55 protein-coding genes (1 of these 55 cut by a window edge) are annotated in these 56,737 nt (G+C 67.1%); 42 read left to right on the top strand and 13 right to left on the bottom strand.

All coding sequences use genetic code 11. The annotated features are described in order from the left end of the window. The 4 genes from HTS88_RS12610 to HTS88_RS12595 all read right to left on the bottom strand — a co-directional run. A protein-coding gene (locus HTS88_RS12610) for a sodium:solute symporter family transporter (protein WP_174178859.1) crosses the window boundary here: on the bottom strand, positions 1 to 580 show its 5' portion. The gene continues 887 nt to the left of window position 1, outside the view; the window shows 580 of its 1,467 coding nt (coding positions 1-580); the start codon lies at positions 578 to 580; its stop codon lies beyond the left edge, outside the window. 7 nt (positions 581 to 587) lie between these two features. Further along, positions 588 to 938, bottom strand: a complete 351-nt coding sequence (locus HTS88_RS12605; protein WP_066274714.1) for a DUF485 domain-containing protein — start codon at positions 936 to 938, stop codon at positions 588 to 590. Next, entirely contained in the window at positions 935 to 1,651 is a 717-nt protein-coding gene (locus HTS88_RS12600) for a LytR/AlgR family response regulator transcription factor (protein ID WP_174178857.1), read from the bottom strand. The genes HTS88_RS12605 and HTS88_RS12600 overlap by 4 nt, the downstream gene beginning before the upstream one ends. Positions 1,652 to 1,717: 66 nt before the next feature. Continuing rightward, positions 1,718 to 2,914: a sensor histidine kinase gene (locus tag HTS88_RS12595; protein WP_174178916.1), complete on the bottom strand. Its 1,197-nt coding sequence runs from the start codon at positions 2,912 to 2,914 to the stop codon at positions 1,718 to 1,720. Between the two features lie 182 nt (positions 2,915 to 3,096). On the opposite strand from HTS88_RS12595, the gene HTS88_RS12590 reads away from it, so the two are divergent. Continuing rightward, positions 3,097 to 3,477, top strand: a complete 381-nt coding sequence (locus HTS88_RS12590) for a DUF485 domain-containing protein (RefSeq protein ID WP_157238621.1) — start codon at positions 3,097 to 3,099, stop codon at positions 3,475 to 3,477. After that, the gene (locus HTS88_RS12585; RefSeq protein ID WP_174178855.1) at positions 3,474 to 5,090 is read left to right on the top strand and encodes a solute symporter family protein; all 1,617 of its coding nucleotides are present in this window, start codon (positions 3,474 to 3,476) and stop codon (positions 5,088 to 5,090) included. Before HTS88_RS12590 ends, HTS88_RS12585 begins: the two co-directional genes overlap by 4 nt. A 77-nt stretch (positions 5,091 to 5,167) precedes the next feature. Here HTS88_RS12585 and HTS88_RS12580 read toward each other — a convergent pair whose 3' ends face one another. Beyond that, positions 5,168 to 5,722, bottom strand: a complete 555-nt coding sequence (locus HTS88_RS12580) for a hypothetical protein (protein WP_174178853.1) — start codon at positions 5,720 to 5,722, stop codon at positions 5,168 to 5,170. 156 nt (positions 5,723 to 5,878) lie between these two features. Then, a complete protein-coding gene (locus HTS88_RS12575; RefSeq protein ID WP_174178851.1) occupies positions 5,879 to 6,352 on the bottom strand; it encodes an Lrp/AsnC family transcriptional regulator in 474 nt (157 codons plus the stop codon). Positions 6,353 to 6,547: 195 nt separating this feature from the next. Here HTS88_RS12575 and pdhA point away from each other — a divergent pair, with 195 nt between their 5' ends. Genes pdhA through HTS88_RS12560 form a run of 3 tightly spaced genes read left to right on the top strand, consistent with a single transcriptional unit; the run spans position 6,548 to position 10,247 of the window. Then, positions 6,548 to 7,717, top strand: a complete 1,170-nt coding sequence (gene pdhA / locus HTS88_RS12570) for a pyruvate dehydrogenase (acetyl-transferring) E1 component subunit alpha (protein WP_174178848.1) — start codon at positions 6,548 to 6,550, stop codon at positions 7,715 to 7,717. Next, positions 7,717 to 8,727 carry an alpha-ketoacid dehydrogenase subunit beta gene (locus HTS88_RS12565; protein WP_174178846.1) on the top strand — a complete coding sequence of 337 codons (1,011 nt, stop codon included), beginning with the start codon at positions 7,717 to 7,719 and terminating at the stop codon, positions 8,725 to 8,727. Before pdhA ends, HTS88_RS12565 begins: the two co-directional genes overlap by 1 nt. An 8-nt stretch (positions 8,728 to 8,735) precedes the next feature. Further along, positions 8,736 to 10,247, top strand: coding sequence for a dihydrolipoamide acetyltransferase family protein (locus HTS88_RS12560; RefSeq protein WP_174178844.1), 1,512 nt, complete (start codon positions 8,736 to 8,738; stop codon positions 10,245 to 10,247). A 75-nt stretch (positions 10,248 to 10,322) separates the two neighbouring features. Here the strand turns inward: HTS88_RS12560 and HTS88_RS12555 are convergent, their stop codons facing one another. After that, positions 10,323 to 11,012 carry an SACE_7040 family transcriptional regulator gene (locus tag HTS88_RS12555; RefSeq protein WP_174178842.1) on the bottom strand — a complete coding sequence of 230 codons (690 nt, stop codon included), beginning with the start codon at positions 11,010 to 11,012 and terminating at the stop codon, positions 10,323 to 10,325. 146 nt (positions 11,013 to 11,158) lie between these two features. On the opposite strand from HTS88_RS12555, the gene HTS88_RS12550 reads away from it, so the two are divergent. From HTS88_RS12550 to HTS88_RS12520, 7 genes are read left to right on the top strand one after another with little or no spacing between them, the layout of a single operon-like run. After that, complete coding sequence (locus HTS88_RS12550) at positions 11,159 to 12,766, top strand: carboxyl transferase domain-containing protein (protein ID WP_174178840.1); 1,608 nt, start codon at positions 11,159 to 11,161, stop codon at positions 12,764 to 12,766. An 8-nt stretch (positions 12,767 to 12,774) separates the two neighbouring features. Then, positions 12,775 to 15,063: an acetyl/propionyl/methylcrotonyl-CoA carboxylase subunit alpha gene (locus HTS88_RS12545; RefSeq protein ID WP_174178838.1), complete on the top strand. Its 2,289-nt coding sequence runs from the start codon at positions 12,775 to 12,777 to the stop codon at positions 15,061 to 15,063. A 2-nt stretch (positions 15,064 to 15,065) separates the two neighbouring features. Next, positions 15,066 to 16,241 carry an acyl-CoA dehydrogenase family protein gene (locus HTS88_RS12540; protein WP_174178836.1) on the top strand — a complete coding sequence of 392 codons (1,176 nt, stop codon included), beginning with the start codon at positions 15,066 to 15,068 and terminating at the stop codon, positions 16,239 to 16,241. Positions 16,242 to 16,290: 49 nt separating this feature from the next. Next, positions 16,291 to 17,100: a CoA transferase subunit A gene (locus HTS88_RS12535; RefSeq protein ID WP_174178834.1), complete on the top strand. Its 810-nt coding sequence runs from the start codon at positions 16,291 to 16,293 to the stop codon at positions 17,098 to 17,100. A gap of 2 nt (positions 17,101 to 17,102) precedes the next feature. Next, entirely contained in the window at positions 17,103 to 17,870 is a 768-nt protein-coding gene (locus tag HTS88_RS12530) for a CoA transferase subunit B (RefSeq protein WP_174178832.1), read from the top strand. Next, the gene (locus tag HTS88_RS12525; protein WP_174178830.1) at positions 17,867 to 18,424 is read left to right on the top strand and encodes a MaoC family dehydratase; all 558 of its coding nucleotides are present in this window, start codon (positions 17,867 to 17,869) and stop codon (positions 18,422 to 18,424) included. Before HTS88_RS12530 ends, HTS88_RS12525 begins: the two co-directional genes overlap by 4 nt. Next, positions 18,421 to 19,260 (top strand): HpcH/HpaI aldolase/citrate lyase family protein, encoded by an 840-nt coding sequence (locus HTS88_RS12520; RefSeq protein ID WP_174178828.1) that lies wholly within the window; start codon positions 18,421 to 18,423, stop codon positions 19,258 to 19,260. The genes HTS88_RS12525 and HTS88_RS12520 overlap by 4 nt, the downstream gene beginning before the upstream one ends. A 9-nt stretch (positions 19,261 to 19,269) precedes the next feature. Here the strand turns inward: HTS88_RS12520 and HTS88_RS12515 are convergent, their stop codons facing one another. Beyond that, the gene (locus HTS88_RS12515) at positions 19,270 to 20,739 is read right to left on the bottom strand and encodes a lipase maturation factor family protein (RefSeq protein ID WP_174178826.1); all 1,470 of its coding nucleotides are present in this window, start codon (positions 20,737 to 20,739) and stop codon (positions 19,270 to 19,272) included. Positions 20,740 to 20,828: 89 nt separating this feature from the next. Here HTS88_RS12515 and HTS88_RS12510 point away from each other — a divergent pair, with 89 nt between their 5' ends. From HTS88_RS12510 to HTS88_RS12450, 13 genes are all read left to right on the top strand, one after another. Next, a complete protein-coding gene (locus tag HTS88_RS12510) occupies positions 20,829 to 21,572 on the top strand; it encodes a TSUP family transporter (RefSeq protein WP_174178824.1) in 744 nt (247 codons plus the stop codon). Between the two features lie 47 nt (positions 21,573 to 21,619). Further along, positions 21,620 to 22,708, top strand: coding sequence for an NAD(P)/FAD-dependent oxidoreductase (locus tag HTS88_RS12505; RefSeq protein ID WP_174178822.1), 1,089 nt, complete (start codon positions 21,620 to 21,622; stop codon positions 22,706 to 22,708). A gap of 34 nt (positions 22,709 to 22,742) precedes the next feature. Further along, positions 22,743 to 23,927, top strand: coding sequence for a 1-deoxy-D-xylulose-5-phosphate reductoisomerase (gene dxr, locus HTS88_RS12500; RefSeq protein ID WP_174178820.1), 1,185 nt, complete (start codon positions 22,743 to 22,745; stop codon positions 23,925 to 23,927). A 17-nt stretch (positions 23,928 to 23,944) separates the two neighbouring features. Beyond that, positions 23,945 to 25,276, top strand: a complete 1,332-nt coding sequence (locus tag HTS88_RS12495) for a M50 family metallopeptidase (RefSeq protein WP_174178818.1) — start codon at positions 23,945 to 23,947, stop codon at positions 25,274 to 25,276. A gap of 56 nt (positions 25,277 to 25,332) precedes the next feature. Continuing rightward, the gene (locus tag HTS88_RS12490) at positions 25,333 to 26,010 is read left to right on the top strand and encodes a DUF4386 family protein (protein ID WP_174178816.1); all 678 of its coding nucleotides are present in this window, start codon (positions 25,333 to 25,335) and stop codon (positions 26,008 to 26,010) included. Positions 26,011 to 26,097: 87 nt separating this feature from the next. Beyond that, positions 26,098 to 26,775, top strand: coding sequence for a MarR family transcriptional regulator (locus tag HTS88_RS12485; protein WP_174178814.1), 678 nt, complete (start codon positions 26,098 to 26,100; stop codon positions 26,773 to 26,775). Further along, positions 26,772 to 27,287 (top strand): hypothetical protein, encoded by a 516-nt coding sequence (locus HTS88_RS12480; protein WP_174178812.1) that lies wholly within the window; start codon positions 26,772 to 26,774, stop codon positions 27,285 to 27,287. Before HTS88_RS12485 ends, HTS88_RS12480 begins: the two co-directional genes overlap by 4 nt. A gap of 97 nt (positions 27,288 to 27,384) precedes the next feature. Further along, positions 27,385 to 27,678, top strand: coding sequence for a YciI family protein (locus HTS88_RS12475; RefSeq protein ID WP_174178810.1), 294 nt, complete (start codon positions 27,385 to 27,387; stop codon positions 27,676 to 27,678). Between the two features lie 33 nt (positions 27,679 to 27,711). Then, positions 27,712 to 28,878, top strand: coding sequence for a flavodoxin-dependent (E)-4-hydroxy-3-methylbut-2-enyl-diphosphate synthase (gene ispG, locus HTS88_RS12470; protein WP_066274770.1), 1,167 nt, complete (start codon positions 27,712 to 27,714; stop codon positions 28,876 to 28,878). Further along, entirely contained in the window at positions 28,841 to 29,731 is an 891-nt protein-coding gene (locus HTS88_RS12465; protein ID WP_174178914.1) for a GNAT family N-acetyltransferase, read from the top strand. The genes ispG and HTS88_RS12465 overlap by 38 nt, the downstream gene beginning before the upstream one ends. A 357-nt stretch (positions 29,732 to 30,088) precedes the next feature. Further along, positions 30,089 to 31,900 (top strand): proline--tRNA ligase, encoded by a 1,812-nt coding sequence (locus HTS88_RS12460; protein ID WP_174178808.1) that lies wholly within the window; start codon positions 30,089 to 30,091, stop codon positions 31,898 to 31,900. Between the two features lie 7 nt (positions 31,901 to 31,907). Then, positions 31,908 to 32,702, top strand: coding sequence for a sulfite exporter TauE/SafE family protein (locus HTS88_RS12455; RefSeq protein WP_174178806.1), 795 nt, complete (start codon positions 31,908 to 31,910; stop codon positions 32,700 to 32,702). 55 nt (positions 32,703 to 32,757) lie between these two features. Continuing rightward, complete coding sequence (locus tag HTS88_RS12450) at positions 32,758 to 34,149, top strand: pyridoxal phosphate-dependent decarboxylase family protein (RefSeq protein WP_174178804.1); 1,392 nt, start codon at positions 32,758 to 32,760, stop codon at positions 34,147 to 34,149. Positions 34,150 to 34,205: 56 nt separating this feature from the next. Here HTS88_RS12450 and HTS88_RS12445 read toward each other — a convergent pair whose 3' ends face one another. From HTS88_RS12445 to HTS88_RS12435, 3 genes are all read right to left on the bottom strand, one after another. Further along, entirely contained in the window at positions 34,206 to 35,246 is a 1,041-nt protein-coding gene (locus HTS88_RS12445; RefSeq protein ID WP_174178802.1) for an aminoglycoside phosphotransferase family protein, read from the bottom strand. 66 nt (positions 35,247 to 35,312) lie between these two features. Next, positions 35,313 to 36,014 carry a VIT1/CCC1 transporter family protein gene (locus tag HTS88_RS12440; RefSeq protein ID WP_174178911.1) on the bottom strand — a complete coding sequence of 234 codons (702 nt, stop codon included), beginning with the start codon at positions 36,012 to 36,014 and terminating at the stop codon, positions 35,313 to 35,315. Positions 36,015 to 36,151: 137 nt separating this feature from the next. Continuing rightward, positions 36,152 to 37,312: a DUF4439 domain-containing protein gene (locus HTS88_RS12435; RefSeq protein WP_251425139.1), complete on the bottom strand. Its 1,161-nt coding sequence runs from the start codon at positions 37,310 to 37,312 to the stop codon at positions 36,152 to 36,154. 106 nt (positions 37,313 to 37,418) lie between these two features. Here HTS88_RS12435 and HTS88_RS12430 point away from each other — a divergent pair, with 106 nt between their 5' ends. The 5 genes from HTS88_RS12430 to rbfA all read left to right on the top strand — a co-directional run bounded on the left by HTS88_RS12430 (position 37,419) and on the right by rbfA (position 43,352). After that, the gene (locus HTS88_RS12430) at positions 37,419 to 38,033 is read left to right on the top strand and encodes a ribosome maturation factor RimP (RefSeq protein ID WP_174178800.1); all 615 of its coding nucleotides are present in this window, start codon (positions 37,419 to 37,421) and stop codon (positions 38,031 to 38,033) included. After that, complete coding sequence (gene nusA, locus HTS88_RS12425; protein WP_066274794.1) at positions 38,033 to 39,013, top strand: transcription termination factor NusA; 981 nt, start codon at positions 38,033 to 38,035, stop codon at positions 39,011 to 39,013. Before HTS88_RS12430 ends, nusA begins: the two co-directional genes overlap by 1 nt. A gap of 165 nt (positions 39,014 to 39,178) precedes the next feature. Further along, a complete protein-coding gene (locus tag HTS88_RS12420; RefSeq protein WP_174178798.1) occupies positions 39,179 to 39,535 on the top strand; it encodes a DUF448 domain-containing protein in 357 nt (118 codons plus the stop codon). Positions 39,536 to 39,687: 152 nt separating this feature from the next. Further along, entirely contained in the window at positions 39,688 to 42,594 is a 2,907-nt protein-coding gene (gene infB / locus HTS88_RS12415) for a translation initiation factor IF-2 (RefSeq protein WP_174178796.1), read from the top strand. Between the two features lie 248 nt (positions 42,595 to 42,842). Continuing rightward, entirely contained in the window at positions 42,843 to 43,352 is a 510-nt protein-coding gene (gene rbfA / locus HTS88_RS12410) for a 30S ribosome-binding factor RbfA (protein WP_174178794.1), read from the top strand. Between the two features lie 78 nt (positions 43,353 to 43,430). Here the strand turns inward: rbfA and HTS88_RS12405 are convergent, their stop codons facing one another. After that, positions 43,431 to 44,555 (bottom strand): ScyD/ScyE family protein, encoded by a 1,125-nt coding sequence (locus tag HTS88_RS12405; protein WP_174178792.1) that lies wholly within the window; start codon positions 44,553 to 44,555, stop codon positions 43,431 to 43,433. Positions 44,556 to 44,736: 181 nt separating this feature from the next. Here HTS88_RS12405 and HTS88_RS12400 point away from each other — a divergent pair, with 181 nt between their 5' ends. Together HTS88_RS12400 and trxA are read left to right on the top strand one after the other, a co-directional pair. Continuing rightward, on the top strand, positions 44,737 to 45,222 hold the full coding sequence (locus HTS88_RS12400; protein WP_174178790.1) for a nucleoside deaminase: 486 nt from the start codon (positions 44,737 to 44,739) through the stop codon (positions 45,220 to 45,222). Between the two features lie 2 nt (positions 45,223 to 45,224). After that, positions 45,225 to 45,662 (top strand): thioredoxin, encoded by a 438-nt coding sequence (gene trxA, locus HTS88_RS12395; RefSeq protein ID WP_174178788.1) that lies wholly within the window; start codon positions 45,225 to 45,227, stop codon positions 45,660 to 45,662. A 44-nt stretch (positions 45,663 to 45,706) separates the two neighbouring features. Here trxA and HTS88_RS12390 read toward each other — a convergent pair whose 3' ends face one another. Then, positions 45,707 to 46,888, bottom strand: a complete 1,182-nt coding sequence (locus HTS88_RS12390) for a pyridoxal phosphate-dependent aminotransferase (RefSeq protein WP_174178786.1) — start codon at positions 46,886 to 46,888, stop codon at positions 45,707 to 45,709. Positions 46,889 to 46,981: 93 nt separating this feature from the next. Between HTS88_RS12390 and truB the strand changes: the two genes are divergently transcribed. The 10 genes from truB (at position 46,982) to HTS88_RS12340 (ending at position 56,660) form a co-directional block, all read left to right on the top strand. Further along, positions 46,982 to 47,920 carry a tRNA pseudouridine(55) synthase TruB gene (gene truB / locus HTS88_RS12385; protein ID WP_174178784.1) on the top strand — a complete coding sequence of 313 codons (939 nt, stop codon included), beginning with the start codon at positions 46,982 to 46,984 and terminating at the stop codon, positions 47,918 to 47,920. A 2-nt stretch (positions 47,921 to 47,922) separates the two neighbouring features. Beyond that, positions 47,923 to 48,276, top strand: coding sequence for a hypothetical protein (locus HTS88_RS12380; RefSeq protein ID WP_174178782.1), 354 nt, complete (start codon positions 47,923 to 47,925; stop codon positions 48,274 to 48,276). Positions 48,277 to 48,295: 19 nt separating this feature from the next. Then, positions 48,296 to 48,754 (top strand): hypothetical protein, encoded by a 459-nt coding sequence (locus HTS88_RS12375; RefSeq protein WP_174178907.1) that lies wholly within the window; start codon positions 48,296 to 48,298, stop codon positions 48,752 to 48,754. Positions 48,755 to 49,006: 252 nt separating this feature from the next. After that, a complete protein-coding gene (locus HTS88_RS12370) occupies positions 49,007 to 50,038 on the top strand; it encodes a TerC family protein (protein WP_174178780.1) in 1,032 nt (343 codons plus the stop codon). A 22-nt stretch (positions 50,039 to 50,060) separates the two neighbouring features. Continuing rightward, on the top strand, positions 50,061 to 50,432 hold the full coding sequence (locus tag HTS88_RS12365; RefSeq protein WP_174178778.1) for a helix-turn-helix transcriptional regulator: 372 nt from the start codon (positions 50,061 to 50,063) through the stop codon (positions 50,430 to 50,432). A gap of 121 nt (positions 50,433 to 50,553) precedes the next feature. Then, positions 50,554 to 51,537: a bifunctional riboflavin kinase/FAD synthetase gene (locus HTS88_RS12360; RefSeq protein ID WP_174178776.1), complete on the top strand. Its 984-nt coding sequence runs from the start codon at positions 50,554 to 50,556 to the stop codon at positions 51,535 to 51,537. Between the two features lie 27 nt (positions 51,538 to 51,564). Continuing rightward, the gene (gene kynA, locus HTS88_RS12355) at positions 51,565 to 52,419 is read left to right on the top strand and encodes a tryptophan 2,3-dioxygenase (RefSeq protein ID WP_174178774.1); all 855 of its coding nucleotides are present in this window, start codon (positions 51,565 to 51,567) and stop codon (positions 52,417 to 52,419) included. After that, on the top strand, positions 52,416 to 53,702 hold the full coding sequence (gene kynU / locus HTS88_RS12350) for a kynureninase (RefSeq protein ID WP_174178772.1): 1,287 nt from the start codon (positions 52,416 to 52,418) through the stop codon (positions 53,700 to 53,702). The genes kynA and kynU overlap by 4 nt, the downstream gene beginning before the upstream one ends. 184 nt (positions 53,703 to 53,886) lie before the next feature. Further along, positions 53,887 to 54,156 (top strand): 30S ribosomal protein S15, encoded by a 270-nt coding sequence (rpsO, locus tag HTS88_RS12345; protein ID WP_013600532.1) that lies wholly within the window; start codon positions 53,887 to 53,889, stop codon positions 54,154 to 54,156. A 242-nt stretch (positions 54,157 to 54,398) separates the two neighbouring features. After that, on the top strand, positions 54,399 to 56,660 hold the full coding sequence (locus tag HTS88_RS12340) for a polyribonucleotide nucleotidyltransferase (protein ID WP_174178905.1): 2,262 nt from the start codon (positions 54,399 to 54,401) through the stop codon (positions 56,658 to 56,660). Positions 56,661 to 56,737 lie beyond the last annotated feature (77 nt).

Raw genomic sequence — 56,737 nt, 5'->3', positions numbered from 1 at the left:
TGGGCACAGCCAGAGCGGTGAGTTTCAGCCAGTACTGGAACGCCTGGACGAACGTGATGGAGCGCATGCCGCCCGCCACCACGGTGAGGCACACAACGATCACCACCGCCACCGATCCCACCCAGGACGGCAGGCCTGTGGTGATGCGGATGGTGAGGGCAGCACCATGGAGCTGGGGCACGATGTACAGCCAGCCCACCAGCACCACCACCAGGCTGGTCACCTTGCGGACCGGCAGGGAGTCAAGCCTGGCCTCGGTGAAGTCCGGGATGGTGTACGCCCCGGACCGCCGCAGCGGCGCGGCCACGAAGAGCAGCAGCATCAGGTATCCGGCCGTGTAGCCCACCGGAAACCACAGCGCATCCGTGCCGGACAGCAGGATCAGGCCGGCAACACCCAGGAAGCTGGCGGCGGAAAGGTACTCGCCGCCGATGGCCGAGGCGTTCCACCACGGCCGGACCGTCCGGGAGGCGACATAGAAGTCACCCGTGGTCCGTGAAATCCGCAGGCCGTAAAACCCGATGACCGCGGTGGCCACGGACACCCCTACCAGGGCAGCCAGCGCCACGCCGGGGTTCACGGTGCCCTCACCGGTCCTCGGCCAGGTCCCGGTAGCGGGCCTCGTTGCGCGCCGCCGTCCGGATGTACAGCCACGCACTGAGCCCGATGACCGGATAGATGCCCGCTCCCAGCAGCAGCCAGGCGAACGGAATGCCCGCCACCCGGGTTTCCGCCAGGCCGGGGACTGCTGCGAGCAGCAGGGGGAAAGCGCAAAGGATCAGCAGGAAACCCGCGGCCACCACCAGGGCCAGCCGCAGCTGGGACCTGATCAGGGACCTGACGAACACCTGGCCCACTTCCGAGTCCTGCGCCGCTTCCCTCGTCTCCTTGGCCGGACGAGCCGCAGTCCGCGGAGCCGTGACCCGCACCCTGGTCATGTAATGGGCCTGATCCGGGTGGCCTCAAGCTTTTCCCGGACCGTGGGCAGGTGCCGCCTGCTGATGGGAAGGCCAGCGCCCGCCACCGTGACGCTGGGACCGTCCGCGGCGAGCTTCATCGAGGTCACGTGCTTGAGGGCCACCAGGTAGGACCGGTGCGTCCGGATGAAGCCTGCATCCGCCCACTGCTGCTCAAGGTCGGCAAGCGGGACCCTGATCAGGTAGCTGGCTTCGGCGGTGTGGAGCCTTGCGTAGTCTCCCTGCGCCTGGACGTACGTCACGTCGTCGCGCCTGATCATCCTGGTGGTCCCGCCCTGGTCCACCGTGATCATCTCCGGGGCGGCGCCGCCGTCGCGAAGTTCACTGATGCGCCCCACGCAGCGTGAAAGGCGTTCCGCCCGCACGGGCTTGAGCAGGTAGTCCACTGCCGCAAGCTCGAAGGCGTCCAGTGCGTGGTCCTCGTCCGCCGTCACGAACACGACGGCCGGCGGCCGGCTGCTCCCGGCGATGGCGCGGGCAATGTCCAGGCCGGACACCGCCGGCATGTGGATGTCCAGGAAGACGGCGTCAACAGGGGCGGAGGCGAGCGCTTTGAGCGCATCGCTGCCGGAGGTTGCCCGGAGGATTTTGCCCACGCGCTCGTCCTTGCCCAGCAGGAAGGCCAGTTCCTCTACGGCAGGCAGCTCATCATCAACGACGAGGACGTTAATCATGCTCCTAGGGTAGCTTTCCGGAGCAGGGGCAAGGCGCCGGCGGTACGCTGTGCGGTCCGGGCGGGGTCATGCATCGTGCCGGGGCTGGGACTTGGGGACCCGCATGGTGATCAGGGTTCCTTCCCCGGGCGCGGTCTCGATGACCAGCCCGTGGTCGTTGCCGTAAACCTGGCGGAGGCGGGCATCGACGTTGCGCAGGCCCACATGCTCGCCGTCCGTGTGCCCGGCCAGCATGGACTGCAGCTGCTCCGGATCCATGCCCACGCCGTCGTCCTCGATGGTCACCTCCGCGAACGCGCCGGCGTCGTTGGCGGTGATGCTGATGTGTCCCGGCCCCTCCTTGGCCTCGAGCCCGTGCCGGACCGCGTTCTCCACCAGCGGCTGCAGGCTCAGGAACGGGATCACGGTGCTGAGCACTTCCGGAGCTACCCTCAGGCTCACCTGGACGCGCTCGCCGAACCGCGCCCGTTCCAGCAGCAGGTACCGGTCGATGCAGCGAAGTTCCTCAGCCAGGGTGGTGAAGTCCCCGTGCCGCCGGAACGAATACCGGGTGAAGTCGGCGAACTCAACCACCAGCTCCCGGGCGCGGGCGGGGTCGGTGTTGATGAAGGATGCGATGGCATTGAGCGAGTTGTAGATGAAATGCGGGCTGATCTGCGCGCGCAGGGCCCGCACCTCGGCCTCCATCAGCTGGGTGCGGGAGGCGTCCAGCTCCGCGAGTTCCACCTGCACGGCCACCCAGTCCGCCACTTCGCTGGTGGCCCTGACCAGTCCCGCGCCGGCGGAGGGAGCGAAGGCGGCGACGGCGCCCACCACCCGGGTGCCGGCACGCACCGGTGCGATCACGGCGGCGAGCGGACCGCCGGTGGCCTCCGTCGCGGCGCCGGCGTCCCCGGCGGGAAGGACGGCCGTGCGGCCGCTGGCCAGGACGCCGGCAGCAAGGTCCATCATGCGCGGCTTCAGGTCCTCGCCGGTACCGTCCCACGCCAGCACACCGGAGGTGTCCATGATGGCCAGGGCGTCACAGCCCAGCAGGGTGCGCAGCTGGCGGCTGGCCTTGGCAGCGCCGGCGGGGTTGAGGCCACGGCGCAGGTGTTGGCCCGCCTGGGAAGCGGCATGCAGGGTGTGGTAGGTGGCGCGTTCCGCATCCGTGCCCAGGTCGCGGAAGGACCTGAGCACCTTGAGCCCCACGCCGACGACGACGGCGATGGCCATGGCGATGACTGCCACGGCCGCGGCGGTCAGGAGGGGGGAGTCCGGCATGGTGCCCAGCGTAGCCGCGGGTGCCGTTTGTCGCAGCATCCCGACCGTTGAGCGCCCGCAGGCCTGCAGGCTCTGGAACTGGCGGGATGCAGCCCGCAGAGTGATTGCAGTCACATTTGCGGTATCCCGTCTTCCGGGCCTGCCGTTGGGTGTGTTCAGGCAAGTCTCAACGAGGAGGAACGATGGGTAACGATGCCCACACTCCGGACGCAGCGGCGTCCGTGGACTTCGAGCAGGTCCAGTCGACGGAGCAGTTCAAGGAACTGCGCAAGCGTCACCGCAGCTTTGTCTTTCCCATGGCAGTCGCATTCCTGCTGTGGTACTTCGCATACGTCCTGCTCGCCGACTACGCCGTGGAATTCATGTCCACCAAGGTCTGGGGCAACATCAACGTGGGCCTGATCCTTGGCCTGCTCCAGTTCGTGTCCACGTTCGCCATCACTGGCTGGTACGTCAGCTACTCCAACCGGCGGCTGGACCCCATCGCGAAGGAGATCCGGGACGAGATCGAGGGTCACGAATTCGACAAGCACGGCAACCGAGTGAGCGGAGTTAACAAATGATCGGCATCGCCGCAGCGGTGGACGTGGCCGCCCTCAAGGACACCACGCTGCTCAACATGGGAATCTTCGGCATCTTCGTGGCCGTGACCATGGTGATCGTGCTGCGCGCCAGCCGGAACAACAAAACCGCCGCGGACTACTACGCCGCCGGCCGCTCCTTCACCGGCTCGCAAAACGGAACCGCCATCGCCGGCGACTACCTCTCCGCAGCCTCCTTCCTGGGCATCACCGGCGCCATCGCCATCAACGGCTATGACGGCTTCATGTACTCCATCGGCTTCCTTGTGGCCTGGCTCGTCGCGCTCCTGCTCGTGGCCGAGCTCCTGCGCAACACCGGCAAGTTCACCATGGCCGATGTGCTGTCGTTCCGGCTGAAGCAGCGGCCCGTCCGCATCGCCGCCGCCATCTCCACCCTCGCAGTCTGCTTCTTCTACCTCCTGGCCCAGATGGCAGGAGCAGGCAGCCTGATCTCCCTGCTCCTTGGCATCAGCGACTGGGGCGGACAGGCCCTGGTAATCATCGTCGTCGGCGCCCTGATGATCATGTACGTCCTGATCGGCGGCATGAAGGGCACAACCTGGGTGCAGATCATCAAGGCGATCCTGCTCATCGCAGGCGCAGCCGTCATGACCATTTGGGTCCTGGCCATCTACGGCTTCAACCTCTCCAGCCTCTTGGGCGCCGCAGTGGAAACGGCCAACAACCCGGCTGTGCTGAATCCCGGCCTGCAGTACGGCAAGACGGAAACCTCGAAGATCGACTTCATGTCACTCGGCCTCGCACTGGTCCTGGGCACGGCAGCGCTGCCTCACGTACTCATGCGCTTCTACACGGTCCCCACGGCCAAGGAAGCCCGCAAGTCCGTGGTGTGGTCAATCTGGCTGATCGGCCTGTTCTACCTCTTCACCCTGGTGCTTGGTTACGGTGCAGCTGCCCTGGTTGGTGCCGAGACCATCAAGGGCGCACCGGGCGGCGTGAACTCGGCCGCCCCGCTGCTGGCCTTCTACCTGGGCGGGCCGCTTCTGCTGGGCTTCATCTCAGCTGTGGCCTTCGCCACCATCCTGGCCGTTGTGGCCGGCCTGACCATCACGGCTGCCGCTTCCTTTGCCCATGACATCTACGCCAGCGTCATTTCCAAGGGCAAGGCCGACGCCGACACCGAGGTGAAGGTGGCCCGGCGCACCGTTGTGGTCATCGGCGTTCTCGCCATCCTGGGCGGCATCCTTGCCAACGGACAGAACGTGGCGTTCCTCGTGGCGCTCGCCTTCGCCGTCGCCGCCTCCGCCAACCTGCCCACGATCGTCTACTCCCTGTTCTGGCGGAAGTTCACCACCCAGGGTGCAGTCTGGAGCATGTACGGCGGCCTGGGTTCCGCGATCATCCTGATCATCTTCTCGCCGGTGGTTTCCGGCGGAGCAACATCCATGATCAAGGACGCCAACTTCGCACTCTTCCCGCTGAGCAACCCGGGCATCGTGTCCATCCCCCTCGCCTTCTTCCTGGGCTGGCTCGGAACGACGCTCGACAAGAATCGGGAGGACACGGCCAAGCAGGCCGAAATGGAAGTCCGCTCCCTTACGGGGGTGGGTGCCGAAAAGGCCGTCGACCACTGACCTGACGGCAGCAACAACAAAGCCTCCGCACCGGGGAGCAGTTCCCCGGCGCGGAGGCTTTGTTGTGCCGGCCGGGACTACGCTGCCGGCCGCAGCTTGATGTTGGTCATCTTGAGATCGTCAGTGCCCTCGAAACGGTAGGCAAGGTCCACGTTTTTGCCGTCGCAGGTGATCAGGCCCGCGATATCCGCCGACTTAACGCCGTTCTCGGTGGCCACCTTGAGGTCGCTGTAGTCCGGCGTGCAGGTTTCATCCATCTCCAGGCTGTTGACGCCTTCAATGAAGGCCTCCTTGGACAGCTGCTCCTGCAGGGCGGGGTCAAGGTACTCGTCGTAGGCCCTGGAGCTGTCCCCGGCGAGGACCAGCTTGGTGAAACCGTCAGCCAGGCCCCTGGCCTGGTTGGTGGCGCCGCCCACCACGTTCACCAGAATGACGATGCCCAGGACCACCAGCAGCAGGACGCCGCCGGCGCCCGCCAGGATGATCCACAGTTTCCGCCGGCTCTTCGGCGGGGGCTGCCCCGGGAGCCCAAACGGGGACCCCTGGTCCTGCCCGTAGCGGGAAGGCTGTGCCGGCTGCGGGGACGCGGCGCCGGCGCGGCCCGGCGGAAACGGTTCCTGGGGAGTGCTCAAGGTGGAGCCTTTCCGGAAAATGGTGCATGGCACCGCCTGGAGGCGGGGCGCTGTGCCTGCCGCCGATTAACTGGCATTCAGCCTATAGCGTGCGGCGCCGCCGTCGTGCTCCAGCCCGGCCCCGGCGTCGTGTGTTCCGCGAAAGCGCGCCGGCTGTTAGGTGCGTCCGGGGCCGCGTTCAAGGAGGGGCTGGACGCGGAAGGGAATAAGTTCTCCCATGGCAAGCGCCGTATCGGTCCGGTCCACCCCTTCGCACGCCAGGATTTTCCCGTTGATCCTGAACAGGTCCTCGGCGTCCAGCGCCACCACGCGCAGCAGCAGGTCCGCCGAACCGGTCAGGCCATATCCTTCGAGGATCTCGGGAATGTCTGCGAGTTCCTTCGCCAGCAGGGCGAGCCGCTGCTGCTGGACATGGACGGAGATGAAGGCCATCAGCGGGTAGCCCAGGGCCGCCGGATTGATGCGCCGTTCGAAGGACAGGAAGACGTGTTTCTTCTCCAGCTGCGCCATCCGCGCCTGCACGGTGTTCCGGGAGAGGCCCAGCTTCTGGGCCAGGGCCACCACCGTTTGCCGGGCATCCTGGGCCAGGGCGGAGAGCAGGCGGGCGTCGGTGCCATCCAAGGCTTGCATAATGCGCAACGCTAGCACGGTCCCGTGCCCTCCCGCAGAGCATTTTGCTCAGGGATCGCGCCGGTAGTTGTACCTCCTGAGCATTGTGAGTAGGGTCACAAATATCCGGGGCAACGGCGCCCGGGCGGCCGGCGGCCGAAGGGGCCACAAGTCCCAAAACCGCGGGTCAACGACGTGAGAAGGTTGCGGGCTATCGTGTCTACAGACGAAACGGGCCAGGGCGGGCCAGCCGCCCCCGACAGCGCCCGGCACCCCCATGGACAGGGGCGGGATTTGGTCCAACTGGTTACTCCGTCCGGTGAGCGGATCAGCCACCCGGAGTTCGACTATTGGGTCAGGGACGTCACTGACGAGCAGTTGTGTTCCCTCTACGAGGACATGACCGTGATCCGGCGCATCGACGTCGAGGCAACCGCCCTGCAGCGGCAGGGCGAACTCGGGCTCTGGCCGCCGCTGCTGGGGCAGGAAGCCGCGCAGATCGGTTCGGGCCGGGCGCTCCGCACTGACGACTTTGTCTTCTCCAGCTACCGGGAGAACGGGGTGGCTTACTGCCGGGGAGTGGACCTGACGGACATCCTCCGGGTATGGCGCGGCACTGCGTCCTCGGGCTGGGATCCCTACACCATCAACATGGCCACCCCGCAGATCATCATCGGCGCCCAGACCCTCCACGCCACCGGCTATGCAATGGGCATCCAGAATGACGGCGCCGATTCCGTGGCCGTGACCTACTTTGGCGACGGCGCCACCAGCGAGGGCGACGTCAACGAGGCCATGGTCTTCGCGGCAAGCTTCCAGGTGCCCGTGGTGTTTTTCTGCACCAACAACCACTGGGCCATTTCGGAGCCTGTCCGGCTCCAGTCGCACATCCAGCTGGCAGACAGGGCTGCCGGGTTCGGCATCCCCAGCCTGCGCGTGGACGGCAACGACGTCCTGGCCGTGATGGCTGCCACCCGCGTGGCCCTGGACCGGGCCCGCCGTGGCGGCGGCCCCACGTTCATCGAGGCCGTCAGCTACCGCATGGGCCCGCATACCACGGCGGATGACCCGACGCGCTACCGTGACGCCAACGAACTCGAGGACTGGGCCGCCAGGGACCCGATCTCCCGCATCGCCGCGCTCCTCGAACGGAAGGGCCTGCTGACGGAGGAACTGCAGCAGCAGGTGAAGGACAAGGCCGACGCCGTGGCACGCGAGATGCGGGCGGGCTGCACCACCATGCCGGCCCCGGAGCCACTCGACGTCTTCAGGAACGTCTACAGCACGCCCAACTCCTGGCTGGACCGGCAGCAGGACCACTACGCCCGTTACCTGGCAACCTTCGGTGATCCCGCAGGAGCCGTTGCAGAAGAAGGTGCACGCTGATGACCCAGATGACCTTTGCCCGCGCGATCAACGCGGGCTTGCGGAAGTCCCTGGAGAACGACCCCAAAGTGGTGCTCATGGGGGAGGACATCGGCACCCTCGGCGGCGTGTTCCGGGTGACCGACGGACTGCAGAAGGACTTCGGCACGCACCGGGTGGTGGATACGCCCCTGGCCGAATCGGCCATCGTGGGCACCGCCGTTGGCCTCGCCTACCGCGGCTACCGCCCGGTGGTGGAGATCCAGTTCGACGGATTCATCTATCCGGCGTTCGACCAGATCGTCAGCCAGGTGGCCAAGCTCCACTACCGCACCCGCGGGGCAGTCAAGATGCCCATCACCATCAGGGTCCCGTTCGGCGGCGGGATCGGCTCGCCCGAGCACCACTCCGAATCGCCGGAGGCCTATTTCACGCACACGTCCGGCCTGCGCGTCGTCACCGTTTCCAGCCCGCAGGACGCGTACACCGTGATCCAGCAGGCCATCGCCTGCGACGACCCCGTGCTCTATTTCGAGCCCAAGCGGCGGTACCACGACAAAGGCGACGTTGACGAGTCCCTTGACCACACTTCGCCCATGTCCATGGGCGAGGCGCGCGTCCTCACCCAAGGCACCGATGTCACGCTGGTGGCCTACGGTCCGCTGGTCAAGACGGCCCTGGACGCCGCGTCGGCCGCTGCCGATGAAGGAGTTTCCATCGAGGTCATCGACCTGCGCTCGCTGGCACCCGTGGACTACGAAACAGTTGTGGCCTCCGTCCGCAGGACCGGGCGCCTGGTCATCACCCACGAGGCCGCACAGTCGGGCGGCCTGGGGGCGGAAGTGGCTGCCAGTATTACCGAGCGGTGCTTCTACCACCTGGAGGCGGCACCAGTCCGCGTCACCGGATTCGATATTCCCTACCCTTACTCAAAGCTTGAGATGCACCACCTGCCGGGCCTGGACCGGATCCTGGACGGCGTAGACCGTGCCCTGGGCCGGCCGAACTCCCTCAGCGGGCTGGAAGGATGAGCGCGACCATGATCAAGGAATTCCGGCTGCCGGACCTGGGCGAAGGCCTCACCGAATCGGAGATCCTCAGCTGGAAAGTGGGGGTGGGCGATACCGTCTCGCTGAACCAGGTGATCGCCGAGGTTGAGACGGCCAAGGCGGTGGTGGAGCTTCCGTCCCCGTTTGCCGGGGTTATCAAGGAACTCCACGAGCAGCCGGGCACCGTTGTGGAGGTGGGCAAGCCGATCGTCTCCTTCGAGGTGGCGGACGACGCCGGCCCGGCACCTTCGGCGGCAGGCGCCCCTGCCGCTTCGGGCCAGGATGCGGGCCAGGATGCGGGCAAGGGCGCAGGGGATGCGGCGGGGCAGGCAGCGGGGGAGAGCTCCGCCGGGACTCCCCGGAGGGAGCCTAACCTCGTAGGCTACGGTGCCGTCGTCGAAAGCACCGGCCGGCCCGTGCGGCGCCCGCGGACCTTCCCCGCGGCTGGTCCTGTCGATGCCTTTGCCGCGGAGACCAGGCCCGCGGCAACCATGCGTGGGGAGGCCGCGCCTGCTGACACGACGCCCGCGGCAACCATGCGCGGCACAGGCAAAACCCCCGCGGTTGAGCACCTCGCAGCTGCGTCCGACCAGCCCGCAGGCGAGCGCCCACGGTCCACCCCGCCTGTCCGGAAGCTGGCCAAAGACCTTGGCGTGGACCTGGCCAGGATTACCGGTACCGGACCCCAGGGGCTGATAACCCGGGAGGACGTCCGGCACTTCATGGACGGCCAGTCCGCGGAGGCAGGGTCGCCCGGCGAGGCTGCCGCGGATCAGGGTGGCGGGAAGGCCGGCCAGGGTGAGCGGGAAACGCGCACCGCCATCAAGGGTGTCCGCAAGTTCACGGCTGCCGCCATGGTGCAGAGTGCCTTCACCGCGCCGCACGCCACCGAGTTCCTGACTGTCGACGTCACGCCGTCCATGGAACTGCTCGCCAGGCTCCGGGAGGGCAGGGAGTTCGCGGGCGTCAAGCTCACACCGCTGACCCTGGCCGCGAAAGCTGTACTGATCGCCCTCCGGCGCAATCCTTCCCTCAACTCGCGCTGGGACGGGGAGAACCAGGAGATCGTCACGTTCCATTACGTGAACCTGGGCATTGCAGCCGCCACGCCCCGGGGGCTCACGGTCCCCAATATCAAGGGCGCGGATTCGCTGTCCCTTGTCCAGCTGGCTCAAGCCCTGTCAGCGCTCGCCGACACGGCCCGCGCCGGAAAGACCCCTCCGTCCGACCTCACGGGAGGCACAATCTCCATCACCAATATCGGTGTTTTCGGGATTGACGCCGGCACGCCCATCCTCAACCCCGGCGAGGCGGCAATCCTTGCCCTGGGGGCCGTGCGCAGGATGCCCTGGGAGTACCAGGGGGACGTTGCCCTGCGCCAGGTCATGACCCTCAGCCTGTCCTTCGACCACCGGCTGGTGGACGGCGAACAGGGCTCACGCTTCCTTGCCGACGTCGGTGCCATCCTCGCTGATCCCGGCCTGGTGCTGACCATGGTGTGACCCCTGGAGTTTTTGTCCGGAGCCGCAGGCTTCCCACCGGTTCAAGCCTGCATATCCGGACAAAAACTCCGGGCTTCAGGGGGTGGTTCGGCAGTCCGCCAGCAGTGCGGCCAGGGCCATGCTTTCGAGCAGGGGCCGGGCGGTTCCGGACGCCATCTTCCGGCCGTGGCTGCGCACCGAGTGGGGGGTGGAGTTGATGAGCCCGAACGTGGCATGGGCCCGCATCCGGAGCTCCGAAGCGTCGGTCTCCGGATGGAGATCCGCGAGGACCTCCACCCACACCTCCACATAGCTCCGTTGGAGGGTCCTGACCGCCGCCTGGTCCTCATCGGAGAGGCAGCTGAAATCCCTGTCCTGGACCCTGATGACGTCCGGCTTGACCAGCGCGAAGTCCACCTGGAATGCCACCAGGCCGCGCAGGGCCGCCAGGGGATCGGCGTTTTCCGCCGCCACCCGGCGTCCGCCGTCCAGGAGTTCCTGGCTGACGGTGACCAGCAGGTCCGCCAGGACCGCCTGCTTACCGGGAAAGTGGCGGTATACGGCCGGGCCGCTGACGCCGGCGGCAGCCCCCAGATCCTCCAGGGAGACGCGGCTGAACCCGTGCAGCGCAAACAGCGAAGCTGCAGCGGACAGCAGCGCCTGGCGGCGGTTCTCCTTGGCCCGGCTGCGCTGGGTTGGGCCGGTGGACTCGGGTGCGCTGCCGGGCTGGGTTGCGCTGCCGGGCCGGGTCGTGCTGCTTGCCGCAGCGGCGTCGGTGCTTGGCACAATTCCTCCTCGGGACCCCGGAAGTCTAGCAAGGCAGCTGTTGTGTTGGACATCACAGTTAATCGAGACTAACCTGAATTTCAGTTATTGGGCACTAACCGAGCTGGCTTTCTTGCCCCCGGTCGGAACAGGAACAGGACGCGTCGATGGAGACCCTCGCCAGCAGGATCGACCCCGCCAGCAGCACTTACCTGGCGAACCGCGAAGCGCAGCTGCTGCTGACGGAGGACCTGCGGAAAAGGCTCGCGGACGCTGCCCTGGGCGGACCGGAAAAGTCGAGGCAGCGGCATATGGGCCGGGGCAAGCTCCTGCCCCGCGAGCGCATCGACCGGTTGCTGGATGACGGCAGCCCATTCCTTGAGATCGCCCCGCTGGCCGCCAACGGCATGTACAACAACGAGGCTCCCGGCGCGGGCGTCATTGCCGGCATCGGCCTGGTCCACGGCCGCCACGTGCTGGTGATTTCCAACGACGCCACGGTCAAGGGCGGGACCTACTATCCGCTGACGGTGAAGAAACACCTGCGGGCCCAGGAGATAGCCTTGGACAACAGGCTGCCGTGCATCTACCTGGTGGATTCCGGCGGTGCCTTCCTGCCCAAACAGGATGAGGTGTTTCCGGACCGGGACCACTTCGGCCGTATCTTCTACAACCAGGCCCGGCTGTCAGCGGCCAAAATTCCCCAGATCGCCTCGGTCATGGGGTCATGCACGGCCGGCGGCGCCTACGTGCCGGCCATGAGCGACGAAACAGTGATTGTCCGGAACCAGGGCACCATCTTCCTGGGCGGGCCTCCGCTGGTGAAGGCTGCCATCGGCGAAATCGTCACCCCGGAGGAGCTCGGCGGCGGGGAAGTCCATTCGAGGATCTCCGGCGTCACCGACCACCTCGCGGAAAACGATGAACACGCACTGCAGATCATCCGGGACATCGTGTCCACGCTCCCGCCTTCTGCGCCGCCCGCCTGGGAGGTGGACGCCGCCGTCGAACCAACGGCTGCGCCGGCGGAACTCTACGGTGCCGTCCCCACGGACGTCAACGCCGCCTACGACGTCCACGAGGTCATCGCCCGGCTGGTGGACGGCAGCAGGTTCCACGAATTCAAGAAGGAGTACGGCGCCACGCTGGTCACCGGGTTCGCGCGGCTGCACGGGCACCCGGTGGGGATCGTGGCCAACAACGGTGTGCTCTTCAGCGAATCCTCCCTCAAAGGGGCCCACTTCATTGAACTCTGCGACCAGCGCGGCATTCCGCTGGTGTTCCTGCAGAACATCTCCGGCTTCATGGTGGGCAGGGACTCGGAACAGGGCGGCATCGCCAAGAACGGGGCCAAGATGGTCACCGCCGTAGCCACCGCCCGGGTGCCCAAGCTGACAGTGGTCATCGGCGGTTCCTTCGGTGCCGGCAACTACTCCATGTGCGGACGTGCCTATTCACCGCGGTTCCTGTGGATGTGGCCGGCCGCCCGGATCTCGGTCATGGGCGGCAACCAGGCCTCAAGCGTCCTCGCCACCGTCAAGCGGGACCAGTACGAAGCCGCCGGACAGGAATGGTCCGCCGAGGACGAGGAAGCCTTCAAGGCGCCCATCCGGCAGCAGTACGAGGACCAGGGCAGCCCGTACTACTCCACGGCCCGCCTCTGGGACGACGGCGTGATCGATCCGGCCGACACACGCACCGTCCTGGGCCTGGCACTGGACGTGGTGGCCCGCACGCCGTTGCCGGAAACCTCCTTCGGCCTCTTCAGGATGTGAGCGAGCATATGACCACCCCTTCCCTGGCCGGCACCCCCGCCGCCACCCGGCCCATGTTCGGCACCGTCCTGGTGGCCAACCGCGGCGAAATCGCCTGCCGCGTGATCCGGACGCTCAAGGCCCTGGGCATCCGCCCCGTGGCCGTCTACAGCGATGCCGACGCCGGCGCCCGGCACGTACGCGAAGCGGACACCGCCGTCAGGATCGGCCCGGCAGCCGCCACGGAGAGCTACCTGAACATCGGGGCGATCATCGAGGCCTGCCGCAGGACCGGTGCGGAGGCCGTGCACCCCGGCTACGGCTTCCTCAGCGAGAACGTGGAATTCGCCCGGGCCCTGGAAAAGGCCGGGATCGCGTTCATCGGCCCGGGCGTGGAAGCCCTGAATATCATGGGGGACAAGATCCGGTCCAAGAACCATGTGGCCGGCTACGGCGTCCCCGTGGTGCCCGGCGTGGCACAGCCGGGAATGACCGATGCGCAGCTGGCTGACGCGGCCGCCGGCGTGGGTTTTCCGCTGCTGATCAAGCCCTCCGCGGGCGGCGGGGGCAAAGGCATGCATGTGGTGCAGCGCCCCGAAGACCTTGCGGCCACGCTGGCCACGGCCAGGCGGGTGGCGGCCAGTGCGTTCGGCGACGACACCCTGTTCCTGGAACGCCTGGTCACCACCCCGCGGCACATCGAGGTGCAGGTCCTGGCGGACAACCACGGCAACGTCATCCACCTGGGCGAACGCGAATGTTCGCTGCAGCGGCGGCACCAGAAGGTCATCGAGGAGGCGCCGTCGCCGCTGCTCGAGGGCCTGCCCGACGGCGCCGCCATCCGCGCCCGCATCGGTGAAGCAGCCTGCAACGCGGCCCGCAGCGTGAACTACAGCGGCGCCGGAACGGTCGAATTCCTCGTCTCCGACGACGCGCCGGACCAGTTCTACTTCATGGAGATGAACACCAGGCTGCAGGTTGAGCACCCCGTTACGGAGATGGTCACCGGCATAGACCTCGTCGAGTGGCAGGTGCGGATCGCCGCCGGCGGGGAACTCACCGTCCGGCAGGCCGACGTCGAACTTCACGGCCACGCCGCGGAAGCGCGCGTCTACGCAGAGGTCCCCGAGAGAAACTTCCTGCCCTCCACCGGAACGGTGCTGCTGCTGGACGAACTGCCCGGTCCGCAGCAACGTCCCGGCGCCCCCGCCCGCGTGGCAATGGAAACGGGCCGCGGCAGGGTGCGCGTGGACTCATCCCTGATGGAGGGCGTGGAGGTTTCCTCCAGCTACGACCCCATGATCTCCAAGGTCATCGCCTGGGGGGAGGACCGCACGGCCGCGCTGGACACCCTGGATGCGGCGCTCGCCGGCTATACGGCGCTCGGGCTGGATACGAACGTGGAATACCTGCGGCTGCTGATCAACGATGCCGATGTCCGCGCCGGACGGCTGGAGACCGGGCTGATCGAACGCAAATTGCCCGGTTTGTCCTTCCGGAGGGCTGCCGACGCCGAGCTGGCGGTGGCAGCGCTCTTCACGCTCGCCATGGAGGGACAGAACAACACGCCCCCCGCGCCCGGGCCCTGGCAGGCGCGCAACGGCTGGCGGCTCGGGGCACCGGCGCCGCGCCTGGTCAGCCTGGGAACGCCCGACGGCGGCGTTGCGGCCGTGCGTGTCAGCGGCGGCCGGGATACGGGCGCGGAAGCGGACGGGACGGCTTCGGACGGCACTGCCCTGGACAGCACTGTTTCCGGAAGGACGTTCCTTGTGGCAGTGGGGGACGGGCCTGCGCGGCCGGCACGGCTGGAATTCCCCTCCCGGCGGCAGGCAGTGCTGACCCTCGACGGCCGCACCAGTACGTACTCCATTGCGCCGGTCTTCCGCGGCCCGGCGGACCCAACACGTGATTCGCCGGTTGTCGGCATACCCGCGGAACTGTTCCTGGGCAATGGGGGCTGGTCCTGCCGGCTGGACGTACTGAGCCGGGAAGCGCGGCTTGACCGGGTGCTTGCGGCCCTCCAGCGGGAGGAGGGTGCCACCGATCCCGCGGTGCGTTCACCCATGCCGGGAACAGTGGTCTCGGTTCCGGTCAGTGACGGGGACACCGTTGCGGCCGGCCAGCTTCTCGTCTCGGTCGAGGCCATGAAGATGGAGCACCAGCTGGTGGCCCCGCTGGACGGCACCGTCCATCTCACCGCCCGCCCCGGCGACCTGGTGAAGGCGGACCAGGTGCTGGCCACCATCCACCCCCGCGCGGGAGACGAAGGCGCAGGCACAAACACCGACACAGATGCATTCAAGGGCGAAGGAGCCTAGACATGGCAGGTTTTGAACTCAGCGAGGAATACCAGGACCTCAGCGACACTGTCCGGGACTTCGCGGACACGGTGGTGGCGCCCGTTTCCGCCAAGCACGACGAGGAGCACAGTTTCCCGTACGGCGTCGTCAAGCAGATGGCGGAAATGGGGCTGTTCGGCCTGCCCTTCCCCGAGGAATTCGGCGGCATGGGCGGGGACTACTTCGCGCTGGCCCTCGCCCTGGAGCAGCTGGGCCGGGTGGACCAGTCCGTGGCCATCACCCTGGAAGCCGGCGTCTCGTTGGGAGCCATGCCCATCTACCGCTTCGGCACGGACGCCCAGAAACAGGAGTGGCTGCCCATGCTCGCGTCCGGCCAGGCGCTCGCAGGCTTCGGGCTGACAGAACCCGAAGCAGGATCGGACGCGGGCGGCACCAAAACCACGGCGCGGCGCGAGACTGTCGGAGACAAGACAGAGTGGGTGATCAACGGCAACAAGGAGTTCATCACCAACTCCGGAACCGACATCACCAGGCTGGTGACGGTCACCGCCGTTACGGGGCAGAAGGAACGCGGGGACGGCACGGTGCAGAAGGAAATCTCCACCATCCTGGTGCCCACGGACACCCCCGGGTTCAAGGCGGAAAAGCCGTACAACAAGGTGGGGTGGAACGCCTCGGACACCCACCCGCTGACGCTGAAGGACGTCCGCGTTCCGGAAGGGAACCTGCTGGGGGCGGAGGGCCGCGGCTACGCCAATTTCCTGTCCATCCTGGATGAAGGGCGGATCGCCATTGCCGCCCTGGCTGCGGGCGCAGCACAGGGCTGCGTGGACCTGTCAGTCAAGTACGCCAAGGAGCGGAGCGCCTTCGGCCACCAGATCGGCAAGTACCAGGCCATCTCCTTCAAGATCGCGCGCATGGAGGCCCGTGCCCACACCGCGCGCCTGGCCTACTACGATGCGGCGTTCCGTATGCTTGCCGGAAAGCCGTTCAAGACCCAGGCGGCCATCGCTAAGATGGTCGCAGGCGAGGCAGCCATGGACAACGCGCGGGATGCCACCCAGGTATTCGGCGGCTATGGCTTCATCAACGAGTTCACCGTGGCACGCCACTACCGCGACTCCAAGATCCTTGAAGTGGGGGAAGGCACCACGGAGGTGCAGCTGATGCTGATCGCCCGCGAACTGGGTCTGTAGTACTGGCACTGTAGTAACTGGCACCGTAGCCGGCCTGAGAGGATCACCGATGATTGACAAGGTTGTTGCCAGCGCTGGGGAAGCCGTAGCGGACATCCCGGACGGAGCGTCCCTGGCGGTGGGCGGATTCGGCCTCTGCGGAATCCCCGTGACCCTCATTGACGCGCTGCACCAGGCAGGGACAACGGACCTGGAAACCGTCAGCAACAACTGCGGCGTGGACGACTGGGGACTCGGCATCCTGCTCCGGGACGGGCGGATCCGCCGCACCGTCAGCTCCTACGTGGGCGAGAACAAAGAGTTCGCACGGCAGTACCTGGCCGGCGAGCTTGAAGTGGTGCTCACCCCGCAGGGCACCCTGGCCGAGAAGCTGCGCGCCGGCGGCGCCGGGATCCCCGCCTTCTACACCAAGGCGGGCGTGGGCACCCAGGTGTCAGAGGGCGGGCTGCCCCAAAAGTACGACGCCGACGGCGGGATTGCCGTGGCCTCCGCACCCAAGGAGGTGCGGTCCTTCGGCGGGGTCGACTATGTGCTGGAGGAAGCCTTGACCCCGGACTTCGGGCTGGTCCATGCCTGGAAAGGTGACCGGCACGGAAACCTGGTCTTCCACGCCACCGCCATGAACTTCAACCCCCTGTGCGCCATGGCCGGCAGGATCACCATTGCCGAGGTGGAGGAACTCGTGGAGCCGGGCGAGCTGGACCCGGAACACATCCACACCCCGGGCATCTTCGTCCAGCGCGTGGTCCTCGCCGCCAACGCGGAGAAACGCATTGAAAAACGGACCGTGGCCCTGGCCCGCCCCGGACAGGCAGCATCCGCAGACAACGCCGGCGACCCCCGGCAGGCAGGAGCATAGCCATGGACCCCAACAGCCCCGACGCTCCCCGGCCCGAAGGCGTCCGCCCCGAGTACCGCCGGGCCGCGGCGCAGCAGCACGAGGTGCAGGCTGACGGAGCCGGCGCCAAAGGGTGGACCAGGAACGAACTTGCCGCCCGGGTGGCCAAGGAGCTCAGCAACGGCCAGTACGTCAACCTCGGCATCGGCATGCCCACCCTCATCCCCAACTACATCCCCGATGGCGTGGAAGTGGTGCTCCACTCGGAGAACGGAATCCTCGGCGTCGGACCCTATCCGGAGGAAGACGCCATTGATCCGGACCTGATCAACGCCGGCAAGGAGACCGTGACCGTCAACAAGGGGGCTGCCTTCTTCGATTCGGCTTCGTCCTTCGGCATGATCCGCGGCGGCCACGTGGACGTGGCCGTCCTGGGTGCCATGGAGGTGGCCGCCAACGGCGACCTGGCCAACTGGATGATTCCGGGCAAGATGGTCAAGGGAATGGGCGGCGCCATGGACCTGGTGTTCGGGGCCAAGAAGGTGATCGTGATGATGGAGCACGTGGACCGCAACGGGAACCCGAAGATCGTCCAGCAATGCTCCCTGCCGCTGACCGGCAAAGGCTGCGTGGACCGGATCATCACGGACCTGGCCGTCATCGACGTCGTGGCGGACGAGTACGGGTCCCGGCTGGTGCTGCGCGAACTGGCGCCCAACGTGTCAGCGGAGGACGTTGCCGCCGCCACCGGGGCCGAGCTGTTCGAAGAGGACCAGGAACTGACAGTATGAGCGGCGCCGCGGCAGGCCCAGCCGACGGGGAACCGCGGGTGATCGAACAGCGGGGACTGTACTTCGAGGAACTGGAAGAAGGGGTCACGTACGCCCACCGCCCCGGCCGCACCGTAACAGAGGCGGACAACGTCCTCTTCACCACGCTCACCATGAACACCCAGGCCCTGCACCTGGATGCCGCCTGGAGCGCCGGGCAGCCCTTCGGCCAGCGGCTCATCAACTCCATGTTCACACTGGCCACAATGGTGGGCCAATCCGTTTCCCAGCTGACGCAGGGGACCATCATCGCGCAGCTGGGCCTGACGGAGGTCTCGTTCCCGCACCCCCTCTACCACGGCGACACGCTCTACACCGAGACGGTCATTAGCGGAAAGCGGCTGTCGGGCTCCCGGCCCGGGCAGGGAATCGTCACCATGGAGCACACCGGCCGCAACCAGGACGGCACGGTGGTGGCACTTGCCACGCGGAGCTGCCTGATGTGGACGCGGGAAGCCCATGCGGGCCAGCCCGGCAGCGGGCAGGGGAACGGACAGGAGACAATGCCGGTATGACTTTTGTGATGGGCCCCGCCCTGCTGTTCTGCCCCGCCGACCGGCCCGAGCGCTACCAGAAGGCCGCTGCCCGGGCGGACGCCGTGATCCTGGACCTCGAGGATGCCGTGGCACCAGCGGACAAGCAGCGTGCCCGCGGCGCCATCCTCGCCCAACTGGGGACCACCGGGGTCGAGCCGGAGCTTGAACCCAGCTGCACCATCGTGCGGGTCAATCCTGCCGGCACCGAGGAGTTCGAGAAGGACCTTCACTGCCTTGCCCACACGCCCTACCGGACGGTCATGCTGGCCAAGGCGGAAACTGTCCAGCAGCTCGAAGCCCTGGACGGCTACAAAGTCATCGCGCTGTGTGAAACAGCGCTGGGAGTCCTCAACGCCTCCGCCATTGCCGCCGCCCCCAATGTGGTGGGCCTGATGTGGGGGGCAGAGGACCTGCTGGCATCGCTGGGCGGAACGTCCAGCAGGAAGTCCGACGGCGGCTACCGGGACGTGGCGCTGCACGCCCGTTCCGCCGTGCTGCTGGCTGCGCGCGCCCACGGCAAGGAAGCGGTGGACGCGGTGTACACGAACATCCCGGACCTTGCCGGGCTGGAGGTGGAAGCGGCCGACGCCGTCGCCTCCGGTTTCAGCTCCAAAGCGTGCATCCATCCGAGCCAGGCCGCCGTGGTCCGGGCCGCCTACGCACCCTCCGCCGCTGAAGTGGCGGACGCTGAAGCCCTCCTGGAGGCGGCAGCATCCGCCGGCTCCGGAGTGTTCAAGCACCAGGGAAAGATGATCGACGGCCCCATCCTCAAGCACGCGCAGGAAATCATCCGCCGCGCCCAGGCCATCGGGTAGCCGGCCCGCTCATCCCGGCCGCCCGGGCGACCGCCGCAGTGACAACGGCGGAATCGGCTCGTAGAGCAGCGTCCGCACCCAACGGTTCCCGGTCTGCCTGAACTCTTCCCGGCCGGCAAAGCGGTAGTGGTAGCTGCGCACGCGCACCCAGCGTGGCGGTGCGCCGTCGAACGGGTCATGGCGGAGGAGCCGCAGGGTCTGGCGGTCCGCCTCCAGCAGCTTTCCCAGGAAGGCATAGAACCATTCCTCGTGGACGGTCCTCAGCGGCAGGAACCACATCAGCCAGTCCAGCCGCAGGTGGTAGGGAGCCCATTGGCGGGGGAGCCTGCGGACGTCACCCGGCTTGCCCCTGAAGCCGTACTCACGCCAGTCGGAGGTGTCGTCCGGATCCTCGTCGAGGGTTCCCTCCACCACAATCTCGATCCGCTGCTTGGTCACGGTGCCAAATGCCCCATAAGTGTTGACCAGCTGCCACCGGTTGAAGCTGGCGTTCATCAGCTGGCGGCGGGAGAAAAGGTTGCGCAAAGGCCAGTAGCTGAGGACCACCAGCAGCAGCGTGGCCGCCAGGGTGAGGGCCAGCCACCACAGGGGAGCCTCCCTCTCGACGCCCGCCTGGCCGTGCCAGTCCAGGGGGATGGCCGGCAGCACGGCATGCGCAACGGGGTCGCTGACGGCGGCGAAGGCAAGCACGATGGCAATCCAGTTCAACCAGGCGAAGTTGCCGGTGGCCACCAGCCACAGCTGCGTGAAAATGACGATGCCCGCGGCCACGCTGGCGATCGGCTGGGGCGCGAACAGGAAGAACGGCACCACCAGTTGGGCGAAGTGGTTGCCGAGGACTTCAACCTTGTGCAGGGGCTTCGGCAGGAGGTGCGCCTGCCGGCTCAGCGGCCCCGGCATCGGCTGGGTCTCGTGGTGGTAGTACAGGGCCGTCAGGTCGCGCCATTCCCGGCCGCCGCGGATCTTGATCATCCCGGCACCGAATTCCAGGCGGAACACGAGCCACACGATCAGGATCAGGATGGTGCGCGGCGGGTCCGTCTGGTCCGAGCCCAGGAAGGCAACGGTGAAGCCGGCCTCCAGGAGCAGCATCTCCCAACCGAAGCCGTAGAACGTCTGCCCCACATTGACGATGGACATGTACAGCAGCCACAGGGCCAGGAACGCGATGAGCGGAACCCATGGCGGGCCCTGCTGCGGGATGCCGGCCACCAGCAGCGCCGACACCAGCAGCCCGGCGGCGCACACCCAGCGCAGCAGCCGGTCCGTGTACCGCCAGCGGAACAGGGTGGGCCGCCGCAGGCGGCTGAAGCCGGACAGGAAGTCAGGTACCGGGAGGAGGCCACGCTCACCCAGAAGCGCCGGGAACTGGTTCAGTGTGGACAGGAACGCAACGAAGTACAGGGCCGCCACGCCCCGCTGCAGTACCTGCCGGGCGAATTCGTATTCCGGCGCATCAAACCAGGAGAGCCAGTCCACGCAGTCCACGTTACGCCGACCCCCGCCAGGGAGGCCACAGGGGAATGCCACCGCGGGAGGCCACCGGGGAATGCCACTAGGATCGAGGGATGTTCGTGCTGGTGCTGGTCGCCGTTATTGCAGGCGCGCTGGCCCAGCGGATCGCGGGCCTGGGCTTTGGGCTGCTCGTTTCCCCGGTGCTGGTGGTGCTCCTGGGCCCTTTCGACGGCGTGATGATCATCAACCTTTGCGGCGCCACGTCGTCGCTCCTTATCCTCTCCCGGGTGTGGCGGCACGTGGCCTGGAAGAAGTACTTCGGGCTGGCGCTCGCAGCGTTGGCCGGCGTACTGCCCGGCGCCTGGCTGGCGAGTAATGTCCCGGAGGCCCCGCTGGAGATCTGCATCGGCGTCCTGCTCATCACCGCCCTGCTCGTGTCCCAGCGGCTGACCCGGAGTTCCTGGCGTGCCAGCGGCCCCGTCCCCATGGCATCCCTGGGGTTCTCCAGCGGCCTGATGAATGCCGCAGCGGGCGTAGGCGGTCCTGCCATTACGGCCTATGCCATTGCCACCCGCTGGGAGCAGAAGAGCTTCAGCGCCACCCTGCAGCCGTATTTCATCACCACCGGCTTCACGTCGCTGCTCAGCAAATACGTGCTGTCCGGCGGGCACGTGCCCGCGTTGGAAGGCTGGCAGTGGCTGGCGATCCTGGCGGCGATGGTGACGGGCATTGTTGCCGGCGACCTGCTGGCCGGCCGGGTGCGCCCCGCGTCCGCCCGCCGCATCGTCACGGTCATTGCCTACCTGGGTGCCGTGGCCACGCTGGCCAAGGGCCTGCTGGAACTCGTGGCTGCCTGAGTGCTTGGCCGGGTGCCCGGCCCGCACAAACATGTTTTGCTGGATCCATGACACGTGTTGCGGTAATAGGTGCAGGTATCGTCGGGCTGTCCGCAGCCCATTTCCTCCAGAAGGCAGGTGCGGACGTCACCGTCTACGAGTCCGGGACCCCGGGCTCAGGGCAGTCGGCCGGGGAGTCGAGGATCTTCCGGCACGCCCACGACGACGTCCGGCTGGCCGCGTTTGTGCGTCACAGCCGCGCCCTCTGGCGGGAGTGGGAGGCGGAGTTCGGCGTGGAACTGGTCTCCAGCGCCGGTGCGGTGGCTATCGGGGACAGCGTGGAGGACAAGCTCCGCGTTCTCAGCGGCCTGCCGGAAGTTCCCGTAAAGCTGCTGGCACCCGGACAACTTGCGGCCGCGCTGCCGATCCTCGCGGACTTCCAGGGCAAGGCGATGCTCGATGCCCACGGCGGGGCAATCCAGACCCGCGCCGCATTCGAGGCCCTGGCGGGCAAGCTCGGGGACGCCCTCGTGGCGGACCACGTCATGGCGGTCCGGCCCGCTGCCGGCCAGGGCGTGGAGGTCCGGACCGGGACCCGCGTGGACAGGTTCGACCACGCGGTCCTGTGCGCCGGGCGCGGCACGGCAGCCCTGGCACGGGGCGCCGGACTGGACATTCCTGTGGAACTCGCCGCGCACGCCCGCGTGACGTTCCGCGTGCGGGATGTCCAGCCCGCTCCGCTGCCAACATTCCAGGACGGCAGCGGGGTATTCGGGGAGACGGGCGTTTACGCGGCGCCCTCGGCCGACAACCTGCGCTACTCGGTGGGCCTGAGCGAAACAACCGAAGTGCGCCAGGACGGCAGCCTCGCCGACCCGGCGGCGCTGGAGTCGTTGGCGGCACGTGCGGCAGCCTACGTGCGGACCGCGCTCCCCGGCCTGGATCCCGTACCGGCCGGCTACGTCCACTGCTGGGTCACCCGGCTGCCGTGGGGCGATGACGGGGTGGGAATCTGGTCTGCCGGCAGCGTCAGCGCCGTGGCCGGGCACAACCTCTTCAAGCAGGCACCGGCACTGGGCGAGGCGCTGGCGGAAACAGCACTGTCCGGCGTCGTGCCCGCTGTGCTGCGGCCTGAATCACAGCTCGGAAAGTCCTGAACGGCCGGGCAGCACGGTGCGGGATACTTAAGCAATGCAGCCACGCAGAATCGTCCTCCTCGGATCCACCGGTTCCATCGGCACCCAGGCGATTGACGTCGTCGACGGCGCCCCGCACCTTTTCGAGGTGGTGGCCCTCAGCGCCGGGGGAGGCAACCTGGAGCTCCTCGCCCGCCAGGCAGTGCACACCGGCGCGTCCGTGATCGGCATTGCCGGCGGTGACCCCGGAAAGCTGGCATCGCTGGTGGCCGACGCTGCCGCGGCGGCGGGAAAGCCCGGCTACCGGCCGGAGATCATCGCCGGACCGGACGCCTCCACGCAGGTCGCCGGCGTCGAGGCGGACGTGGTGCTCAACGGAATTACCGGATCGATCGGACTGGCCCCCACGCTGGCCGCCCTGCGCTCCGGCGCCACACTGGCCCTGGCCAACAAGGAATCCCTCATTGTGGGCGGATCGCTGGTGAAGGCTGCCGCCCGGGAAGGGCAGATCGTACCCGTCGACTCCGAGCATTCAGCCATCGCCCAGTGCCTGCGCTCGGGCTCGGCCGGGGAAGTGGAAAAACTCATCCTGACCGCCTCCGGCGGTCCCTTCCGCGGCAGGAACAGGGACGAACTGCACGGGGTCACCCCGCAGGAAGCCCTGGCCCACCCCACCTGGGACATGGGCGTCATGGTCACCACCAACTCGGCCACGCTCGTCAACAAGGGCCTGGAAGTCATCGAGGCGCACCTGCTCTTCGACGTGCCGCTCGACCGGATCGACGTGGTGGTCCATCCCCAGTCCGTGGTGCACTCCATGGTGCAGTTCATCGACGGTTCCATCATCGCCCAGGCATCCCCGCCGGACATGCGGCTCCCCATCGCGCTGGGACTGGGCTGGCCGGACCGGGTGCCCAAAGCCGCCGCTGCCTGCGACTGGACGCGCGCGGCCACCTGGACCTTCGAGCCACTGGACACGGAAGCCTTTCCCGCCGTCGGACTCGCCAAACACGCAGCGGGGCTGGGCAGCACGTTCCCCGCCGTGTTCAACGCCGCGAACGAGGAAGCCGTCACAGCCTTCCACGCCGGGCGCATCAGGTTTACGGACATTGTGGACACGATCGATGCCGTCCTCAGCGAACACCCAGGGTCCTCCGGGCTGACGGTGGAGTCAGTGCTGGATGCTGAAAGCTGGGCACGTGCCCGCGCCAACGAACGTTTAGCAGTCAGAAGTCTCTAGGAAGCAGCAGCACGTCAATGACCCCCGTCCTCCTTTTTGTCCTCGGCGTCGTCTTTGTGGCGATCGGCATTGCCGTGTCCATTGCGCTGCACGAAGTGGGGCACCTGGTGCCCGCCAAGCTGTTCAAGGTCCGCGTCACCAAATACATGATCGGCTTCGGCCCCACCCTCTGGTCCAGGCGGAAGGGTGAAACCGAATACGGTGTGAAGGCCATCCCGCTGGGTGGCTTCGTGTCCATGATCGGCATGTACCCGCCCAACAAGGACGACGGCTCCGTCCGCCCCTCCAGCACCGGCATGTTCCAGACCCTGGCCACCGAAGCCCGGTCCATGGCCCACGAGGAAGTGGGGCCGGGTGACGGGAAGCGGGTGTTCTACCGGCTGCCGGTCTGGAAGAAGGTCATCGTGATGCTGGGCGGTCCGGCCATGAACATGGTCCTCGGCGTGCTCCTCACCGCTGTCCTGCTCATGGGCTTTGGCGTGGCCACAGCCACCACCACCATCTCCGAGGTGTCCAAATGCCAGGTGGCGGCTGGGGAGACCGTGGACCCGGATTCGGCGGATTGCCAGCCCACGCCCGCTGCCGCGGCCGGCCTCAGGCCCAACGACAGGATCACCTCCTTCGACGGCAAAGCCGTGACCGGCTGGGACCAGCTGACGGAATGGATCCGGGCCTCCGCAGGGCGCGAGGTGGGCATTACCGTTGAGCGGGACGGCGCCCAGGTGTCCACCACGGTGACCCCGGTGCTGTCGGCCCGGCCCGTCATCGGGGCGGACGGCCGCCAGGAAACGGACGACGCCGGCACCCTCCGCTACCAGGACGTCGGCTTCCTCGGCATCGGCTCCCAGACCGAACTTGTGGCCCAGCCGGCGTCGTCCGTCCTGCCCATGGCGGGGGAGAACATCCGCCAGGTGGCAGGCGTAGTGTTCAACCTGCCGGCCCGCGTGGTGGGTGTGGCAAAGGCTGCCTTCAGCGAGGAACCCCGCGACCCCAACGGCCCCATCAGCGTGGTGGGCGTAGGACGCGTCGCCGGGGAAGTTGCCGCCATGGAAGAAATCCCGGTGCAGTCCCGGCTGGCCGCACTGATCGGGCTGCTGGCGGGCCTGAACTTCGCACTCGCTGTCTTCAACCTGATACCGCTGCTGCCCCTCGACGGCGGCCACGTTGCCGGTGCCCTGTACGAGGGGGCGCGGCGCCAGGTGGCCAAGCTGTTTGGCAAACCCGACCCGGGCGCGTTCGACATCGCCAAGCTGCTGCCTGTGACCTACGTGGTGGCCGCCCTGCTGATGGGCATGAGCGCCCTCCTCATCTACGCCGACATCGTGAAGCCGGTGAACCTCTTCGGCTGACACTGGGTCCTCCATCCGGAGGGACGCCGTGCAGCCACTTCAGGAAGGGCGCCCACATGAATCCGCAGGACACCGGCCGCTGGATCCGCGCGGGACTGTGGGTGCTGCCTGCATCCTGGCTTCTCACCGCATGGTCTTCCCTGGAGCCCCAGCCGGACCAGGAGATTGACCCCGCAGCCTGGGCCCGGTTCGTCAGTTCGGACTCCTATCAGGTCAGCCATCTCGTCGGCAGTACGGGAGGCACCCTCCTGGCGGTCTTCGGGCTCTTTGCGCTGGGCTGTTTTCTGGCGGGCAGCCAGTCAGGACGCCTGGCGCTGGCGGCAATGGTCATGGCGGTTGCCGGTACCACGCTGCTGTTGGTGCCTGCAGTTGTTTCCACCTTCGTGACTCCGGCAGTGGGCAGGGCTTACCTGGCGGGAAACCAGGATGTCATGCAGCTTGAGTTCCCTGGATCGATGTCGGCGGCGTTTATGGCCGGGCTCCTGCTTGCTTTTGCCGGGACTGTCCTGCTCGGCGTCGCGGCCTGGCGTTCACGCATGCTCCCGCGGTGGGCAGGAGCACTGTGGGTGGCCGGCGCCGTCGTGTTTTATGCCCTCGGGGTGGTCATGGGGCTGGCAACTACGGGGAGCAGCCTGCCCACGCAAAGCGCCGGAGCTGCGCTGCTGGCCGTGGCCGCCGGTGGGATTGCCTGGCGTGGTACCCGGAAGGGGCGGGAGTTGCCTCCTGCAGGGTGACTGCCAAAAATCAGCCTATTTCGACTGATATTAAATAATCAGCCAGATATGTTTGATTAGCGATACTCACCTGCGTACGGTTAGGGCATGTACGTCCTCACCATCGACCAGCAGGGCAGCACCTCCGATATCGACCGCGTCCCGGAACTGATCGCCGCCTTGCGGAACCTTACGCCCGTGCCCTTCGAGCGTTCAGTCGGCGATGAACTCCAGGGAGTGGTGGAACAGGCTGCCGATGTGGTGGATGTGGCACTGCACGCGCTCCGCGACGGGCACTGGTATGTGGGCATAGGAATCGGGGCGGTGGGGCTGGCACCCGGTGCCAGCCCGCGCGAGGGCTCCGGCAGCGGCTTCGTGGCGGCCCGCAAAGCCGTGGAACTCGCCAAGGGCGCCGCCGGCCAGGTTCCGTTGTCAGTGGTGTCCGGCACCATGGTCCGCAGCAAGGATCTTCAAGCCCACGCCGGGGAGGACGCCATGGCCAGCGCCAATGCCCAGGCGGTGCTCCGCCTGATCGGACGCCTGGTGCAGCAGCGCACCCAGGCTCAGTGGCGGGTGGTGGACCGGCTGCGGGCCATCCAGGGTGAAGCCAGGCATGGCAGCCAGAAGCAGGTTTCCCGGGAGTTGGGAATAACCGAACAGTCGGTGAGCCGTGCCGTGCTGCGGTCCGGGTGGCAGGAAGAATGGGCGGCGAGGCCGGCAGCCGCCATGCTGCTGGACTACGCGCACTCCCTGGCCGCCCGCACTTCAACGGAAGGAAACCAGTGAACGCACTCTGGATTACGGTTGCGCTGCTCGTTGCCGGATTCGCCGGGTGGCCAGTCACCGCACTGGTGTTCCGGTTGGCAAGGACCATCGATGACAGGGCAGACGCAGCCAAGGCTGCGGAGGATGCCACAAGGGCCGCCGAGGATCCGTCCGCGGATGTGACGGTTGACCTGCCGCCAGCCGGCGGGTCCCAGGGTGTCGATGGCGAGCTGACCGCAGCCGCCGATGCGCCGCCGTCGGGTTCTGCCGGCTCCGGACCGGCCGCTCCCACCCAGCGGATCCTTCGGGGCGGTGCCATCATCGGCATCCTCGAGCGGCTGGGGGTGTGCCTTGCCATCCTTACCGGCCAGCCGGTGGCCATCGCCTACATCGTGGCCATCAAGGGCCTGGGCCGGTTCGCGGAGCTCAAGGAAACACCGGTGGCGGCTGAACGGTTCATTATTGGAACGCTCACGTCCATGCTGTGGGCGGCAGGAACAGCCGCAGCCATCAAGGTCCTCTTCCTTGCCTGAGCCAGGGCACCCTGTTCCGTTGCCGCACAGCCCCTCCGGCCAGGCGAGTCCACACTCCGGATGGGTGCGAAGCCAGGCAGGGAGATAGGGTAGCGGTATGACAGTTTTTGCCGTTGAGTACGTTTATGCCGCCGATTCCACAGAAGCCCGCAACGAGGCCCGGCCAGCGCACCGCGAATGGCTCGCGGGCCTGGCGGAGGATGGAGCAGTCCTTGCCAGCGGTCCTTACGGTGACGGCGCGGGAGCGCTCCTGATCTTCAAGACAGCAGACGAGGCCGCCCTCAACTCGATCCTTAAGCAGGATCCCTTCGCCGCTGCCGGAGTCATCGCCGGGACACGCATCACGGAGTGGTCACCCATCATCGGCGTGCTCGCCGGCCTCACCGCCTAAGCCGCCTCCCTTTTTCAATCTCTAGGAGTCCACGTGACCTCGGTCAGCCTGGGAATGCCCTCAGCACCGCCACCCGTCCTTGCCCCCCGCCGCAAGACCCGGCAGATCAAAGTCGGTTCCGTGGGCGTGGGATCTGACTCGCCCATCAGCGTGCAGTCCATGACCACCACCCCCACCACGGACATCAACGCCACCCTGCAGCAGATTGCGGAACTGACAGCGTCCGGCTGCGACATCGTTCGCGTCGCCTGCCCTTCCGCTGACGATGCCGAGGCACTGCCCATCATTGCCCGGAAGTCGCAGATCCCGGTGATTGCGGACATCCACTTCCAGCCCAAGTACGTCTTCGCGGCGATCGAGGCCGGCTGCGCGGCAGTGCGCGTCAACCCGGGCAACATCCGCAAGTTCGATGACCAGGTCAAGGAAATCGCAGCTGCCGCCCGCGACCACGGGACGTCCATCCGCATTGGCGTGAACGCCGGATCCCTGGAACCGGGCATCCTCAAGAAATACGGCAAGGCCACCCCCGAAGCCCTCGTGGAATCTGCTGTCTGGGAAGCGTCCCTCTTCGAGGAGCATGGTTTCCACGACTTCAAGATCTCGGTCAAGCACAACGACCCCGTCATCATGGTGGCGGCCTACGAGATGCTGGCGGAAAAGGGCGACTGGCCCCTGCACCTTGGCGTCACCGAGGCCGGCCCGGCGTTCCAGGGCACCATCAAGTCGGCCACGGCCTTCGGCGCGCTCCTGTCCAAGGGCATCGGCGACACCATCCGGGTATCCCTCTCGGCCCCGCCGGTGGAGGAAATCAAGGTGGGAAACCAGATCCTTCAGTCCCTCAACCTGCGTCCCCGCAAGCTCGAAATCGTCTCCTGCCCCTCCTGCGGCCGTGCCCAGGTGGACGTGTACACGCTGGCCGAGCAGGTCACTGCCGGGCTCGAGGGAATGGAGATTCCGCTGCGCGTAGCCGTCATGGGCTGCGTGGTGAACGGACCCGGTGAAGCCCGCGAAGCCGATCTTGGTGTTGCCTCAGGCAACGGCAAGGGCCAGATCTTTGTGAAGGGCGAGGTCATCAAGACTGTCCCCGAGAGCCAGATTGTTGAGACACTGATCGAAGAGGCCATGCGTATCGCGGAAGAGATGGGGGAGGCCGATGGCGAAGATGCTGTCAAGGGTAGCCCCGTGGTTAGCGTCTCGTAAGGACGTCCCCGACCCGCCGGGGATTTCCGTCCGCACCCTTGACGGGGACGACACTGCTGCCCTGGTACTCCTGGCGCAGCGTGATCCGGTCTCCAACGTGTTCATCCTCGCGCACCTGCGCGCAGCCGGCACCGCCGCTCCCACCAGCGGCGGTGCCGGTGTCCTGGGCGTGTTCGACGACGGCATCCTGGCCGGTGCGTGCTGGGCCGGAGCCAACCTGGTGCCGGTCCAGCTTGATCCCACCCTGGCCGGAGTGGTGGCTGCCGCCGCGAACAGGTCCGGACGCCGCTACGCATCCGCCTTCGGGCCGGCCACCGCAGTGCTCGCGCTGCACGCGGAGCTTGTTGAACTGGGACACCGTGCGCACGAAGTCCGCCCAGACCAGCCGTTGATGACCATCACGGAGCCGCCCTCCGTGGAGCCGAACCCGGGGCTGGGGCGTGGAAACCTGGCGGACTTCGACCGCATCCTGCCGGCCTGCGCCGCCATGTTCGAAGAGGAAGTGGGGTATTCACCCTTCCTGGGCGGCAGGGAATTCTACAGCCGCCGCGTGGAAGGGCTGATCCGGCAGGGCCACTCCCTGGTGCACCTGAACGAAGCCCGCGAGGTGGTGTTCAAGGCCGAGCTCGGTGCCGTCACCTCCGAGGTCACGCAGATCCAGGGTGTCTGGATGAACCCGGTGTACCGGGGCCAGGGCCTGAGCGCCGGGTACATGGCTTCGGTGGTGGAGCAGGCACGGAAGATCGCGCCCGTCACCAGCCTCTACGTCAACGGCTTCAACACCCGGGCGCGGGCAACCTACGAGCGGGTGGGCTTCAACCAGGTGGGGACCTTCGCGACCGTGCTCTTCTAGGCGATTGAGGTGTCCGTTGATGGCAGGAAAATGGGAAGCACTTGTCATCGTGCGCTGCATCACATAGGTTCGATCTAGCTGCGCTGGAGTGGCGTGGGCGGTCTCACCAGTCCTCACCAGTACTTGGGCGATAACGGCGTCGAGCCACGCCCGGATGCGATGACCAGCCTCTTGGGGGGCCAGGGGCTTTGCATGTCCGGGCGTGGCTCAACTGCGTTCCAGGGTGTTTTGTCTGCCGGGCGGCGCCCCTCACAACCGGGCCGCCGGAAAGGCCCCCGCAAGCCGGTAGATTAGTACCCAGACGAAATGCCCGGCCTGCTGTTGCTCCAGCACCTCCCCAGAAACGGATACCCACCCGTGGTTACAAGACTGTCCCAGCTGTTCCTGCGCACCCTGCGTGAAGATCCCGTCGACGCCGAAGTGGCAAGCCACCGGCTCCTGGTCCGCGCAGGCTACATCCGCCGCGCCGCCCCGGGCATCTACACCTGGCTGCCGCTGGGATTGAGCGTGCTCCGCAAAGTGGAAGCCATCATCCGGGAGGAGATGGCCGGCATTGGGGCGCAGGAAGTCCATTTCCCGGCCCTCCTGCCCCGCGAACCGTATGAGGCCACCAACCGCTGGACCGAGTACGGCGAGGGACTGTTCCGGCTCCAGGACCGCAAGGGTGCCGACTACCTGCTGGCCCCCACCCACGAGGAAATGTTCACCCTGCTGGTCAAGGACCTGTACTCGTCCTACAAGGACCTCCCGCTGAGCCTCTACCAGATCCAGAACAAGTACCGTGACGAGGCCCGTCCCCGGGCGGGCCTCCTGCGCGGACGCGAGTTCATCATGAAGGACTCCTACTCGTTCGACGTTGACGACGCCGGCCTGGACGCCAGCTACGCCGCCCACCGCGGTGCCTACCTGCGCATCTTCGAGCGCCTGGGCCTGGAGGTCATTCCCGTTACCGCGACGGCCGGTGCCATGGGCGGGTCCAAGAGCGAGGAATTCCTGCACCCGACGGACATCGGCGAGGACACGTTCGTGCGCTCCGCAGGCGGCTACGCAGCCAACGTTGAGGCCGTCACCACGGTTGTCCCGGCGGACATCGACTTCAGCGCGGCCCCCGCCGCCGAAGTCCGCGACACCCCGGACACGCCCACCATCGACACGCTGGTGGCCGCCTCCAACCAGATCGCGCACCGCAGCGAGGCCGACGGCGGCGCGTGGACTGCCGCCGACACGCTGAAGAACGTGGTGCTCGCCGTCACCCTGCCCACCGGAGAGCGCCAGCTGGTAGTCATCGGCGTACCGGGCGACCGCGGCGTGGACCTGAAGCGCGTTGAGGCAAACATCGGCTCGTTCCTGCCCATCGGCGGGGAGATCGGCCTGGAAGCGGCCAACGACGACGACCTCAAGAAGCAGCCGCTCATCGTCAAGGGATACCTTGGTCCCGGCCTGTCACTTGACGAGCCCCTGCTGGGCGCCGAAAGCGCAACGAAGCTCCTGTACCTGGTGGACCCCCGCGTGGTCCGCGGCACCTCCTGGATCACCGGCGCCAACGAGGCCGGCAAGCACGTCTACGGCCTGGTGGCCGGACGCGACTTCACGTGGGACGGCGTCATCGAGTGCACCGACGTCCGCGAAGGCGACCCCGCCCCGGACGGTTCCGGCCCGCTGGAGACTGCCCGCGGCATCGAGATGGGGCACATCTTCCAGCTCGGCCGCAAGTACGCAGAAGCCCTGGAACTGAAGGTCCTGGACCAGAACGGCAAGCAGGTCACCGTCACCATGGGCTCCTACGGTGTCGGTGTCACCCGGGCCGTTGCAGCACTGGCCGAGTCGAACCACGACGCCAGGGGACTCGTCTGGCCGCGGGCTGTTGCCCCGGCCGATGTCCATGTCGTCGCGGTGGGCAAGGGCGAGGAGATCTTCGCAACCGCAGAGCGGCTCGCAGCCGAACTTGAGGCAGCGGGGCTCGACGTCCTCCTCGACGACCGGCCCAAGGTATCGCCCGGGGTCAAGTTCGGGGACGCGGAACTGGTGGGCGTTCCCACCATCCTGGCTGTCGGACGCGGCCTGGTGGACGGCGTTGTGGAGATCAAGGACCGCCGCAGCGGCGACGCCGAGAACGTGGCGGTGGACAAGGCTGTTGACTACGTAGTCAACGCTGTCCGCACCAACTGACGCAACGGTGGAGTTCGGACTCGAATCCCTCGGGCTGGCAACTCTCCTTTTGATCGTGCTGGCCGGCTTTGCCGCCGGATGGGTTGACGCAGTGGTGGGCGGGGGCGGGCTGATCCAGCTCCCGGCCCTGCTGCTGGTCCCTGGGATCACCCCCGTCCAGGCGCTGGCCACGAACAAAATGGGGTCCATCTTCGGTACCGCCACGAGCGCCGCCACCTACTACCGGCGGGTTGGGCCCGACCTGAAGACGGCCCTGCCCATGGCGGTAATTGCCCTGGCGGGCAGCTTTGGCGGTGCCGTCCTGGCGGCAAACCTGCCCGCCAGCGTGTTCAAGCCCATCATCGTCACGGCGCTGGTCGCCGTCGCGCTTTTCACAGCCCTGAAACCGGACGTCGGCGGCATCACCGCGCTGCGCCACGATGGCCACAAGCACTATGTGGTGGCCTGCCTGATCGGAGCCGTCATAGGTTTCTACGACGGCCTCATCGGGCCGGGGACGGGCTCTTTCCTGGTCATCGCGCTGGTCTCGGCCATGGGGTATGCCTTCCTTGAGGCCAGCGCCAAGGCAAAAATCGTCAACATGGCCACCAACGCGGGGGCACTGCTGTTTTTCCTGCCCCACGGGTCCATCCTGTGGGGCGTGGGCCTGCTGCTGGGGGCGGCGAACATGGCCGGCGGTTACCTGGGCGCCAGGACGGCCGTGAAGCAAGGGAGCCGGTTCGTCAGGGTGGTCTTCCTGCTGGTGGTGTCGGCATTGATCATTAAGCTCGGCTACGACGTCTGGCAGGAAAACTTCGCCTGATATTGCCCGTCACCAGGGCCTCGTGGGCGCTGGCAGTGGGGCGTAGCATGCAGGTATGTCACACGGCGACGACGACTACGTCCGTGCCCTGGCGGCGGCGGTACGGCACTCCACCGCCTGGCTGCGAAGCCTTCCCGGCCGGCGGGTGGGACCGGCGGCGGCAGCCCACGACCTCACGGATTCCTTCGGCGGGCCGATGCCCCGGGGCGGCATGCCCGCCGAGGATGTGGTGGACCTCCTGGCAAGGACGGCGGAACCGGGTCTGATGGCCATGCCCTCCGGCCGGTTCTTCGGCTGGGTGATCGGCGGGACCCTGCCTGCCGCCCTCGCTTCGGACTGGCTGGTCAGCGCCTGGGACCAGAACGCCGGGCTCCGGTATGCCACCCCGGCCATGGCAGCGATCGAGGAGAGCGCAGGCCACTGGCTCCTGGAGTTGCTGGGGCTCCCGTCCGGTGCCGACGTGGGCTTTGTTACCGGTGCCACCATGGCCAACTTCACGGGCATGGCCGCCGCACGGTGGCGGTTGCTTGCGGACGCCGGCTGGGACCTGGACCGCGACGGGCTGTTTGGCGCTCCGCGGATCCGCTGTCTGGTGGGGCGGGAACGGCATGACACCGTGGACCTCGGCCTCCGCTACCTGGGCCTGGGCAAGCCCGCGGTAGTGGATGCCGACAGCCAGGGACGGTTGATCCCGGGAGCTTTGGACGCGCTACTGGCTGAAGGGTCGGGCCCCGCATTGGTCTGCCTGCAGGCGGGAAACCTCCATTCGGGCGCCTTTGATCCCTTCCCCGAAGCGATCCGTGTTGCCCGGAAGCATGGCGCATGGGTGCACATCGACGGCGCGTTCGGCCTGTGGGCAGCGGCAGCGCCCGAGCTGCGGAGCCTGACCCGCGGTTACGAGGAGGCTGATTCGTGGGGCACCGATGCCCACAAGACGCTCAACGTGCCTTACGACTGCGGCATAGCCATCGTCAGGGACGCTTCAGCCCTCCGTTCGGCCATGGGCCTGCACGCCAGTTACCTGGTGCACGACGCCGAAGGGCCCGGCGATCCGTTCGAGAAGGTCCCCGAACTGTCGCGGCGCGCACGCGGCGTTCCCGTCTGGGCGGCGCTGAAGAGCCTCGGCAGCGACGGCGTCGCAGCACAGGTGCGGGGGCTGGCTGCGGCTGCCGCGGACATCGCAGCAGGCCTCGCCGGGGAAGAGGGCGTGGAGGTACTGAACGACGTCGGCTATACCCAGGTGTGCCTGGCATTCGGCGACGACGCGACCACCCGCGCAGTGACCGCGCGGATCATCGCCGATGGCAGGGTGTGGATGTCCGGCTCCCGCTGGCGGGACCGGGACATCCTGCGCGTCTCGGTCAGCAACTGGCATACCTCGGAAGACGAGGTCCGGACTGCCGTGGACGCGGTCAAAGCCGCGTTCTCCGCCGTGCGCGGCGGCTGACCGCTGCATAGTGCCCACCGCCCGGTGTGCAGGAGAAAGCCGTGCCCGGTTGGGTATTACGTGCCGGGCATCTGGCCGGGCTCCGGCAGTGCATGGGCAGGCGGCAGTCCCTCCAGGGTGCGGCCGGCGAGGGTGCTGGCAACCCAGAGTGACCGCGCCAGGTCGCCGCGGTGGCCTGGCTGCCCGACGTACCCCAGCGCGTTTGCCACCTCCCTGGCAAGGGCCCACTCCCGCGCGGCGTCAGGGTCAAGCCCGGCAGCGGCGCTGAAGTCCGCGCAGCGCTGCCGCAGGCCGGATTCAGGCTGGTTCAGCGGCAGCTCCTGCAGCCGGTTCCACAACAGCGGCGCCAGGCCGAACTCCGCTTCGCCGACCATGGGCTGCGGATCGATGGCGGCGAAGGCTTCAGCCATTGGCCTCCCAGCCGTTGCTTCACCATCCGGCCTGGCCAGGATGTTGAGGAAGTGCAGGTCCGTGTGGACCAGAACGTCCCGCCCCGAGCGACGCCCCACCGCGCCCCGCGTCTGGCACACCTCAAGCGCCGCTTCCAGCAGCCACCGTGGAAAGGGGCGGCCGAGCTGTTCCCAGTCCGCGGGGAGGTCGTCGCTCCACTGTTCGGCGCGAGCGGCAATGTGCTCGAATTCCCGCCACTGCGGCCGGTCGTCCGGAACAAGGCTCAACTGCCGCACAAGCCCGCCCCACACGGCCGCGGCGTCAGCCATGGGGACGCTAGCCAGGGAGCGCACTGCGTCCAGCCTTTCGAGGAGCATGGAACAGGTGCCGGCGTCGGCCGCCAGCAGTGCGACGGCGCCGTGCCCGCCCCATAACGCCAGCGCATGCCGCTCAACGCGCGCTTCCTCGTGCGGGAAGGCGATCTTGAGGGCTGCGGGCCGGCCGTCCTCCCGGCGTACCGGTACCACTACCGCGCCGTGGCCGTTCCACGGCAGTGAGCCAGGGGCGAGGTCCGGCACGAGCCGCCACCGCTCCAGCAGGCCCGCAGTGACGCCGGGCAGGGAAGCGAGCCACTCCCGTCCGGCGGCGGTGCGGGCGTAGCGCACGGAAAGGTCCGGCGGGACTGGTACTGCCGTTGGCTGGCTCATCAGTCCCAGCCTAGGTGCATCGGGCCCTGCCGTGTGGCCTGCACGCATCAGCGGACGGCAGGTTCCCTACACGACACCCGTGGCGCCGAGCATGGTGCCAATGCTGAAGGTGGCAGCGAGTGCCAGGGCGCCGCCCACCACCACCCGGACTGCTGCCCGGGTTTTCGACCCGCCGCCAATCCAGGCACCCAGCGTCCCTGTCAGCGCCAGTGCCACCAGGACAGCGGCGAAGGTCAGGGGAACCCGGATCCCGGGCGGGGGGAGAAGGATCGCCAGCATCGGCAGTATGGCGCCGATGACAAAAGCCACGGCCGAGGCGAAGGCTGCGTGCCACGGACTCACGATGTCCGTCTCGTCGATGTTGAGTTCGGCGGAAAGGTGCGCCGCCAGGGCGTCGTGGGCTGTGAGCTCCTCAGCGACCTTCCCGGCCGTTTCCGGGCTGAGGCCCTTGGCCTGGTAGATGGCGGTGAGTTCGGCGAGTTCCTCTTCCGGTTCCTCGGCCAGCTCCCGGCGTTCCTTCTCGATCAGGGCCCGCTGGCTGTCGCTTTGGCTGCTCACGGAGACGTACTCGCCGAGTGCCATGGACACCGCTCCGCCCACCAGCCCGGCGGCGCCGGCGGCGAGGATGGGACCCGTTTCGGAAGTAGCTCCTGCCACACCCACCACGATCGCCGCGACCGAGACAATGCCGTCGTTTGCGCCCAGGACACCCGCCCGGAGCCAGTTCAGCCGTTGGGCGATGTCTGTTCCATGCGGTTCAGTCTCCATATGGCGGCGGAGTTCGGGGCTCGCGGCGTCCGTGCCCGCAGGCTGGGACGGGTCCTGTGCATCCATGCCTTCAGCAAACCATCAGAACCCCGCCGGGGCCACCCCCTCGGCAGGCCGCCGCCATGGCCCACGGGAGTTCACGTTCCGGTGGATGCGGGAGCAGGGCTGGCCGGAAGCTCCGGAAGCCGGTCCTCGTCGAGCGGGAGGCCGGGAACCGGCCCTACACCGCCGTCCCAGTGGGCAGCGCGCCGCGCGGCGGACTGCAGGGCGGCGATCGCCCAGCTCCGCAGACCGCCGTCTGCCTGCGCAATGACATCCCCGTAGGCGGACAGCGACGCAACTTCCAGGCGGGCCAGTCCGTCGCGGGGGTTCGCGAGGAAGCCCGGGTCCAGCACGAAGCCCGGCGGCTGCGCGGGCGGGGCGCTGCAGGCGGCACGGGTGTGCGCCGCGGCCTGGGCAGCGAGTTCCCGGTGCTGCCCCAGGAAGGCCTCCGCTGCCGGAGCATCGCCAGCGCCAAGGCGTGGGAGTGCAGCCTGGTAGGCGTAGAGGCCCTGCTGCTCGGCCGCCACAGCTGCGGACAACGCACTGCCCAGTACAGCAGACATGCCCGCGGCAGATGGTTCCTGCCCTGCGGCAGCGGGTGCCGGAAGGATTGACGGACAGGCTGACGCCGTAGAATCGCTCGCCGGCGCGCCCGCGGCCGGAGAAACTGCCGCACCGGCATGGGGAAGCGTTTCCGCGGGGACGCCCGCGGCGGCGGCAAGGTCCTCCGCCGCGAGCAGCTGGGCGGTGCCGGCACCGGCCAGCAGCCGTGCCATCCCGCCGTCGGCCGTTGCCGCATCGGTCAGGCGCTGGACACCACTGGCCGAGAGCGCGGAAGCCAGCCCTGCGAGCGTGGGCTCCGCCGTCGTTGCCGCCCCGGCGGCCGGACCGGACTGGCCGGACGGCAGGGTAGTGGCAGACGCCGGGTCATCCTCCGCGGCGGAAGGATCTGCCGGCGAAAGGAGGGCGCGGGCCTGCAGGGTCAGCAATGTCACAGTCTTGTCCGCGGCGGCCGGGCCTGCGCCGCCGCCTGCTGCCGCGCTGGCTGAAAGCCGCCCGGCCGCAGCACGCAGATCCAGCGAATCCTGCAGGGCGGCCGCCCTGGCCTGCTCGGAGAACGGGGGATCCGCGGGCGCCGGCGGATCAGCGGGAATCAGCGAGAAGCCCAGGCTGAGCACAACCAGGGCTGTGAAGGAAATAACGGCGTACCGGAAATAGCGCAGCTTTGGGCGGTTTTCCGGATCGTCTTCTTTCACAACAGACCATGGTGTCACGACGCCGGGGGATCTCCGCCCCACCGGACCGGTAAAATAGCTACGCTAGTACACACAACATCATCTATAAGGGAGGCGGCGCGGCATCGTGAGCAACGCAGAAGCCACGGCTTCATCAGACCAAACCGGAACGGGTAAGGCTGAAGCCGCCCCCGCACACAACCCGGAAGCTGACCGGCTCCGCGCACTCCTTGAACCCGCGGTCCAGGCCAACCGCCTTTACCTGGAAGACGTGGCCATCGTGGCCGGTTCCCACCGGGTAGTCCACGTCGTGGTGGACCTTCCGCAGGAGGAAACCGGCGGCGTCAGCCTTGACGTCATCGCCGACATCTCAAAAATCCTCTCCGACGTCCTGGACAACGATCCCGGAGACGACGGCCGGCCCTATGACCTTGAGGTGTCCTCTCCCGGCGTCGGGCGCCCGCTGACGGAACCGCGGCACTGGCACCGGGCCAAGGGCCGCATGGCCAGGATCAACGTTGTCCAGGGCGAGAACGTCATGGGCCGGATCACGTCGGTGGACGGTGACGGAGTCACCATCGTGCCGGAGATCGCCGTGAAAAAGGGCATGAAGCCCAAACAAGGCGACCCCATAAAACTTCCTTTCGACAGGATCCGCAACGGAAAAGTCGAGATCGAATTCAGCCACCTCAATGGGGATGGTCTGGAACCTGGACACAATGGACCTTCTGAGGAGGCCTGATGGATATTGACATGAGCGCACTGAGACTTCTGGAGCGTGAGCGTGAAATCCCGCTGGACCTCCTGATCCCCACCATTGAGCAGGCGCTCCTGGTGGCGTACCACAAGTCGCCCGGCGCCTTCGAAAAGGCCCGTGCCGAGCTGGACCGCAAGAGCGGCCATGTGACCATCTGGGCTGTGGAGATTGACGACGACGGCGCCCCCATCGGCGAGTTCGAGCACACTCCCGAAGGCTTCGGCCGGATCGCTGCCAGCACCGCACGCCAGATCATCCTTCAGCGCCTGCGCGACGTTGAGGACGACAACGTCCTGGGCGAGTTCAAAGGCCGTGAGGGCGAACTGGTCTCCGGCACCATCCAGCAGGGCAACAACCCGCACATGATCCAGGTCAACCTGGGTTCCGTGGAGGCGCTGCTGCCGCCGCCGGAGCAGGTTCCCGGGGAAAAGTACATCCACGGCAACCGGCTGCGTGCGTTGGTTATCGACGTCCACCGCGGCTCCAAGGGCCCGTCCGTCACCCTGTCCCGGTCCCACCCGGGCCTCGTCCGCAAGCTCTTCGAACTCGAAGTGCCCGAAATTGCGGACCGCTCGGTCGAGATCGTTGCCCTGGCCCGCGAAGCCGGCCACCGCACCAAGATTGCCGTCAAGGCAAACGTTCCCGGCATCAACGCCAAGGGTGCCTGCATCGGCGAAATGGGATCCCGGGTCCGCGCCGTGATGACCGAACTGAACGACGAAAAGATCGACATCGTCGACTTCAGCGAGAATCCGGCTACCTTCATCGCCAGCGCCCTTTCGCCGTCGCGCGTGAATTCGGTCACCATCACGGATGAAGCCACGCGTTCGGCGCGCGTGGTGGTCCCGGACTACCAGCTGTCCCTGGCCATCGGCAAAGAGGGCCAGAACGCCCGGCTGGCGGCCAAGCTGACCGGCTGGCGGATCGACATCGTGTCCGACGCCGCGGCTGCCCGCGATAACTGAACAGATTTCGACGCCCTCCCGTCCTCGAATCGCACGCGCAGTTTCGGGCAGACAGGCCGGGAGGGGCTAGAATAGTAAAGACCGCGCCTAACGGCCGGCAGCCGTGCGCCCTGGGCGTGCCCCATTCCGTTCACACCGGAGGAAGGCCGTCCGAGGCCAGCAGATATGAACGTCAGGAAGATGACCGTGCCAGTAGCAAGCGGGAATCAGCCGGAGCGTACCTGCATCGGATGCCGGAAGAAGGGTGCGCGGAATGAGTTACTCCGGCTCGTCGCCGAAGGCAGCGGATCAAACGCTGTCCTGGTGGATGAACGACGCCGGATGGCTGGCCGGGGTGCATGGCTGCATCCCAGCGAATCGTGCCTGGCTCTGGCGTTGAAGCGGCGAGCATTCGGACGTGCCCTGCGGGGAGCGACCGGTACCGCCGCCGTCGAACGCCGGATCACGTCAGGTCCGAGCGTTGCACGCGTTCCGGCAACTGCAACACCAATCGTCCAACCTGAAAGCGGGTCAGAAAACTGATGGAAACCCGATGAGTTCCCAGCGATGAGTGCGCAACGATGACAACTTTGTTGCGCTCTGCAATGGGCCCTTCTGCAGCATTTGCGGCTTGGGCCCGCAGTAAGAAGTAGACGGTTCGTGCCTGGCTCGGTGCGGACCGAGACAGGAGAAATGTGGCCAAGGTCCGCGTACATGAGCTCGCCAAAGAGCTCGGTATTACTTCCAAAGATGCAGTGACAAAACTGCAGGAACTGGGCGAATTCGTTCGCTCTGCCTCTTCAACCATTGAGGCCCCCGTTGTGCGCAAACTGCGCAACGCCTTCCCCGACGCCGCCCCCAAGGCTGCCGCACCGGCAGCCGCCCCCAAGGCAGCCGCTCCGGCGGCAGAGGCGCGTCCTTCAACACCGGCACCCGGTCCGGCAGCTCCGAAGGCTCCGGCCCCCAAGGCTGAGGCTCCCGCTCCGGCTGCACCGGCACAGGCGGCTGCTCCGGCAGCCCCCGCTGCCAGCGCCCCCGCAGCTCCGGCTGCACCCGCCCCGGCCGCTCCGTCCACCGGAGCGAAGCCCGGCGCACGCCCGGCACCCAAGGCTGAAACCCCCGCTGCACCTGCCCGCTCCGGCGGCTCGGGGCAGGGCGGCTCGGCTCCCCGTCCCGGCGGTCCCCGCCCGGGCAACAACCCCTTCGCCACGTCCCAGGGCATGCCCCGCGGCCGCGGCGGCGACGGCGAGCGTGCTCCCCGTCCCGGCAACAACCCGTTTGCCACCTCACAGGGCATGCCCCGTCCGGGTGGAAGCCGCACCGACGGCGACCGTCCCGGTGGTCCGCGTCCCGCAGCAGGTGCCGGCGGCCCCCGTCCCGGTGGTCCGCGCCCCGCAGCAGGTGCGGGCGGTCCCCGTCCCGCAGCAGGTGCCGGTGGCCCCCGCCCGGGTGCACCGCGCCCCGGTGGCGCCGGCGGGAACCGTCCTACTCCCGGCATGATGCCCAACCGCACTGAACGTCCCGCACCCGCTGGTGCAGGCCGTCCCGGTGCCGGTGGCCGTGGTCCCGGACGCCCCGGTGGCGCTCCCGGAACCGGCGGTCCCGGTGGCGGCGGCGGTGCTCCCGCCGGCGGTGGCTTCGGCAAGGGCGGCCGCGGCCGCGGCGGCACCCAGGGTGCCTTCGGCAAGGGCGGCGCCGGACGTGGCAAGCAGCGCAAGTCGAAGCGTGCAAAGCGCCAGGAACTTGAGCAGATGAGTGCCCCGTCGCTGGGTGGCGTGAGCGTACCCCGCGGCGACGGCAACACTGTGATCCGGCTGCGCCGCGGCTCGTCCATCACGGACTTCGCCGACAAGATCGAGGCAAACCCCGCCGCGCTGGTGACCGTCCTCTTCCACCTCGGTGAAATGGCCACGGCCACGCAGTCGCTGGATGAAGAGACCTTTGCCCTGCTGGGCGAGGAGCTTGGCTACAAGCTCCAGGTTGTGTCCCCGGAAGACGAGGAGCGCGAGCTGCTCTCCGGGTTCGACATCGACTTCGATGCCGAACTCGAAGCCGAAGGCGACGAAGAACTTGAGGCCCGTCCTCCGGTTGTCACCGTCATGGGCCACGTGGACCACGGTAAAACCCGCCTGCTCGATGCCATCCGCAAGTCCGACGTCATGGCCGGCGAGCACGGCGGCATCACCCAGCACATCGGTGCCTACCAGGTCACGCACAACCACGAAGGCGACGACCGCAAGATCACCTTCATCGACACCCCCGGCCACGAGGCGTTCACCGCCATGCGTGCCCGTGGTGCGAAGGTCACCGACATCGCCATCCTGGTGGTTGCAGCGGACGACGGCGTCATGCCGCAGACCGTTGAAGCCCTCAACCACGCACAGGCGGCCAACGTGCCGATCGTGGTGGCCGTGAACAAGATCGACAAGGAAGGCGCCAACCCGGACAAGGTCCGCGGCCAGCTGACCGAGTACGGCCTGGTTCCGGAAGAGTACGGTGGCGACACCATGTTCGTGGAGGTCTCTGCCCGCCAGAACCTCAACATCGACGAGCTGCTCGAGGCCGTCCTGCTCACCGCGGACGCTGCCCTGGACATGCGCGCCAACCCGAACAAGGACGCCCGCGGTATCGCGATCGAAGCCAACCTGGACAAGGGCCGCGGTGCGGTTGCCACCGTCCTGGTTCAGTCCGGTACCTTGCGCGTCGGCGACACCATCGTTGCAGGCACGGCCCACGGCCGCGTCCGCGCAATGTTCGACGACGACGGCAGCGCCCTGACCGAGGCCGGCCCGTCCCGCCCCGTGCAGGTGCTGGGTCTCTCCAACGTGCCGCGTGCAGGCGACACCTTCTTCGTGACCGCTGACGAGCGCACCGCCCGCCAGATCGCCGAGAAGCGTGAAGCAGCCGACCGCAACGCCGCCCTGGCGAAGCGCCGCAAGCGCATCAGCCTGGAAGACTTCGACCAGGCAGTGGCCGACGGCAAGATCGACACCCTCAACCTCATCCTCAAGGGTGACGTGTCCGGTGCCGTGGAAGCCCTCGAAGACGCCCTGCTCAAGATCGACGTCGGCGAAGGCGTGCAGCTGCGCGTCATCCACCGCGGTGTTGGTGCCATCACGCAGAACGACGTCAACCTGGCAACAGTGGACAGCGCCGTCATCATCGGCTTCAACGTCAAGCCTGCCGAGCGCGTTGCCGAACTGGCAGACCGCGAAGGCGTGGACATGCGCTTCTACTCCGTCATCTACTCGGCAATCGATGACATCGAGATGGCGCTCAAGGGCATGCTCAAGCCGGAATACGAAGAAGTCCAGCTGGGCACCGCCGAGGTCCGCGAAGTCTTCCGCTCCTCCAAGTTCGGAAACATCGCCGGCTCGATCGTCCGCTCGGGTGTTATCCGACGCAATTCGAAGGCACGCATCAGCCGCGACGGCAAGATCATCGGTGACAACCTCACCGTTGAGACGCTCAAGCGCTTCAAGGACGACGCCACCGAGGTCCGCACGGACTTCGAGTGTGGTATCGGCCTTGGCTCGTACAACGACATTAACGAAGGCGACATCATCGAGACCTTCGAGATGCGTGAGAAGCCGCGCGTCTAGGCTGTTCCAGCCTTAAAGGGTGCGGGGTCGTTGGGATTTTTCCGGCGGCCCCGCCCCTTCGCTGGGTGGCCAACGTCTTACGACGTCGGCCACCCAGCTTCGGCAGGCCCGATGCCACTCCCAGGCCGCCGGAAAAAATCCCAACGTGGGTCCGTCTTAGGCCCGCCTAGAGTGCGTGGCATCAATCGAACGTGGGTACGTCAGCTGCAACACGCCGTCGTACGTTCCAAATTTTTTAGGAGTTGTTCATGGCTGATCCGGCACGTGCTGCCAAGTTGGCGCAGCGGATTAAGGTTGTTGTTGCTGAGGCCCTGGGCCGGAAGGTTAAGGATCCCCGGCTGGAGGGCATTACTGTCACCGATGCCCGGGTGACCAATGATCTGCAGCATGCCACTGTCTACTACACCGTTTTTGGCGACCAGGCCGTGCAGGCCGATGCCGCCAAGGGACTGGAGAAGGCCAAGGGGGTGCTTCGGCAGGAGGTTGGCCGGAACATTACCGTCCGCCTGACTCCCAGCCTCGAATTCGTGGCCGACCAGATTCCCGTGGTTGCCTCCAACCTCGAGGAACTGCTGCGGGAGGCTAAGAAGCGTGACGCCGAGGTGGCCGCCCTTGCCGCCAAGGCACAGCACGCCGGCGACGCCGACCCCTACAAGAGCGACGCTGCAGCAGAGGTGGACATCGACGAGGACGACTTCGACGAAGAGGACCTTGACCTCAGCGACGACGGGGAACTCGACGAAGACGGCCACAAGTAAACCGTCAGCACGGCAGAAGGCCCGGACCGCCCATGCGGTCCGGGCCTTCTGCTGTACCGGTGACTGTTCCTTTCCCCGTTACAGGCCTATTTTGATGACCTTGCCTTGAGTGGGATCAGCGAAACTGAAGCCGGCTGTGGCATAGAGCGAGTTACCGCGGATTTCCACTGCAGCCGGGCCGTCGATCGCGAGGAACTGCTTCCTGTGGCTGGCCGAATCATCGATCTCAATGATTTCGTTGCCGAACATCGATGCAACGTACACGTCGCCGTCGTCAGCGATGGCCAGGCCCGTGGGGCTCAGTAGGTCCTCCGCCCACACCTTCGTGCTGCCGGTGGAAGGGTTCACGCGGAAGATGGCCCCCCGGGCTCCCAGGGAAGGATCCTCCGGTCCGCCGGGAAGGGTGGTGACATACAGCCGGCCGTCCGGGCCGAATTCCAGATCCGTCGGGACCGGTTCAAAGGCGTATTCGTGGCCCACCACGCACGCAGGAACCTCTACGGTGGTCCCCTCCATATCCACGGGGATCCTGGTCCCGGCGGGGATCACTGCTGGCTGGGGCGGCAGGACTGCCAGCGTGGAAACGTCACCCGAGTCCAGGTCCACTTCCAGGATGGCGTTTGCGCCCGCGTCCGCGATGTACGCTGTATCACCCTGTATGGCAACGCCGTAGGGATGCGAGTCGAGGCCGCCCTGGTACCGGGCGGGCGGGAAGGCGGGCCACTCTGCCAGGCATGCGTCCGTAACCTCGGGTCCAAAGCCGTAGTGCTGGGCGCCGTCCGGGTTCTTTTCCCGTTCGTAGCCGGCGAGGTCGGCCAGATCATCGATATCACCCTGTGGGTCGATGGCCTTCAGCCAGCCCTGGAGAGCGGCCGGATCACCTCCTCCGGCGCCTGCGCTCTCCACGAAGTACCGCGTTCCGTGCCGGGTTTCCACGCCTCCAACGTCCCACCCCTCTTTCCCCTGGTAGAGGGCAGTGGTGCTTCCGTCGTCGTTGACGCGGCTGAGCAGTCCGGCGAAATTCTGGGTGACCAGGACGGTCTCTTCGTCGTAAGTAACAGTGAGGCTCAGGGGCCCCACCAGCCCCTCCGCCAGAGTGCGCGGCGTCGAATGCTCGGGGTCGGAACCGGCCAGTGCGGGTCCGGCGGGAACAACCATCGCCGCAACAGCGATACATGCGACGATCGGAAACTTTGTCTTCATTGGATACTCCGGTTTGGCGCCCTTGACGGGCCGGATAGGGAGCCTCCTTGCGGGAGGCAGGAACTGCGGAAACCCCCCGGCGCCAGAGTATTCCTGCAAGGTCGGAATGTCGCCGGGATTTCCCCCTATCCGCCCCCTAATGTCATCCCCTAACGGCAGCCCCAATGACTAGGATCTAGCTATGAACGAGCCGAATGACACGGACCACACCGCGAAGTACCTCGAGCAGGCCGTGGAGCTGGCCACCCGGAACGTCGGCGCAGGAGGAGGACCGTTCGGCGCGCTGGTGGTGACCGCCGACGGGCGGGTGCATGAAGGCGTCAACCGCGTAACCCTGGACAACGATCCCACCGCCCACGCCGAAGTGGTGGCCATCCGCGCCGCAGCAACGGCCATAGCCAACTATGACCTGCAGGGAGCGGTCCTCTATGCCAGCTGCGAGCCCTGCCCGCTGTGCCTGGCGTCCGCACTGTGGGCAAGGATCGACCGCGTCTACTTTGCCGCGGACCGCCACGGCGCCGCAGCCGCAGGTTTCGACGACGCAGTTTTCTACGAGTACTTCGACGGGACCCGGCCGGAACTGTTGCCCGTCACCCGAAGCGACATCCCGTCGTCGCACGCGCCGTTCCAGGCGTGGGGGGACTTCGCGGGCAGGAAGGAATACTAGGAATGGAACCCGCACTCACCTCCTGTCCGGCCTGCGGCAAGACCAACAGGGTCCCGGCCCAGGCGGCAGGCAGGCCCCGCTGCGGCAGCTGCAAGGCGGAACTGCCCTGGATCGTGGCCGCGGGGGATGCGGACTTCGCGGCCGTCGCGGAGCAGTCACCCGTTCCCGTGCTCGTGGACTTCTGGGCTGCCTGGTGCGGCCCCTGCCGCATGGTGAGCCCGGTGCTGGACAAGCTGGCCCGGGAACGGCCCGGCCGGATCAAGCTCGTCAAGGTGGATGTGGACAAGTCGCCGGGCCTGTCGCGGAGGTTCGACGTCCAGGCGATTCCCACGCTGATGGTGATGGTTGACGGGAAAGTGGCCGCCCGCCAGGCAGGGGCGGCCCCCGCGGAGGTACTCCGTTCCTGGCTGGACGGTGCGCTGGCGGGACGGGCAAACTAACTGCGCGCCTACGGCAACCGGCCTGCCCGGCCAGACCAGCTGAACTAACCCTGCCCGGTCCGGCCCGGCAGCCGGCCCAGCCCCTCCACGAGATCCTCCTGCCGTCCGCACAGGGCCACCCGGACCCACCCTTCGCCGATGGAACCGAAGGCCGTTCCCGGCGCCAGGGCAACGCCCGAGTCTGCAAGGAACCGCCGCACCCACCCGCGGACGTCCCCGCCGGTGGCATGGGAGACATCCGCCCACAGATAGAACGCCCCCTGCGCCTTAAGGTAGGGAATTCCCTTGGCGTCCAGGACGGCGGCCGCCGCATCGCGGTTTGCCAGGTAATGCCCGTGCGCGTGCTGCACATAGTCCTGCGGCCCGGTCAGGGCAGCGAGTGCAGCGTACTGGGACGGTGAAGCGACGCAGGAGACAATCGCCTCCATCACATTGTCCATTTTCTGCTTGATGCCGGGCGGGCAGATCAGCGCGCCGATGCGCAGCCCGGTGAGCCCGTAGGTCTTGGACAAGGTCAGGGAGGTGAAGACGCGCGCGTCACCCGGCGCATCGCCGTCGAACCTTGCGGGGCTGACGTGCGGCACATCGTAGGTGAAAGCCTCATAGCATTCGTCGGAGATGACCCAGAGGTCGTGACGGCGGGCCAGATCCATCAATTCCCGGGTCAGGTCCTCGCCCAGCACGGCGCCGAGCGGGTTGGAGGGGGAGTTCAGGACCAGTACCCGCGTGCGGTCAGTGACGAGCGCCTCGATGTCCGCGGGCCGGGGCTGGAAGCCGTGGTCCGGGTAGAGCGGGTAGCCCACGGGGACGGCGTTCAGCAACCGGGCGGTCATCGCAAAGGTGGGGTAGCCGGGGTTGGGGACCAGGATTTCGTCGCCGGGGGAGAGCAGCAGGCTCATGGCAAAGTGCAGGCCCTGCTGGGCGCCGTCCACCACGTACACCCGGTCGGCGCCGATGCTGTCGATGCTGCCGCGGCTGGTGCCGGCGCGTTCGCGAAACCGCGCCGCGAAGGCTTCCCGCAGGGCCGGGAGGCCGGCGTTCGGAGTGTAATTGGTCTCATCCCGGTCCAGGCATGCCATGGCTGCTTCCAGCACATGCCGGGGGACCGGAAAGCCAGGCTCGCCGATGCTGAGGACCAGGGCGCCGGGGGTGCGCCACGCGGCCTCGGTGATTTCGCGGATCTGGTTGACGGGCACGTCGCGGACATGGGCGGCAAGCTCAGGCATGCCTGCCATCCTAGCTGGCGGTGGAAGTGCCTCCGGAGTGCCGGTGCCCGGGCGTGGGCAGGGGCCGGGACCAGCGCCGATATACTGGGAGGCGTGCTTTCTGGACTGGTGATAGTGGACAAGCCGCAGGGATGGACCAGCCATGATGTGGTTGGCCGGATGCGGCGCCTCGCAGGTACCCGGAAAGTAGGGCACGCCGGAACGCTTGACCCCATGGCCACCGGCGTCCTGGTGGTGGGCATCAACAAGGCAACCCGGCTGCTCACCTACATCGTGGGCACCTCCAAGACCTACACCGCCACCATCCGCCTGGGCCAGTCCACCGTGACGGACGACGCCGAAGGCGACGTCATTGCCACGGCCGGCACGTCCGGGGTCAGTGAGCAGGGAATCCACGACGGCGTTGCGGCCTTGACGGGCGACATCCAGCAGGTGCCCAGCAGCGTCAGCGCCATCAAGGTCAACGGGGAACGCGCCTACGCGCGCGTGCGGTCCGGTGAAGACGTGAAACTTGCCGCCCGCCCTGTCACCATCCACAGGTTCGAGGTGCACGCCATCCGGCGGGACCCCGAGGCAGACGTCGTGGACCTGGACGTCACCGTTGAATGCTCCTCCGGCACGTACATCCGCGCCCTCGCCCGGGATTTGGGCAACGCGCTGGGAGTGGGCGGACACCTCACCGCGCTCCGCAGGACCCACGTGGGCCCCTACTCCCTGGACCAGGCCCGCACCCTGGACCAGCTGGCCGAAGAGCTCAACGTCCTGGAAATGTCGCAGGCTGCCCGGGCCCTGATGCCCAACCGCGAGCTCAGCGCAGAAGAAACCACCGAGATCTCCTTTGGCCGGCGCATCGCGGCCGGCGCCGCCCCCGGAAGCCCAGCCGCTGCCACCGCCGACCACCCCGCAGCCGCTTTCGCGCCGGACGGAAGCCTGGTGGCACTGTTGGCCGATGCGGGCAGCTTCGCCAAACCCGTGCTGGTGTTCGCCCCCGGCAACGGCGCCCCGCCGGTCCGCAACACGGGGGAGGGGTGACGGTGGACGCGTATTTCTACATCATCCTGGTGGTCGGACTCCTGTCCACGGCGGTGTGCCTTGCGGCGGGCATCCTTCGGAAGGCGCCGAACGATGTCACGATCTTGTCCGTCGCCGCGGTGGAGGTCGCGCTCCTCGTCTACCTGGTGGGATCCGTCATCCGGGTGGTTGCCGGCGAGCCCATCGCCGGCGAGGCATGGGAGTTCTGGGGCTACCTTGTCACCGCCATGCTCCTGCCCCCTGCCGCCGTCTACTGGTCCATCCTGGAACGGACCAGATGGAGCAACTTTGTCCTGGCCGCCGTCGGCGTTACCGCGCTGGTCATGGCGGCCCGAATGAACCAGATCTGGTACTGAAGTGGAAGAAGCACCCAACGTGAAAGACCAGCACACCACAACCACCGGGCCCGACCACGCGGGCAGCAGCGCCTCGAACAGCCGGAACACCGGTCCTGGGCGGCTGCTGATCGCCGTCTACGCCGTCTTTGCGATTTCCGCCTCGGCGAGGGCGGGCTACCAGATCCTCACCAAGTTCTCCGAGGCGCCGCTCGCGTACCTTCTGTCCGCCTTCGCCGCCGTTGTGTACGTTGTGGCCACCGTCTCACTGGCACGGGCCGGAAGCACCTGGTTCAAGGTTTCGGTTGCCGCGGTGCTGGTGGAACTTGTCGGGGTGCTGGTGGTGGGCGCCCTGAGCCTCTTCGACCCCGTCCAGTTCCCGCATGAAACCGTCTGGTCCCTGTTTGGCCGCGGCTATGCCTTCATCCCCCTGCTGCTGCCCATCCTGGGGCTAGTGTGGCTGTACCGCCGCCGCCCGGGTGCGCGGGCCGCTGCCTGAGGCACATCTTCCCACCAGGCCGCGGCCGCTGACGGCTCCTGTAACGGCGCCTGCAAGTGCGGCTGGAAAATTGTGCCGGAACCCTTGTCCGAAAACATGAAGTATGCTTCACTGTTTCGTGTGGAGGGGAGTATCCCCCGAATGCCTCGTCGTCAGTCCGGCCGCCCCTGAGCGGCCCGGCGGGGCAGGCTCCCGCCGGGGGCCGGGAAAGACCTCCAGTTGGTACATCTGACTGGAAGCAGGTTCCCACTGATGAACGTTCCCCTATGGGCCTGGCTGGCCGTACTTCTCTTCATCGTCCTGATGCTTGCCCTTGACCTCTTCGCGCACCGCAAAGCCCATGTGATCGGGGTGCGGGAGGCAGCACTATGGTCCGCGGTCTGGGTGGCCTTCGGAGTCGGCTTCGGCGTGCTGGTGTGGCAGGTCTACGGCGCCGAGTATGGCCAGCAATACTTTGCCGGTTACCTCATCGAGAAGTCCCTTGCCGTGGACAACGTCTTTATCTGGGCCATCATCTTCACCTACTTCGCGGTACCCCGGGAATACCAGCACCGCGTCCTCTTCTTCGGTGTCCTGGGCGCCCTGGTGTTCCGTGGCATCTTCATCGCCGCCGGCGCCGCCATCATCGCCAGTGCCGGCTGGGTGCTGTATATCTTCGCCGCGTTCCTGCTCGTCACCGGATACCGGATGATCCGGCACCGGGACGACCACCTGGACCCGGAAAAGTCCCGGGCGTTGAAGCTGTTCCGCCGGCACGTACCCATGACCAATGATTTCCACGGGCAACGGTTCCTCATCCGGCGTGGCGGCGTCCTCCTGGCCACCCCGCTGCTGGCGGTCCTGGTCCTCGTCGAGGTCACGGACATTATCTTCGCCGTCGACTCCATCCCTGCGATCTTCGCCGTCACCGATGACGTGTTCCTGGTATTCACCGCTAACGCCTTCGCCATCCTGGGCCTCCGTGCCATGTACTTCCTCCTGGCGGACCTCATCCACCGGTTCATCTACCTCAAGACCGGCCTGGCGCTCGTCCTGATCTGGGTGGGCATCAAGATGTTCCTGAAGATCGACATCTACTACATCCCCACGCCGATTTCCCTTGCCGTCATTGCCGCGATCCTCCTCGTGTCAGTGGCAGCAAGCCTGTGGGCAACCCGGGGCCAGGGGCGCCGGCCGCTTCCCACGCCGGAGCGTGCACCGTTCGGAACCGCATCACCTGAGGAAATGCGTGCCCTGGAACCGTTGTGGCGGCGCGGGGTGCCAAGCAGGGCCGACCACCCATGACACCAGGAACGACGGAGCATCCATGACAGCTGAGCGTTCCGGCGGAAGCGGCCTGGAAGCTTCACGTCCAGGCGGGCCCGCCCGGCCCGCCTGGACGTTCCTCACCAACCACGGGCACGTCCTGCTGTCCGTGGCAGGGGATCCGGACATCCTGGTGGCAGACATCGCCGAGCGGGTGGGTATCACCACCCGGGCCGCCCTCCAGATCCTCAAGGACCTCGAAAGTGCGGGCTACCTCCAGCGGGCGAGGGTGGGCCGCAGGACCCACTACACCATCCGCCCGCATCAGCATTTCCGGCATCCCGCAACTGCCGCGCAGGAAGTGGACGGCCTGCTCCGCCTGTTTGCCGCACCGGCTCCGGACGAGGGGCCGGCAGCGGCGGCGGAACAATAACAGCCCGGACCCCGCCCTTCCCGTCGTCCGGGCGGGCTCCCGAATGCAGGTAATCTTAGAGAGTTCCGCGGCCGGTACCAGGCCCGAACATTGATACTTGCAAGCGGTTAAGGCGAGGGTGATGGTCTACATCTGGAACGATCCGTCCGAGGTCCCGGCGGACTTCGGCCCATCTGTTGTCACCATCGGGAACTTCGACGGCGTTCACCGGGGACACCAGCAGGTGCTGTCCGAACTGATCCGCACGGCCCGGATCACAAGGTCCAAAGCCGTTGTGGTCACCTTCGACCCGCACCCGGCACAGGTCCACCGTCCCGAGTCCGCGCCTGAACTGATCATGGGGCTGCAGGACAAGCTGGAGGCGCTGGGGGAGTTGGGCCTGGACGCCATCCTGGTCATGAAGTATTCGCTTGACCTGGCCAGCCTCACCCCCGAGGAATTCGTGGAGCAGTACCTGGTGGACTGCCTGCATGCCGGCCATGTTGTGATCGGCCACGATGTACGCTTCGGCCGCGGCAATTCAGGGGACCTGGACACCATGAAGCAGCTCGGCCGGAAGTTCGGGTTTGAGGTGCAGGTGATCAGCGAGTTCGGCTCCGAGGGCTACCCCCTGCATGACGACGACGGCACGGACCGCCGCTGTTCCTCCACCTGGGTGCGGGAAGCCCTGCAGGAGGGTGACGTTGCCACGGCGTCCGCTGTCCTGGGACGCCCGCACCGGATGCGCGGCGAGGTTGTGCACGGCGCCGCCCGCGGCCGTGCGCTCGGTTTCCCCACCGCCAACCTGGCCAGCAACGCCAGCGGACTGATTCCTGCCGACGGCATTTACGCGGGCTGGCTGGTGGACCAGGCAGGGACCCGGTGGCCGGCGGCCATCTCAGTGGGCTCAAACCCCACGTTCGACGGCGTCAGCCGCCAGGTGGAAGCCCATGTGATCGACCGGCCCAAAGAGGACGTGGAAGACTTCGATCTGTACGGCCAGACAGTAGTTGTGGAATTCGTTGCCCGCCTCCGGGGCATGGTGGCCTACCGTGGGCCTGAAGCACTCGTGGAGCAGATGCGCCTGGACGTCGTCCAGGCACACGAGCTGCTGGCCAGGCGCTAGGGGCGCCCACCAGGGAAAGGCAGCACCGTGTCCGTCGAAAAGAACACCCGGAAGCTGGACAAGGGCATTGTCCGCGACTTCAGTTCGCGGATGAGCTACTCCTCCTACCTCCAGCTGCCAACCCTCCTCAGCGCGCAGCAGCCGGTCAGCGAGCCCGAGCACCACGATGAGATGCTTTTCATCATCCAGCACCAGACCACGGAGCTGTGGCTCAAGCTGGTCCTGCATGAACTGCGCAGCGCGGCGGCCTGGCTGCGGGCCGATGACCTCGGATCAGCGCTGAAGGGCATTGCCCGGGTCAAGCACATCCAGAAGACCCTGACCGAACAGTGGTCGGTCCTGGCAACGCTGACCCCCACCGAGTACTCCCAGTTCCGCGGCTTCCTGGGCAACTCCTCGGGCTTCCAGTCGAGCCAGTACCGGGCCGTGGAGTTCGTGCTGGGCAACAAGAACCGCAAGATGCTCCCGGTGTTCGAGTCGGACCCGGATGCCCACGCCATGCTGGAGGAACTGCTGGCAGCCCCCAGCATCTATGACGAATTCCTGGGCTACCTCGCCCGGCAGGGCTTCGACGTTCCGGCGTCGGTCCTCCAGCGGGACGTGACCAGGGCCCACGAGTACACGCCGGCCCTGGTGCCACTCTTCAAGCACATCTACGAGAACGCCGCAGCCAACTGGGGCGCGTACGAGGCCTGCGAGGAACTGGTGGACCTTGAGGACAATTTCCAGCTGTGGCGGTTCCGGCACCTCCGGACGGTACAGCGGACTATCGGCATGAAGGCGGGCACCGGCGGCTCGAGCGGCGCGGCCTTCCTGCAGAAGGCGCTGGAACTGACGTTCTTCCCTGAACTGTTCGCAGTCCGGACGGAAATCGGCCAATGAGCACGCACCAGGGGGCGCTCCGCCCGGGCACCAACCACCAGCCGGTCCACGGGAAGGCGGCCATCACTTTGCAGCAGCGCGCGGAAGAGCTGGACAGCCATGATCCGCTGGCCCACTACCGCCACCACTTCATCGGCTCGGACACCCCGGTGTCCTACCTGGACGGCAACTCCCTGGGCCGGCCCCTCAAGCGGACCGCCGACGACGTCGCCGCCTTCATCCGCGACGACTGGGGCGGCCGCCTCATCCGCAGCTGGGATGAACGATGGCTCGCGATGCCCCAGGCCATCGGTGACCAGCTGGGCCGGGCAGTGCTGGGAGCGGCTCCCGGCCAGACCATCATTGCGGACTCCACCACCGTGGTGCTGTACAAGCTGATCCGTGCCGCCCTCGCCGCGGTGGCCGACCCAGACCGCAACGAGCTGGTCCTGGACACCGAAAACTTTCCCACGGACCGCTACCTGGTGGAGGGCATAGCGCTGGAGGAGGGACTCACCCTCCGCTGGATCCAGGCGGATCCGGCCGCCGGGGTCACCGTTGACCAGGTGCGCGAGGCAACCGGCCCGCGCACCGCCGTCGTCCTCCTCAGCCAGATCGCCTACCGTTCCGGCCACCTGGCGGACCTTCCCGCCATCACGGCCGCAGTGCACGACGCCGGCGCACTGGTGGTGTGGGACCTGTGCCATTCCGCGGGGTCGGTGGAGATCGGGCTGGACGATGCGGGCGTGGACTTCGCCGCCGGCTGCACCTACAAATACCTCAACGGGGGACCGGGGTCGCCGGCTTTTGCCTATGTTAACCACCGGCACCTGCCGTCGCTCAACCAGCCGATCTGGGGGTGGATGGGCCGCAAGGACGCCTTTGAGATGGCTGCAGGATATGAGCCGGCCGCCGGGATCCGGGGCTTCCTCAGCGGAACGCCCGCCATCTTCGGAATGATCGCCATGCAGGGCACCCTGGACCTGATCGAGGAAGCGTCCATGGCTGCCATCCGGGAGAAATCGGAGAAGCTGACAGCCTTCGCCGTCGAGGTTTTTGACGTCCTGCTGGCTCCCCTCGGGGCGGAGCTGGCAACGCCGCGGGATCCCGCCCGGCGGGGCAGCCACATCACGGTGGACCACGCGGAGTTTACCAAGGCAACAGTGGAGGCGCTCTGGGACGGGGACGTCATTCCGGACTTCCGTGCTCCGCACGGCATTCGCGTGGGCCTCTCTCCGCTGAGCACCAGTTTCCGGGAGGTCCTGCAGGGCATGGAGGCCATGCGGAAGCGCCTCCAGGCATAGCGCGGGCACTGTTTCGACAAGATTAGGCACCGGCCGGTAAACTGAACGATGGATCCGGCTGCAGTCCGTGGCGGCTGGTTCCTGTTGCGTACGGCGCTGACCGGTTTCCGGTTGCCAGCCGCGGCAGCAGACCCGGCAGTGAAGTACTGACCTGGGCCCTCACGGCACATCCCAAGGAGATATTGTGGCACTTGACGCCGCTGTAAAGCAGTCCATCATCAAGGAATACGCAACCGGCGAAGGTGACACCGGTTCACCCGAGGTCCAGGTTGCTGTCCTGACCCAGCGGATCAAGGATCTGACTGAGCACATGAAGGAGCACAAGCACGACTACCACACCCAGCGCGGTCTGCTGGCCATGGTTGGTCGTCGCAAGCGCATGCTGAGCTACCTCAAGAAGACTGACATCGCCCGCTACCGTTCGCTCATCGAGCGCCTCGGCCTGCGCCGCTAGTCACACTTTGGGGCGGCCCTTTCCTCCGTGGAACGGGCCGCCTTCTTCACCTGAATAACTAAACAGGAGGATCAACCGCATCACGCATTCGCGGTCCTCGGTAGTGATCCCCGGGAACGGCTTCCTTGACGGAAGCCCCGGCCCGTGGGTCTCGATCGATGACCGGGTGCAGGGCCAGTAGACAGATGCTGGCTGGGTTGATGCGGCTGGACTTCCGTAAAACAGAAACGGAGGTGACTCTCTTGGAGGGTCCCGAAATCCAGTTCTCAGAAGCAGTCATTGACAACGGCCGATTCGGCAAGCGGGTCATCCGCTTTGAAACCGGCCGCCTTGCCAAGCAGGCAGCCGGCGCGGCAATGGTGTACATCGACGACGACACCGCACTGCTGTCCGCCACCACCGCGGGCAAGCATCCGCGTGAAGGCTTCGACTTCTTCCCGCTGACGGTCGACGTCGAAGAGCGCATGTACGCTGCCGGCCGCATCCCGGGCTCGTTCTTCCGCCGCGAAGGACGCCCGTCCACCGAAGCCATCCTGGCCTGCCGCCTGATGGACCGCCCGCTGCGCCCCGCCTTCATCAAGGGCCTGCGCAACGAGGTCCAGATCGTGGTGACCGTGCTGGCCATCAACCCGGACGAGCTCTACGACGTGGTGGCCATCAACGCCTCCTCCATGTCCACCCAGCTCTCCGGCCTGCCGTTCTCCGGGCCCATCGGCGGCGTCCGCGTTGCCCTGGTTGCCGACGAAAACGGTTCACAGTGGGTTGCTTTCCCCAAGCACTCCCAGCTGGAAAACTCCGTGTTCAACATGGTGGTTGCCGGCCGCATCGCCGGTGACGACGTCGCCATCATGATGGTGGAAGCCGAAGCCACGGACAACTCCTGGAACCTCATCAAGGAACAGGGCGCCACCGCCCCCACCGAAGAGGTTGTCTCCGAGGGCCTTGAGGCCGCCAAGCCGTTCATCAAGGCATTGTGCGACGCCCAGGCCGACCTCGCCGCGCGTGCAGCCAAGCCGACCGTCGAGTTCCCGGTCTTCCTCGACTACGAGGACGACGTCTACGCCGCCGTTGAGGCCGCTGCCGCCGAGAAGCTCACCGCTGTCTTCCAGATCGCTGACAAGCAGGAGCGCGACAACGCTTCGGACGCCCTGAAGGACGAGGTCACCTCTTCGCTGGCCGGCCAGTTCGAAGGCCGCGAGAAGGAGCTGTCCGCAGCGTTCCGCTCGGTCACCAAGCACGTTGTGCGCCAGCGCATCCTCAAGGACCAGATCCGCATCGACGGCCGTGGCCTGACGGACATCCGCCAGCTCACCGCCGAGGTTGAGGTCCTGCCGCGCGTCCACGGCTCGGCCATCTTCGAACGCGGCGAGACCCAGATCATGGGTGTCACCACGCTTAACATGCTGAAGATGGAACAGCAGATCGACTCGCTGTCACCGGTCAAGACCAAGCGCTACATGCACAACTACAACTTCCCGCCGTACTCCACCGGCGAGACCGGCCGCGTGGGCTCGCCCAAGCGCCGCGAAATCGGCCACGGCGCCCTGGCCGAGCGCGCGCTCGTGCCGGTCCTGCCGTCCCGCGAGGAGTTCCCGTACGCCATCCGCCAGGTGTCCGAGGCTCTCAGCTCCAACGGTTCGACGTCGATGGGTTCCGTCTGCGCCTCCACCCTGTCCATGCTGAACGCCGGTGTGCCCCTCAAGGCCGCCGTCGCCGGTATCGCCATGGGCCTGGTGTCCGACCAGGTTGACGGCCAGACCCGCTACGCGGCCCTGACCGACATCCTCGGTGCCGAGGATGCCTTCGGCGACATGGACTTCAAGGTTGCCGGCACGTCCGAGTTCGTCACGGCCATCCAGCTGGACACCAAGCTCGACGGCATCCCCGCGTCAGTGCTGGCAGCAGCCCTGAAGCAGGCCCGCGAAGCCCGCCTGCACATCCTCGAGGTCATCGACTCCGCCATTGACACCCCGGACGAGCTCTCCGAGTTCGCGCCGCGCGTCATCGCCGTGAAGATCCCCGTGGACAAGATCGGCGAGGTCATCGGCCCCAAGGGTAAGATGATCAACCAGATCCAGGAAGACACCGGCGCCGACATCTCCATCGAGGACGACGGCACGGTCTACATTGGCGCCACCAACGGTCCGTCTGCCGAGGCAGCACGCTCCGCCATCAACGCCATCGCCAACCCGCAGGTCCCGGAAATCGGCGAGCGCTACCTTGGTACGGTCGTCAAGACCACCACCTTCGGTGCCTTCGTTTCGCTGACCCCGGGCAAGGACGGCCTCCTGCACATCTCCGAGCTCCGCAAGCTGGCCAACGGCAAGCGCGTGGACAATGTCGAGGACGTCGTCTCCGTCGGCCAGAAGGTCCAGGTGGAAATCACCAAGATCGACGACCGTGGAAAGCTCTCCCTCGCCCCCGTAGTTGCCGAGGAAGAAGGCGCCGCGGCCGAGACCGAGCGTGCCCACGCCACGGAACCTGCTGAAGGCGCTGACGTCTAGCATTCCGCCTTGCGGGCACGGCCTGCAGGTTGAAGTATGAATCGGCGGGGCGGGGGGGGGGTCCCCCCCCGCCCCCC

Source organism: Pseudarthrobacter oxydans, assembly GCF_013314975.1.
GTDB classification, from domain to species: domain Bacteria; phylum Actinomycetota; class Actinomycetes; order Actinomycetales; family Micrococcaceae; genus Arthrobacter; species Arthrobacter oxydans.
This window is presented reverse-complemented; position numbering and strand designations above follow the sequence as displayed.

Coding starts and splice junctions, on each gene's coding strand:
- HTS88_RS12595 (WP_174178916.1), bottom strand. CDS start 2,914: ATGCCGGACTCCCCCCTCCTGACCGCCGCGGCCGTGGCAGTCATCGCC.
- trxA (WP_174178788.1), top strand. CDS start 45,225: ATGGAACCCGCACTCACCTCCTGTCCGGCCTGCGGCAAGACCAACAGG.
- HTS88_RS12400 (WP_174178790.1), top strand. CDS start 44,737: ATGAACGAGCCGAATGACACGGACCACACCGCGAAGTACCTCGAGCAG.
- HTS88_RS12530 (WP_174178832.1), top strand. CDS start 17,103: ATGGACCCCAACAGCCCCGACGCTCCCCGGCCCGAAGGCGTCCGCCCC.
- HTS88_RS12485 (WP_174178814.1), top strand. CDS start 26,098: ATGTACGTCCTCACCATCGACCAGCAGGGCAGCACCTCCGATATCGAC.
- HTS88_RS12510 (WP_174178824.1), top strand. CDS start 20,829: ATGTTCGTGCTGGTGCTGGTCGCCGTTATTGCAGGCGCGCTGGCCCAG.
- HTS88_RS12390 (WP_174178786.1), bottom strand. CDS start 46,888: ATGCCTGAGCTTGCCGCCCATGTCCGCGACGTGCCCGTCAACCAGATC.
- HTS88_RS12475 (WP_174178810.1), top strand. CDS start 27,385: ATGACAGTTTTTGCCGTTGAGTACGTTTATGCCGCCGATTCCACAGAA.
- HTS88_RS12420 (WP_174178798.1), top strand. CDS start 39,179: ATGAACGTCAGGAAGATGACCGTGCCAGTAGCAAGCGGGAATCAGCCG.
- HTS88_RS12585 (WP_174178855.1), top strand. CDS start 3,474: ATGATCGGCATCGCCGCAGCGGTGGACGTGGCCGCCCTCAAGGACACC.
- HTS88_RS12360 (WP_174178776.1), top strand. CDS start 50,554: ATGGTCTACATCTGGAACGATCCGTCCGAGGTCCCGGCGGACTTCGGC.
- HTS88_RS12545 (WP_174178838.1), top strand. CDS start 12,775: ATGACCACCCCTTCCCTGGCCGGCACCCCCGCCGCCACCCGGCCCATG.
- nusA (WP_066274794.1), top strand. CDS start 38,033: ATGGATATTGACATGAGCGCACTGAGACTTCTGGAGCGTGAGCGTGAA.
- HTS88_RS12600 (WP_174178857.1), bottom strand. CDS start 1,651: ATGATTAACGTCCTCGTCGTTGATGATGAGCTGCCTGCCGTAGAGGAA.
- HTS88_RS12520 (WP_174178828.1), top strand. CDS start 18,421: ATGACTTTTGTGATGGGCCCCGCCCTGCTGTTCTGCCCCGCCGACCGG.
- HTS88_RS12550 (WP_174178840.1), top strand. CDS start 11,159: ATGGAGACCCTCGCCAGCAGGATCGACCCCGCCAGCAGCACTTACCTG.
- HTS88_RS12365 (WP_174178778.1), top strand. CDS start 50,061: ATGACAGCTGAGCGTTCCGGCGGAAGCGGCCTGGAAGCTTCACGTCCA.
- HTS88_RS12525 (WP_174178830.1), top strand. CDS start 17,867: ATGAGCGGCGCCGCGGCAGGCCCAGCCGACGGGGAACCGCGGGTGATC.
- HTS88_RS12565 (WP_174178846.1), top strand. CDS start 7,717: ATGACCCAGATGACCTTTGCCCGCGCGATCAACGCGGGCTTGCGGAAG.
- HTS88_RS12495 (WP_174178818.1), top strand. CDS start 23,945: ATGACCCCCGTCCTCCTTTTTGTCCTCGGCGTCGTCTTTGTGGCGATC.
- HTS88_RS12465 (WP_174178914.1), top strand. CDS start 28,841: ATGCTGTCAAGGGTAGCCCCGTGGTTAGCGTCTCGTAAGGACGTCCCC.
- HTS88_RS12605 (WP_066274714.1), bottom strand. CDS start 938: ATGACCAGGGTGCGGGTCACGGCTCCGCGGACTGCGGCTCGTCCGGCC.
- HTS88_RS12540 (WP_174178836.1), top strand. CDS start 15,066: ATGGCAGGTTTTGAACTCAGCGAGGAATACCAGGACCTCAGCGACACT.
- HTS88_RS12560 (WP_174178844.1), top strand. CDS start 8,736: ATGATCAAGGAATTCCGGCTGCCGGACCTGGGCGAAGGCCTCACCGAA.
- rbfA (WP_174178794.1), top strand. CDS start 42,843: ATGGCTGATCCGGCACGTGCTGCCAAGTTGGCGCAGCGGATTAAGGTT.
- HTS88_RS12370 (WP_174178780.1), top strand. CDS start 49,007: ATGAACGTTCCCCTATGGGCCTGGCTGGCCGTACTTCTCTTCATCGTC.
- HTS88_RS12575 (WP_174178851.1), bottom strand. CDS start 6,352: ATGCAAGCCTTGGATGGCACCGACGCCCGCCTGCTCTCCGCCCTGGCC.
- HTS88_RS12590 (WP_157238621.1), top strand. CDS start 3,097: ATGGGTAACGATGCCCACACTCCGGACGCAGCGGCGTCCGTGGACTTC.
- HTS88_RS12450 (WP_174178804.1), top strand. CDS start 32,758: ATGTCACACGGCGACGACGACTACGTCCGTGCCCTGGCGGCGGCGGTA.
- HTS88_RS12440 (WP_174178911.1), bottom strand. CDS start 36,014: ATGGAGACTGAACCGCATGGAACAGACATCGCCCAACGGCTGAACTGG.
- kynU (WP_174178772.1), top strand. CDS start 52,416: ATGAGCACGCACCAGGGGGCGCTCCGCCCGGGCACCAACCACCAGCCG.
- dxr (WP_174178820.1), top strand. CDS start 22,743: ATGCAGCCACGCAGAATCGTCCTCCTCGGATCCACCGGTTCCATCGGC.
- HTS88_RS12505 (WP_174178822.1), top strand. CDS start 21,620: ATGACACGTGTTGCGGTAATAGGTGCAGGTATCGTCGGGCTGTCCGCA.
- HTS88_RS12445 (WP_174178802.1), bottom strand. CDS start 35,246: ATGAGCCAGCCAACGGCAGTACCAGTCCCGCCGGACCTTTCCGTGCGC.
- HTS88_RS12490 (WP_174178816.1), top strand. CDS start 25,333: ATGAATCCGCAGGACACCGGCCGCTGGATCCGCGCGGGACTGTGGGTG.
- HTS88_RS12405 (WP_174178792.1), bottom strand. CDS start 44,555: ATGAAGACAAAGTTTCCGATCGTCGCATGTATCGCTGTTGCGGCGATG.
- HTS88_RS12535 (WP_174178834.1), top strand. CDS start 16,291: ATGATTGACAAGGTTGTTGCCAGCGCTGGGGAAGCCGTAGCGGACATC.